Source organism: Agrobacterium sp. CG674 (assembly GCF_053521645.1).
Window position 1 is genome coordinate 1 of sequence record NZ_JBNWDZ010000011.1, and the last position, 57,671, is coordinate 57,671.

Below are 57,671 nucleotides of genomic sequence, written 5' to 3' on the forward strand. Positions count from 1 at the left end.
CCGATGCTGATGCTGACGCTGATGCCGATGCTGACGCGGATGCTGATGCAGATGCCGATGCAGATGCAGATGCCGATGCCGACGCGGATGCCGACGCTGATGCCGATGCCGATGCCGATGCCGATGCGGACGCCGATGCCGACGCGGATGCCGACGCTGATGCCGATGCTGACGCCGATGCGGATGCGGATCTCGAACCCACGGATGATGTGGCTACGGCTGAGGTGAATCTTCTACCCACCGTGACAGAGGATGTTTCGCTGGGGAGCGATACCTACCTGGCCGTCGTGAGTCTCGCCGGACTAGACCTGCAGTTATTTGCGGATACAATCGGATTTGATGTGGAGACCGGCCATACACAGGATCTCAACTTCGATTTCAGCGGGCTCATCGGTGCAGGCGCGCTAGGCAACTACAGTCTTGTGGTGCAGAAGTGGGATCCCTCGACCCAGCAATGGACCAGCATCGACGGAGGAGGTCCTGCCACGATCCTGTCCCTGTCGCTTTTTGGCGGAACCAGTGGCACCGTGCCGGGTCTGGAACCGGGGGAATACCGAGCCTTCATGGGATTCAATGGCCTGCTCGGTGTGGGCGTTGGCGGCACACTGACGCTCGATGGCACGGACTATGACTTTACAGAAAATGGCGGTTACGACCCTGTTGCTGTGAGCGGTAATGTCCTCGACAATGACGTAGTCCCGGCTGGAACGACGGTGCAGAGCATCGATGGCCAGGCCGTCGATCAGGACGGAGTGACCATACAGGGTGATTTCGGCGAGCTTCTCATACGTTCCGACGGATCTTACACCTATACGCCCTTCGCCAATGGAGCGGGGATCGGCAAGGTGGACCGGTTTGACTATGTAGTTACAGATTCCGACGGCAATACTAGTCCAGCAACTCTTTACGTCCAGATCGGCAGCGACAATGTAGCGCTGACCTGGAGTAACACCGACCCCGGCCTTCCGGCGACGTTCGAGTTTGCCACAACGGGAGATAGCGCAGACGCTTCCGTCATCTGGAGCAATGTGACGGACGACGATTTCTTCACCGCCACCGGTTCTACGTTGCTTTCTGGCGGCCTTGGACAGACGAGCACCTACACCAGCAGCAGTTTCGTAGTCACCGACAGCATGGAGGTTTCCGGCAGCATCAACGCATCCGTCCTGCTAGCGGCTCTGTCGAATGGTGTGCTTTATCTCGAGCGTGAAACAACACCAGGCAACTGGCAGCAGGTAGCAAGCGACTCCTTCAACATTATTGTTGGCGGGCTCGGCACCGTGGCGTCGATAGATTTGGCTGAACTCGATCTCCTCGCCGGTACCTACCGTGTCCGGTCGACATTGAGTGGAACGTTGGTAAATGTGTCAGCGACCATAACAACCGATATCGATGTGACATACACCGACCAATATGAGGTCGGGACCGCGACCGGTGACAGCGGTAATCTGCTTACCAATGATGATTTGGGTTCCACCTTTACCCAGTTCCAGGTATTTGACGGAACAAGCTTCGTGGATGTGACGGGCACCAGAACGATCGACGGTGAATATGGTACGCTAACCATCGACGCCGATGGCAGCTACAGCTATGAGTTGCACCCGAATCTCCCCCATTTCGCCACATCGCAAACCGAGACCTTCGAGTATCAGCTCACACATCCGTCGGGAGAGGTCGAGCAATCGTCCCTTGTCGTGACCGTCGACCCCTCCGGCGCAGGCGTGCCGGATCAGGCGATGATGTTCTTTGCCGAGGATATAACCGGTCTCGACAGCATTGATTTGGCGGAAAGTGGTGATCCATTTGTCTCAAGTTCGGAGAGTGATGACGAGCTCTCTCGCCTGATCGAGGAGGAATCTGAAGAATTGACCGTCCCGCTTGATGGTCTCGCTGCTCTGAGTGAACCCGAGGATGGTGACGCTGATCTGAGTTCGACTGAGGAGCACGCAGGTCTTGCGGAGACGCCCGATCCGGTGGAGATGCCTGTCGACCCCTTCGGCCATCTGGTGGCCGAAGACGAATTGAGTTCCACGCATTCGACTGTAATCTGAAACGATCCAAGGACGGCATGGGGACATAAACGCCCCCATGCCGTTACAAAGGAAATCCCATGCCCCTTTCCGACATGACGACGGAGCAATGGCCCGATTCTGACGCTGGCTCCGATTTCGAGAGCTGGAGCGAGGCCCTTCAATATGTGGCGCGTCACTACGGTGTGCCTTTTTCGGCGGGTGGAGCGCGACAGCTCGCCCAAGCCATGCAGGCGATCAATACAGATGATTGTCTCATGCGCCTGGCAAGCAAGCTGGGCTTGCAGATCAAACGTGCAGTACCGTCGCCGCGCCTTCTCACAAGCTGGCGATTGCCGGTGATCGTGAAGCTCTCTGACGGTTCAATTGGTGTCGTAACAGCCTTGGCCGCCAACAGGGACGTATCCATCGTCCTCAGCGGAGACGCCGGCGTCGCCACAGTGCTGGCGCTTGATGATCTGCTGCGGCAGACCGACTTCGTCATTATCGCGCGTCCGCAGCGCGGAACGGTCGATGAGCGGGTCGATGGCTATATTGCTCCTTACCGGGAACATTGGTTCCGCTCGATCGCATTTCGCGACATCGGCTCCTATAGCCATGTCATGCTGGCATCGCTTGTTGCCAATATTCTGGCACTGGGTGGCGTCATGTTCTCGATGCAGGTTTATGACCGGGTGGTGCCGGCCAAGTCGTTCAACACCCTTTATGTCTTGTTCATCGGCGTGCTGCTGGCAGCGTTCTTCGACTTCATCATGCGCCGTCTTCGCACCCGCATTATAGATATCGTCGGCAAACGTACCGACATGCGCATCTCCGATCTCGTGTTCGGTCATGCGATGCGCGTGAAGAACCAGGAACGGCCCACCTCCACCGGCACGTTCATCGCCCAGTTGCGAGACCTGGAGCAGGTCCGCGAACTCTTGACCTCCACCACCGTTTCCGCCGTCGCGGACCTTCCCTTCTTTATTTTGTTCCTGTTCATATTCTGGTTGATTGGGGGACCCATCGTCATCATTCCGATTGCGGCTCTTTTTCTTCTCGTATTGCCCGGACTGCTGGCCCAGCGCGGACTTCGCGCTGCTGCCAGTGAAGCGATGCGCGAATCGTCGCTCCGCAACGCGATGCTTGTGGAGGCCGTTCAGGGCATAGAGGACATCAAGACGCTGCAGGCTGAGGACCATTTTCAGCAGCGCTGGAACCACTACAATGCCGTCTCGGCCGACGGTCAGCTGCGTCTGCGAGCCATAACCAGTAGCCTCGCAGCCTGGAGCCATACCGTGCAGACGGGCACTTTCGCGGCGGTCGTCGTCGTCGGTGCGCCGCTCGTCATGGAAGGAGACATGACAACGGGCTCTCTCGTTGCATGTTCCATTCTCGGCTCCCGCATGATGGCACCCATGGCACAACTCACACAGATTCTCGGCCGGTTTCAGCAGGCCAAGGTGGGGTTGAAAAGCATCGACGCCATTTTGCGTATGCCTTCCGATCACCCTGACAGCGAAACGCGCGTGAGTGTTCCCACCTTGCGTGGAGCATACAGGATCAGGGGCGCGGCCTTTCACTACGGCACTAATGCAGGGCGGCCAGCGCTTGCGATCGGGGACCTGTCAATAACTGCGGGAGAGAAAGTCGCCGTTCTCGGCAAGAATGGTGCCGGAAAATCTACCCTTCTCTCGGCCATGGCGGGCATGGTTGAACCGGCAGCCGGCGAAATGCTGATCGACGACCTCGCACTTTCACAGGTCGATCCCTCCGATCTGCGCCGGAATGTTGGACTCTTGACTCAGGACTCACGCCTCTTTCATGGAACCATCCGTGAAAACGTTACCCTTGGCGCATTGCATGCACCGGAAACCTTGCTGCTCGACGCGCTTACGATGACAGGAGCAGATGACTTCGTGCGCAAGCTGCCGCGCGGGCTCGACCACCCCATCCTTGAGGGCGGAAGAGGCCTTTCAGGTGGTCAGAAACAGGCACTGCTTCTAGCGCGTCTCCTCATTCGAGATCCGGCTGTCGTTCTGCTTGATGAGCCGACCGCGGCGATGGACGAAACGAGCGAGCGGCACTTCATCACGCGATTCCGGTCGTGGAGTGCCGAGCGGACAGTGATCGTTGCAACGCACCGCATGCGCGTTCTGGAGCTGGTTCAACGCGTCATCGTCGTTGAGAATGGGCAGATCATTCTTGATGGCAGCAAGGAGGGGGTTCTCAACACTCTGCGTGGTGTCAACAAGATAGCATCGCCGAACGGTGTGCGGCGAAAAATGCCCGAAAAGAAACCCGCAGCGGCGATGGCTGGTTTCCCCTTCAAAACGACGCAGGAGGTGTAAATGGCGGTTTTCAGTGAACGCGATTTCACAAGGCGCGGGGGGTGGGCATTCGGTGACGATGACGGGCGGTACCTCATCCGTTCCGCACGCGTCGTACAGCTGTTCGTAGCACTTCTGGTAGCAATGCTGATCTGGGCCTATTTTGCAACGCTGGACGAGGTCTCTACAGGGGACGGTCGTGTAATCCCGACCAGCCGCGAACAGGTCATCCAGTCGCTTGAAGGCGGGATTGTCGCAACGCTTCACGTACGTGAAGACCAGGTGGTTGAACCAGGGCAGATTCTCGCACAGCTCGATCCGACCAAGAGCCAGTCCGATGTGGAGGAAAGCGCAGCGAAGTATAGGGCGGCGCTCGCCGCAGCTACTCGGCTTGAAGCTGAAGTCAAAGGAACAGCTTTATCGTTTCCTCCGTCACTTGACGCCTACCCCGTACTGATTTCTTCGGAGACCGAACTTTACACAGCTCGCCGGCGGGCGCTCGAAGAGTCCCTGCGCTGGATCGAGGAATCACTTTCGCTTGTCTCCAGCGAACTGAAACTCAATGAAGAATTGAGGTCTGTCGGTGCGGCCAGTAATGTCGAGGTTATTCGCCTGCGTCGGCAGAGCGTGGAGCTTGAACTCAAGAAGGTCGAGATCAAGTCGGAATATGTCGTAAAGGCACGCGAGGAGCTGACGAAGGCGAACGCCGAAGTGAATTCTCTCTTCCCGATTGTAGCCGGTCGCGCGGACAGTCTTGCCCGCCTCACGCATCGTTCGCCGGTGCGTGGTATTGTGAAAAACATTGAGGTGTCGACAATCGGTGGCGTTGTGCCCCCCAACGGCAAACTTATGGACATCATCCCGCTAGGTGACGAGCTTCTTATTGAGGCGCGGATTTCCCCACGAGACGTCGCCTATATCCATCCCGGCCAGCGCGCGAGCGTCAAGATCAGTGCCTATGACTATGCTGTCTATGGCAGCCTTGACGGCAAAGTGACAACAATTTCACCGGATACGATACAGGACGAGGTCGATCGGGAGATTTATTACTACCGCGTGTTCATCAAGGCGGAGAAGGACGCGCTGGTCAATTCGGCTGGTCGGGAATTCCCGATCGTTCCCGGCATGGTCGCGAATGTCGACATTCACACAGGTGAGAAGACCGTGCTGGAATACCTCATCAAGCCTTTCAACAAGGCCCAGGAGGCGTTGCGTGAACGTTAAGGCGAGAGTGTCTCCGGCAAACAAGCCGCAGGGCATACACGAGCGGCTTTTCGGCATACGAAGCCTCCTAGAAAACCGGATTCATCTTTTGGCATACCCGTTGCCTCAAGTGGCATTGTTCTTTTCTGTTTCCGATGGAGACAGGCGGGCACAGGTCGTCAATGTCTCAGGTCCGTCTCTCGATTCCGCCTGGCAACAGGGTGTGAGTCAGCTCCTTGCCATCATGGGTAGCGAAAACATTCAAGGGCGTTGGGTCCGAGTCGATTGGGTGGAGATTGCTGAAAAGACTACGTGGGCGCGGCTGCGGTCACTGCTGGGCAAGGTAAAGCGCAATTATTTCCGTTTCGGAATTGCGCTTGATCCGGCATTCCGCCATGCCTTTACCGAACATGAGTTGAACGCGAACGCGATGCTCTATGGCGGAAACACGCTGACCAATGCCGTATTGAACGAAAAGAATTTCAACCTCTATGCCCGCGGACGCTATGTAGATCTGCCTTCCTTGAGCTTTCCACCAAACAGCACGATCTTTCTCTTTTCGACGAAAGGCGTCTTTTGCGACGAGGCCGGAAGTCTGCACCTGATCGAGGGAAATGGTCTCGATGCAGGACGCCGGACCTTGGATCGGCTGGACGGAGGCGTTGTTCTGCAGTTGCTTCGCGATTCCTCTGCCTATCTCTCGCGGCAAGTTAAAGCAGATGGTTCATTCGTTTACGGTTATCACGCCTGCTTCGATCGACGTATTGAGACTTACAATGGGCTACGCCACGCAAGCACGACCTATGCCATGATAGAAGCCTGGGAAGTCACACATGACAGGCAACTAAAAAAGGCGATTGAACGGGCGCTCGTTTACCTCGAGACTCATCTGATCAGGTCAGTGGTCCTTCCCGATGGCCTGCCAGCCGCCTTCCTTGTTGAGGCAGACGGAGAGATCAAGCTCGGCGGCAATGCCGTTGCGATCCTGGCATTCACAAAATATATGGCAGTCACAGGCCAGATGGAACGGAGTGGGCTCGCCGAGCGGCTTGCATGCGGCATACGCCACATGCAGAATCCGGAGACGGGCGCTTTCGTGCATGTCCTTCAGTTTCCCGATCTTTCGATTAAGCAGCGACACCGCACTATCTACTATGAGGGCGAAGCTGCTTTCGGCCTCATGCGCCTCTATGATCTCACAAGAGACCCGCAGTGGCTCGAAACCGTGGAAAAAGCATTCGAGCACTTCATTGCCAAGGAGTACTGGAAACATCACGACCACTGGCTGGGGTATTGCGTCAACGAACTTACGCGTCACAAGCCCAAGCAGCGGTATTTCCGTTTCGCCATCCGCAACATCGCCAATTACCTCGACTTCGTGGAAAATCGGATCACCACTTTTCCGACGTTGCTCGAACTGATGATGGCGGCGCGCCAGACATTGTCGCGGATTGCGGCCGAGCCGAACCTGCATGGTCTGTTGAAAGAGATCGATCTTGCGCATTTCGAAAGGGCACTTGAGAAACGTGCGCACCATCTGCTTAACGGCCACTTTTGGCCCGAAATGGCGATGTATTACCGCAACCCCGACCGCATCACAGGTTCCTTCTTCATCCGTCATCATGCTTTCCGCGTCCGGATTGACGATGTCGAGCACTATCTCTCCGGCTTCGTCGCCTATCGCAGCTATCTTAAGCAGAGGGCAGTATTCCGTGAAGTTATCCGCCAACACGCAGTGTTCACCGGTCATCGCCGCCCTGATATATCGAAGGGAGGGGTTGGCCCCGATGCCAGACAGTGGGATGCGGCTCATGTTGCGGCGGCAACCGGGGGATCCTGGGTTCAGCCACCGCCAGAATGCTGGACAGCAAAAGGGCTCTGCACATACGCGCCGGCCATGCAGCCCAACGATATTGTCGTCCTGCGCGGCGGGAAAGACACGACGGGGGTGCCGCTGCATAGGCTCATCGATCGCGAAAAGCCGGCAGGTTACATCACCACAAATCCGGAACTGGCCTACGGTCTGGAGGGGCCGGTGCTCCGGGTGACGGATAACATGCAGGCGACTTTGTCAATGGGCGATTATGCACGCACCCGGATGAGCGGTAATGTGCTTGCGGTAACTGGCAGTGCCGGTAAGACCACAGTTGTCGCCATGCTGGCTCACGCGCTTTCTGCTTGGGGCGATGTCGGCAAAAGCCACCATAATGCGAACCTGCCCGCGGGCGTGGCCTGGAACCTCGCCTCTATCCCGTGGGACGCCCCACACGTGGTGTTGGAACTGGCCATCGGTAAAATGGCGATCAGTGCCCGAATGGCGCGACCGAAGGTCGCAATCTTCACCAATGTTCTGCCAGCCCACCTCAACGAAAGGAGTACGATCACAGATATTGCCCGGACAAAAAGCGCAATCTTTCTGGGCATGGCGCCGGGCGACAAGGCCGTCCTCAACCGCGATATGCTGGAGTGGGACACGGTGCATGCAGCGGCGCGTCGGCAAAAGCTCGACGTTGTCACCTACGGGACCTCGGAAGAATGCATTTGTCGGCTTCTGCGCTACGACGCGGCAAACCAGCAGGCGCATGCGCGGATCAGAGACCGGGAGATCATCTTCCGGATAGGCGCCGCCGGCTATCACATGGCACTGAATGGCCTTGCGGTCCTTGCCGCTGTTTCCGCGCTGGGTCATCCACTTGAGCCAGCGATCGCACAGCTGGAAAGTTTTGCGGCTCTGCCGGGACGCGGAGAGGAGATTCATCTTTCGCTCGATGGACGCAGGTTGACCGTGATTGACGACGCCTATAACGCCAATCCGGGTTCTATGCGCGCTGCTCTGGCCCGATTGAGTGATCACCCATGCGGGCGGCGACGCATTGCTGTCCTGGGCGAGATGGCGGAGCTGGGTCCCGGCGCGGTCGCTTATCACACCGAGCTTGCAACATTCATGCAAAATCGTTCGATCGATGAAGTCCATGTTATCGGTGAGCTTTACATCGACTTCTGGGAAGCAATTCCGCCTGCCTTGCGTGGTTTCCATGCCCGAACGGGGCAGGCACTGAAGGACGTTCTCCGCGAGCGGCTGGCCGACGGGGACGTGGTTCTTCTCAAGGGATCGCATAGCACGGGAATGCACGAACTTGTCGAGTGGCTAAAGAAAATTGCTGAAGACAGCTCCGCTGCGTAGGTCTGTTTCCACACAAGCGAGCAGAACAGCTATTTGAGTTGTTCAAGTTCCATCTCATGGATAGCGCGGCGGATGTTGATCGGTGAACGGCCCTGAGCGATCAGGGCGGCAGCAAGGCGTCCGTGATAGGCGAGAATATGGCGCTGGCGGTCCGTGGCCTGAACATAGATATGGTGCGGCTCGAAGCCTGCGGCGCGCAGGCGCCTGACATAAAAGAGCTGACTGAAAAACGGAACGGCGCGATCCTCCGGGTCGGAGAGAAGATAGATGTCTGGTCGAGGATCGGTTCGAATCCCGTCAATTTCATCGATGGGATCGTAAAACGCGGCCGCATTGTAGAGGAGCTTACCCGGAAGCCGTCGTCTTCGCTCCCAGAAGGCGGATACCTGTTTCACCGAGACAAGGCCGGAGGTGATGACGACCGCGGAGACATCCCTGCGCCTATTCAGGAGAGCTGCCACGATCTGGCCGCCAGCAGAGTGGCCAGTTAGAATGAAGCTCGATATTTTGTGTTTTTCCTTGATCAGGTCAAGCGCGCGATCCATTAGCAATATTTCGCGCAGATGGCGGCGCTTGTTGTGATCGCCCGAAGAACCATAGATGCCGGGGCGCGCCATGAAAATAACAGGGTGGCCGGCTTTGTGGGCCCATTCTGCCATTTCCGTCGTGATCGTAGCAGGTGATTGCCGGGCATAGGAATCAGTTATGAAACGAACGCCCTTGGGATTGCGCAGCATCACGTCACCGCCGAAGTAGACAAGGGCAATCTGGTTCTCACTATCGGCTAACCCTTGCGGATAGTAGCGGATACAATCTCCCTCGCCGTCAATTTCGATCCACAGGCCATTAGGAACAGCGGCGCAGCGCTTCGAGGAAGTGAAAGATCCGTTCAGCGCTTCATAGGGGCTAAAGGCCTGGTCATTGAGAAAAACGCTAAGTTCGCTCGGTCTTGGCAATTCGAAAGGTCCAAGCCGCGGTGCATTTGCCAGAGCGGATTGTGAAGCTCCCGGAATGGCCAGTGCGAGCAACACCCACCGCGCGATCCACCAGGTAAGCCTTGGCTCCTCCTCCGTCATGGTTTCACTCCGATCTTCAAGGCATTGCTATTAGAAAGAACTGTAGTCAATTTCAGGGCTCCGCCAACGGAATCGATTTCATTTTGACAAATACTGCCCGCCACGTCACCTCCTCAGTCGGATGCATCACGCTAGCATTGTCGGCTACCGCTGCACCTATGCTGTAATTCGGGTGGTAGCGCGTCACCCTCTATAGGTTTGCCTGCTCTAAGGGGGCTCAGAGACCATGGCAGACGGCTAGGGGTGGCATGGAGGGGGATGGGCCTTTTCACGGTCCCTCCATGAAATGGGCGCCTACAGGGCTGCCATCATCCAGGACAGCATATCGACAGATGTTCGCTAACTAAAGCAGCCAATTCGATCACATAAGCGAGACTGGGGTTCCACAAAGTCCCCAGGCCCGCATGAAACCAAAGACCGATTGAGCCTGTGGCAGTGAAACATCGCTTCCACCGATTACTTGTCTTAGCTTGTATTGCGGTCACGGTCAAAACCGCGCGCCCCTCACTGCCCAATATGGGGCCACTCGGAAAGCAAGTGGTTACACGCGCTTGTAACCTTAATACAGAATGAGAAATCTGTTGGGCCTGATCCTGCCGGAAGCAATGCCGGTTAGTTACAAGGAGCGGCTTCGTTCAGCAACGGGTGTATTGATTGGCATTCTCTTGACGGGCTTACTGCGGCATCTGGCAATCAGAGATATCGCGACGCTGCCTGCTTTGATCGCACCAATGGGGGCGTCCGCCGTCCTGCTGTTTGCGGTTCCCTCCAGCCCGCTCGCACAGCCATGGTGCATTCTCTGCGGCAATATCGTCTCCGTGGTTGTCGGTGTTGCAATTGCAAAGCTGGTGTGGATCCCTTCGCGGCCGCGGGGCTCGCCATTAGCATCGCCATAGCGGCCATGATGGCTCTACGCTGCCTGCACCCACCAAGCGGTGCAGTGGCTTTGACGGCAGTTCTTGGCGGATCGGCCATTCACGATCTTGGCTATGGCTTCGTGCTCTGGCCGGTGATGGGCAATTCCATAGCGCTTCTCACCGTGGCGTTCATCTTCAACAATTTGACTGGCCGTCGCTATCCGCACGCGATGCGCATTCAGCCAACCAACCACGGCATGAAAGACCCGACGCCAGTCCAGCGCATCGGTTTCTCGTCGGCCGATCTGGATGATGTCCTGAAGGACTTCGATCAGGTGTTGGACATCGATCGCGACGATCTTGAAACGATACTGCGCCGCACTGAACTGCGCTCCTACCGCCGTCGAGCCACACATCTGGCGTGCGCGAGTATCATGTCCCGCGACGTTGTCGGCGTCGCGCCGGATGATCCCTTGAAAACCGCTCATGAATTGATGCGCAACCACCATTTTAAGGCTCTACCTGTGACAAATGATAACGCGGTGGTCGTTGGCATCGTGACTCAGACAGACTTGCTCGACAAAGCAAGCTGGGCAAGCGGCCGCCCGACCATCGGCCTTGTTCAACGAATTCAGCTGATATTCTCAGGACGAAGCGCTCCCAACGGCACGGTTAAAGACATCATGACATATCCAGTTAAAACTGTGTCCCCAGAGACGCCAGTCGAAGATGCGATCATCATTCTGGCAGAACAGGGCTTACACTATCTGCCGGTTGTAAGCGGCGACAAGAAACTTGCCGGGATCATTTCTCAGTCGGATGTGATGGTCGGTATGCTTGCCGACAGGGCAAAGGAGTAGACCGAAACACAAACCCAGTTCGTATAGCAACGGGCTCTATGCCGACGGAATTGGACGTCTACAAATCGGAGTGTTGGACGGACGATGCACTGTACCGCACGGGCATGCACGACGCCTTCCGAAATTGTCTCTCGGGCTGCACGGATGCGCTACCTGAAATGCATCCGGGAGAGCGAACCTACACGTTTTGGGACTTTTTCCGAAATGCCTATGGGCGCGACGCGGACTTGGGGCTCGACCATTTCCTGCTTAGTCCGGACCTTGCTAGGTGAAGAAGGCAGAGGTCGACAGACATGTGCGGCTGGGAGCGCACCAGCGACACACTCCGGTCGGGATCGAGCTACAAGACAGTGTTCGAGGCCCGTGTCGGCATTGGCTGATATCTGACCTTCTATAATAGTCGACGCCCACATTCATCCCTTGACCGGCAGACGCCGGATCAGGCCCAGTTCAACGCGTTGGCACACTTAATTGGGCGGCATAATCGAGGCGGAAATCCACTTGGCGAAACGCCCAAAACTGTTCGGACAAACCAAGCCAGCTCTCACTGCTTAAGGAGAAACATACTATCTCTTCAAAATTGTTATGATGATGCAGCTAAAGGGAAACATTGTTTTAGGCGGGATAATTTGCGAACTAGCAGGTCACGGCGTTTGCAGCATTGCTGCGAACAGGTCCTCTCAACGAGTAAATCATATCTCTGATTGACTCATATTATAAGTTATCATATGGGTTCTTCATCGTAAGTTTGCAAGCGCAATAGCATACCGGTTGGCCAGCCGTAGTCCGCATATTTACTGAAGTTATATGTCGCAATCGCGCAGCCCCGATTTCAAGCCACATCGACAGGTTGTTCCGGCTGCGATTCTGTGGGTGGTGCGCGTTTGAAGATTAAGGAGCCTGGGCGACGTGTCCGAGGCTTCGAGAAACATGCGCCTGCGGTGACGGAGATTGTCCGGGCCAGCAGGCTTGCTTGCAACAGTTTCACTTGGGAGGAGTGCAAATGAAATCAATGTGTTTAATCGCGGGTGCCTTGGCGGTCTTGGGATCGGCAAGTCATGTGGCGGGGCAGAATGCGTCGGAAATACGGATCGTTTTGCCGGAACAGCCTGCCAATCTTGAACCCTGCGGCACTATTATCACCAACGTCGGACAGATTTTGAGCCGCAACGTGGTCGAACCGCTGACGGTGATCGATGCCGCTTCGGGCCAACCGAAACCTGCACTTGCGACCGAATGGACGCAGAAAGACCCGAATACATGGCAGATTAAGATCCGTGAGGGCGTCAAATTTCAGGATGGCGAGGCGCTGAACGCCGAAGCCGTAAAATACTCCATCGAGCGCATGACAGGTGGCAAAGTCACTTGCAGCAACATCGCCAAATTCGGGAGTGCGAAGCTTACAGTATCTGTCGTTGACGACCAAACCGTGGAGATCAAGTCCGACACGCCCCAGCCGATCTTGCCGACACTTTTGAGCGTCGTGATGGTCGTTTCGCCAAAGACACCAGCCGACAAGGCCGTCAACGATCCCGTCGGAACCGGGCCTTACAAGTTGTCGAGCTTCAATCAGCAAACTGTCATTCTAGATGCCTTTGAGGGCTATTGGGGCGACAAGCCGGCCTTTACCAAGGCAACCTATGTCTGGCGCCCGGAATCCTCGATCCGCGCTGCCATGGTGCAAACCGGCGAGGCCGATCTTACGCCGTCCATCGCCATTCAGGACGCGACCAATCAAGAAACCGATTTTGCCTATCTGAACTCGGAAACCACCGCCATTCGCATCGACACAGGCTTTGCTCCACTCGATGACGTGCGTGTTCGCAAGGCCCTCAATCTGGCTATCGACTGGGACGGTCTGGCACAGCTTTTTGGTGAAGATGTCAAGCGTGCCTCGCAGATGGTGGTTACGGGTATCAACGGTCACGACGAGACGCTTGCGCCATGGACCTACGACGCCGAGCAGGCACAGGTGTTGGTCGAAGAAGCGAAGGCCGCAGGCGTTCCGGTGGACACGGAAATCGAGATGATCGGTCGTAACGGCATCTACCCGAACGGCTCCGAAGCCATGGAAGCGATGACGGCCATGTGGCAGGAGGCGGGCCTCAACGTCAAGCTGACCATGCTCGACGTGAACGACTGGCTGCGTTACCTGCAAAAGCCTTTCCCGGAAGATCGCGGTCCAAACATGCTGCAAATGATGCATGACAACAACAAAGGTGATGCCGCCTTCACTATCCCAATCTTCTACACCTCTGGGGGCAGTTATGCGACGGTGAATGACGGCGCGTTCGACAAGGAAATCGCCGATGCACTCGCCTCCACCGGTGCGGATCGTACTGCTAAGTTCAAGGCGATCTTCGGCAAGGCGCGCAACGAGCAAGTTCTGGATATCCCAATGTTCCACATGATTGGCTACACCCGCGTCGGGCCACGCCTAGACTGGAAACCCGATATCAGCACCAACAGCGAAATCCCGCTCGTAAACATTAAACTCAAGAACTGACATTCGATACTCAAGAACTCGCGGGTGCCAAACCTTTTTCCGGCACCCGCTCAGCACTCGAAAACCAGAGGTTCTGCATGATTTTCGGCTATATCGGTCGGCGGGCCTATCACAGTATCATTTCGGTGATTGGCCTGCTGACGCTCGTCTTTTTTCTTACGCGCATGACGGGCGATCCGTCTGCGTTGTACCTGCCTCTCGATTCCAGTCTTGAAGCACGCCAGGATTTTGCGCGGCTGAACGGTCTGGACCAGCCGATCTATGTGCAGTTCGTCCAATACCTCAAGAGCCTTCTTTCACTGGATTTCGGCCAGTCGCTCCGTCAAAACCGCTCAGCCATCGAGGTGGCGCTTGAGGCATTTCCCGCGACGCTGAAGCTCGCGTTGGTGGCAATGGCGCTTGCCTTTACTCTGGCGATCATCGTCGGTGCTTTGGCCGCGGCCCGTCCCGGCAGCCTGTTTGATCGGGTTGCAGGCGTCGTCTCGCTTGCGGGTGCGAGCACGCCGGATTTTTGGGTGGCGATTGTGGGTATTCTGGTCTTTGCTGTCGGCTTGGGTTTGCTGCCCACCTCGGGAACGGGGACAGCGTTGCACTGGATTATGCCGATTACAGTGCTGATGCTGCGACCCTTCGGCCTTTTGGTGCAGGTGGTTCGTGGTACGATGATTTCTGCACTCGCGTCGCCTTATATCAAGACTGCGCATGCTAAGGGCATGAAGCGGCGCAAGATTATCTTTGGCCATGCGCTGCGAAACTCTCTGCTGCCCGTCATAACAGTCGCAGGCGATCTTATGACTGGTCTCATCAACGGGGCGGTTGTCGTGGAAACGATTTTCGGTTGGCCGGGCATCGGCAAGCTGATGATAGATAGCATCATCCAGCGAGATTTCGCCGTTGTGCAGTCCACAATCCTGGTGACCGCAATCGCGATCTTTGTCGTCAACATCGCTATCGACCTGCTCTACGTGGCACTCGATCCGCGCATTCGTTATTGAGGGTAAGACACCATGGCCGTTGTGACATCGCCATCTGCCAAATCTCCTGGCAATATTAGGCAATTGCTGATCTATCTCACTCGAGACAAACTTGCGCTTTGTGCTGCCATCTTTCTGCTGATCCTCTTCGCCTGCGTATCGTTCGGCCCACTGTTGATAGGCGATATGGCGGGCAAGCTGGGACTTCGCCAGCGAAACCTCGCACCATTCTCAATGGATGCTGGGGTCATCTATGTCCTCGGAGCAGACACGCTGGGCCGCCCGATTCTAGCACGCCTGATCGTTGGTGCGCAGACGACACTTGGCATTGCCGCCGCCGCCGTTTGCACGTCGATGCTGCTTGGCGGGGCGCTGGGTCTCGTTGCAGGCTATTCCGAGCGCTGGTACAGCCATGTCATTCTGCGTTTTGCAGATATCATCATGAGTTTTCCATCGTTGCTTCTGGCGCTGATCGTTCTCTACACGCTCGGCCCCAGTATCATGAATCTAGTGATCGTGTTGGCCATCACCCGTTTGCCCATCTTCATCCGCACCGCGCGTGCGGAGGTTCTCGAGTTGCGCGAACGCATGTTCGTCAGTGCGGCGTTGTCGATGGGGGCAAGTACCAGCAGGATATTGTTGCGGCACATTGCCCCGCTAGTGGTTCCGACATTGGTCACGATTGCCGCCATCGACTTTGCAACCGTCATTCTAGCGGAATCGGCGCTCAGCTTCCTTGGCCTTGGCATCCAGCCACCGGACTTCACTTGGGGCGCAATGGTTGCAAACGGCAGAGGATATCTCGCCTCTGCCTGGTGGATCGCTTTCTGGCCTGGTCTTGCGATCCTTCTTACCACTTTGTCGCTCAATCTTCTCGCCAGCTGGGCGCGCACGGTTGCCGATCCGCTGCAGCGCTGGCGCTTGCAGTCTCTCAGAAAGGCGGCGCGATGACCCAGTCGAACACTCCAATCCTGTCGATTAACAATCTGACAGTGGATTTTCTGTCCGAGGGCAATCCCGTCCGGGCCGTCGATGATGTGTCCTTTAACGTCCGCTCCGGCGAAACATTGGTCATTCTCGGCGAAAGCGGTTCAGGTAAAAGCGTCAGCACCGGTACGGTGATGAGCCTGATCGATTGTCCACCAGGCGACATCGTTTCCGGCTCGCTCGTTTTTGACGGCAATGATCTGCTTGGGCTGGATGCGGAGAGCAGACGCGGGCTCAATGGGCGCCGGATTGCGATGATCTTTCAGGACCCGCTTGCCTATCTCAACCCAGTTTACACCGTGGGTCGACAGATCGCAGAGGTTTTCGAAAGCCACTCAGACATTGCAAACGCCTCGGTTCAAGACAAGGTCATCCAACTGCTTGAGCGAGTCGGAATTCCCAATGCGAAAACACGGGCCGACTATTATCCGCATCAGTTTTCCGGTGGCCAGCGCCAGCGCGTCATGATTGCTATGGCGATTGCCTTGAAGCCGGATATCCTCATCGCAGACGAGCCGACGACCGCTCTGGATGTGAGCGTTCAGGCGCAGATCCTTGAGCTTTTGAACGACCTTCAACGCGAAACCGGCATGGCGTTGATCATGATTACCCATGATCTGGAAGTGGCAGCGGCCATGGCAGACCGGATCATCGTCATGAACGGCGGTAAAGTTGTGGAAAGCGGAAAGGCACAGGACGTCTTCACAAACCCCGCACATGCCTATACGCGCCGGCTGATGGCGGCGGTCCCGCACGCCCATTCGAAAGGTACACATGCGCGCGAGCGGATTACCAGCGAGGTGCTGCTCAAGGTGGAAAACCTCAGCAAGCACTATAGGCTCGGTTCCGGCCCGTTTTCCGACAAGCAGGAGTTTCGCGCAGTCGATGATGTCAGCTTCGATGTCCGGCGCGGAGAAACCGTCGGTATTGTTGGCGAATCCGGCTCCGGGAAGTCCAGTATTGCCAGGATGCTGCTACGGCTCAATGAACCGACGGCGGGCCGGGCGCTGTTTGCCGGCGAGGATATCTTCAAACTGGAAGGGAAAGGTCTGAACGGTTTTCGTCGGCGCGTGCAGATGGTGTTTCAAGACCCGTTCGGCTCTATGAACCCGCGCATGAGTGTTCGCCAGATCGTCTCCGAGCCCTGGTCTATCCACAAGGACATTTTGCCCAAGCCGAGATGGAATGATCGCGTTGTGGAATTGCTGGAAATGGTCGGTCTGAAAGCCGAGCACGCCGAGCGGCATCCCCACCAGTTTTCCGGAGGTCAGCGTCAGCGTATTGCCATTGCACGCGCGTTAGCAAGCGAGCCGGAATTGATCGTCTGCGACGAGGCGGTGTCTGCCCTCGATGTTTCGATCCAGATGCAGGTGATTGAGCTTTTGGCAGAACTTCGCCGTTCGCTCGGTCTCTCCTACATCTTCATCACCCACGATCTACCAATCGTTCGAGAGTTCGCAGACCGTATTCTGGTCATGCAGCGGGGAAAGGTGGTCGAGGAAAACGAAACGGAAAAGCTGTTCTCAGATCCGCAACATGAATATACGCGCTCGCTGCTGAACGCCGTTCCGCAGCCCAAGTGGCTTGTGCATCCGCGTTGCAAACATGATGGTTCAACTTCGTAAGCTATATGAAACAGAGCGGCGGCATTTTCCTCCCGGTCGCTCTTCATATCATAAAGATCGACAGTTCGCCTACGAGGGCCGGCCGGTTGGTGTTTCCCGACTTACCGCTCCCGACTACGTAGAAGCCCAGATCGCTGGCGAAACTTGAAGTCTAGCGCTCCAGCACTTCAAAGAGCGCTATCTTGAAAAAGGCTCTTCGCCACGTAACGTCACAAGAGAATAGGCAGTGTCGAAATCTGAGGCCTCTCAAAGCGCAGAGAAAGACCGCGCCTAATGCATGAATATTTTGTATTTTTCTTCAGTTCCTCCGGTCGAATTCGGCGTAGCCTGGAAGAAGTCCTCGAACGATGGTCGCGACTACCACTTGTCAAGCTCAAGGACCCAAGCTTCCCGGCCCCGATCTACGTGACGCCGATTGAGGTCGAAGGCGAGGAAGGCCTCTCCCTCATCTGGTCCCGGTCGAACCGGGACTGATACTGAACGCCCCGCCTGACAAGGCAGGGCGCTCCACGTGAGGGATCACTTGTTCAGTGCATCCTTGAGCGCCTTGGCAGGCGCGAAGGTCAGCTTCTTCGAAGCCGCAACCGTCATTTTCTCTCCGGTCGCGGGATTACGGCCCTCACGCTCAGGCGATACCTTCACCCTAAATTTGCCGAAGCCGGGGATTGACGTTTCCGCGTCGGAGCCTGCGGCATCGGCGATCGCCTGGAACACGGCTTCAACGATGCCCTTGGCCTGAACCTTGGTCAGGCCGTTCTCAGCTGCAATCTTGTCGGCGATTTCATTGGTGGTGGTCATGGAATTCCCCATCTTCTCGGAAAAGATAAAATCCGTGTCAGCTTCTGACCGGATTGTCACCGGAGAAGTTTGGAATAAGGGTGAGATTCGCTGGATGTCCACAGGGGGTCTTGGCAGATAACCTCGTTTGCGCTTCTCGGGAAGCACGTCGAGGAACAGGGTGATGGCCTTGCTCCCATTGTCGAATAGACGTACCTCTGCTGCCCGCGCGTTCTGATCCAGTCAGGCGCGCACCAGCGATACCTCGCTGAACAGTTTCGGCTGAACGGCAAGTGCGTAATGCTCCATTCAAGATCGGTCATGTCAAACCGGCGACGGGTCATCTGAGGTCTCTAAATCAAAGCCTCAACGAGCTAAAATGATGCCACCGTGTGAAGCCTGTTCATGAGTGTACGACCTAGATGGATTAGGCTGCCTCACTGGCAGTGAATTTATCGAGAGAGTACCTGCGCGCAGGTCGTTGGGATCCCTGCGCCCTGCATCCGAAAACGCCTGGCACGGTGGACCATCTGCAACTACATCGATCCATGCGGAGACGCGAGCAACATCACCGCGCCCTGCCTCTAGGTCGCTCTTCGGGTGATCGGCACGGAAAGTTTCCACCGCAGCGTGTTCGAAGTCCAGCGACAGAGAGGTGCGGAAACCCGCCTGCACCTACGAAGAGGTCGCTTACTAGATATCTGTTCCTGCAGATCCCGTGATCCGACGATGGCGGCAGAATATTGAGACGCCTGGTGAAAAACCAGTTTCCTGTGGCAGCTTAAAGCAACATCGCCGCAGCATCATCCAGGAACCAATGAACCTTAGCATGGGTGGCAAGGTGCGATGCCGGGCAGTTGTCCCTTGGTGTGTCCTGGATGCTTTTACGCACTGCTTCCGCTTTGGCTTTACCTGTCGCCAAAAGGACGATCTCGCGCGCGCTGAGAATATCGGCAATGCCCATGGTAATGGCATGCGCCGGCACATTCTTGAGTTCGACTAGGGTCGGCAGATTGGCAGCCAGTGTTTCTTCCGAAAGTTTGACAACCCGAACCCTACTGGTTTGCGCCGATCCCGGTTCGTTAAAACCGATGTGGCCGTTCGAGCCGATACCGAGCAATTGCAAGTCTATCGTGGTTTCGCCCAGCAGACGTGCATAACGCGCCGCTTCGGCAGTCTCGTCCTCCGCGGCTCCGTCAATCAGATTGGTCCTCTTAGGATCGAAGTCCGCCTTGTCGAACAATTCCCGATGCATGTAGGCTGCAAAAGAATCGGCCTGCGAGCCAGCGAGACCACAATATTCGTCAAGGTTGAATGTGGTGGCGTGCGCAAAGGATATTTGACCGCTCTCAACTGCATTAAGCAGCTTTGCATAGACCTGGCGAGGTGTCTGGCCGGTCGCCAGTCCCAGCACTGCGGTCGGCTTGGCGCGGACTACCGATAGGATACGCTCGGCAACCGCAGTACTCGCGTCTTCCGGCGTCGGAAAAATTGTGACGTTCAACGCACGCCCGTGTGCGTTCCGGTGAAGATGATCCATCAGAAGGTAACCTTTTAAAAGCTGTACGGAAGTTCGCGGCCAGACGTGGTCCGGCCGCCAGACAGTCAAATATGTCCGCGATCCATCGCTTCGAGGAGCGCTGCAATGTAGCCGTAGCAGAAGCTGAACGCGACGCCGACCGGATCGCGGCCGGAAATAGTCGGAACATGATCTGGCATGATCATGTATTTGTAGCCGACTTCCTTGTAGATTTTCAGCGAGCGGATCATGTCCATGTCGCCTTCATCAGGGAAGGTTTCCATAAACGACAGCTTGCCACCGCTGATGTTGCGGTAGTGTACGTTGAAGATCTTGCTGCGGCTGCCGAACCAGCGGATGACGTCGTCGATTTCTTCACGGGGATTGTCGAGCATCTCGCCGATCGATCCTTGGCAGAAATTCAAGCCGTGATAGGGATTTTCGCGCATCTGAACGAATTTTTTCAGACCCTCGACGGTACCGAGGACGCGGGTAACCCCCTTGTAGCCCGGTGGTGTATAGGGATCATGCGGATGGCAGGCGAGGCGGACCTTGTTGCTTTCGGCAACCGGTACGACGTGTTCCAGAAAATAATCGATACGTTCCCAGTTTTCGTCTTCCGGCAAAATTCCCGCAAGACCCGGGGCCGCGTCATGATCCGCCTTGTCCCAGCGCCAGGCTTCGTTCAGCGAACCGCCCCGCCCACGCTCCATTTCGGTGCGGGGGATGCCGATAATGTTGAGATTGTACTTTGCCGCCGGAACGCCTGCCTTGGCTATGTTCTCGATCATCGCACAGACGGCATCGATCTGGCGATCCCGGTCGGGGCCACCGAGCAGAATATCCTGATACGATGCCTCCTCGATAGGGCGCGACGACATGGGCAATTGGATCATGTCGAGCGTCAGGCCGAAACTCTCGACCTTCTCGCGGTGGCGCTGGATGTCATCCAGTGTCCAGCTGGCAGGCTTTCCCGATGGATCGGCACAGACATTCTTGATACCGAGCTGTGCCCAGACGCGAAAATCATCGTCTTCGCGGGCGTCCACCTGTGTTCCGAGATACATATTGGCCTCATCCTATGTGTAAGTAAATGATAGCGGCTACGCGAAACGAAGCCGTCTGTCTTACAGAGCGCTTGCCTCGAAAAGCATGCGCGAATAGTCGTCATGTGTTCGACCCTGATAGAGATCGTCCCTCGTCAGTTCGTCGACGAAAACGCCGCTTTTCATGACCAGAACGCGATCGCACATATGGGCGATCACACCGAGATCGTGACTGACGAGAACATAGGTCAGGTTGCGGCTTTCCTTCAGGTCTGCCAGTAGATTGAGGACTTCCGCCTGTACGGAAACGTCGAGCGCCGAGGTCGGCTCGTCGAGCAAGAGGATTTCCGGCTCCAGCATCAAAGCGCGGGCAATGGCCACGCGCTGGCGCTGTCCGCCGGAAAGCTGGTGTGGAAATCGATCGGCAAAAGCAGCCGGCAGCCCGACTTGCTCCAGCGCGGCTGGAACGCGATCCCAGCCCTTGCCGCGACCCATGGCGCGGATCGGTTCCGCCAGAACTCGGTTGATGCGGTGGCGGGGATGGATGGAGCCATAGGGGTCCTGAAACACCATTTGCGTTAGCAGCATCTGCTCTCTGGTACGATCCTTGTGGACGTCGGTGCCCGCAAGGTTGATTCTGCCCGACCAGTGCCGGTCGAGGCCCGCCAGTGAGCGCAGAACAGTCGATTTTCCGCAGCCGGATTCTCCGACGATGCCGAGCGTCTCGCCCTTGACGACAGAAAAGGATACGTCTTTGACAACCTGTTTTGCCGACGTGCCGGTTCCGAAGCAGACTGAAAGATCATGGACATCGATCATGGCTGTGCCTCCACCGCGTCAATCGCGTTTCTGTCAAGGGTTTTGAGTCGCCTCACGGGCGCATGAAGATCTGGCATGGCTGCGATGAGCCCACGTGTGTAGGGATGCTGCGCCTCTTCAAGACGTGTCAGCGTTTCAACGACGCGACCCTTATACATGACCATGATGCGTTCGCAGAACGCTGCGACCATACGGATATCGTGGCTGATCAGCATAAGGCCTGCATTGTTTTCGCGCACCAACTCGTCCAGCAGTTTCAGGACATCACCGCGCACTGAAACGTCGAGTGCTGAAGTTGGCTCATCCGCAATCACGATCCGTGGTTTGGCCAGCAACATCATGGCGATCATCACGCGCTGGCCCATGCCGCCGGAAACTTGGTGCGGATAGAGCTTCATCGTCCGTTCGATATCGGTGATGCGCACACGCTCCAACATGGCAGCAGCCATCTTGTACGCTTCGGACTTGCTGGCGGAGAGATGCAGAACGGCCGCTTCCGCCACCTGTTTGCCGATTGGCAGAACAGGGTTCAGCGAATAACGCGGATCCTGCATGATCAGCGCCATGCGATTGCCACGCAGCGAGCGCATCTGCTTTTCGCGGGCGTTCAGCAGGTTCAGGTCATCGAAGGTCAGCATATCGGCGCTGACGCTGGCGATCGGTGGCAGAAGACGCATGACGGCACGGCCCAGCGTCGACTTGCCCGAACCGCTTTCGCCGACGATGCCGAGCCGCTCGGGTTTGAGGTCGAAGCTGATACTATCGAGCGCGGGTTTCCCGTACCGACCGAAATTCACCGACAGGTTTTTGACCGAAAGGATTGTGTCGTTATCAAGAGCGGGCATGGCGAGGATCCAGAAGGTCGCGAAGCGTATCGCCCACGAGGTTGAAGGCAAGGCTGCTGATCAGGATCGCGACACCGGGCATGACTGCGATCCACCAGTGATCCAGCATAAACTTACGGCCACTCGAGATCATTGCACCCCATTCCGGCGCTGGCGGCTGTGCCCCGAGGCCAAGAAAGCCTAGCGATGCTGCGGTCAATATTATTCCGGCCATATTGAGCGTCAGGCGCACGACGACGGATGGAATGCACATAGGCGCGATATAGAGCATCAGCAGACGCATCGGCGACGCACCGTAGAGGCGAGCTGCTGCAACATAATCGGTATTGCGGACGATCATTGCTTCGGCGCGGGCAAGACGGGCGATAGGTGGCCAACTTGTCAGCGAGATTGCGATGACGGCAGTGCCCAGACCTGCGCCAAGTGCTGCCGCGAAAGCGAGCGCCAGGATAAGAGACGGGAAGGACAGGACGATATCGGTTAACCGCATCAAGATAGCGTCGGTACGACCGCCGACAAAGCCGGAAACGACGCCAACGAACAGCCCGATCGGCCCGACGATCAACGTGACTGACAGGATTGTCGATAAGGTAATACGGGCACCGTATACCAAGCGAGAAAAGATATCCCGGCCAAACTCATCGGTTCCAACGAGATGAGAAAAGTTTGGTGGTTGGAAGGCGGCCTGAAGATTTTGGACGGCAGGATCGTAAGGTGCGATCAGCGGTGCGAATATTGCCACCAAAATCAACACAAAGAGAACGAGGAAACCGCAAAGGCCAACAGGCTCGCGCGATAGCTTTTCCCATATCGGTGCCAGGCCCGACAAGTTGGCCGAGCGCGGGCGACTTGGCTTTTCGGAAGAGAGAAGTTGCACGCTCATTGCGTCACCTCACGTGTGCGGGGATCGAGGACCATATAGGCAAGATCGGATATGAAATTCAAAGCCATGAAGATGGCACCGATAATCAGTGTGGAGGCAAGGATGGCGTTCATGTCGCCGATCATCAAGGCGTTGGTCATGTACTGACCGATGCCGGGCCAGGAGAAAACGATTTCCGTCACGACTGCACCTTCAAGAAGATTACCGTAAGAGATGGCGAGAATAGTGACGAGTTGCACGGCGATGTTTGGCAGCAGATGGCCGATGACGATGCGGGCGCTGGATGCCCCCTTGGCGCGGGCAGCGGTCACGTAATCCTGGTTCAACTGCTCGAGCGTAAAGCTGCGGGTCATCCGGGTGATGTAGGCCATCGCGGAGTAAGCAAGGATGCAGGCCGGCAGGATAATGTGGTGAACGGCGTTCCAGAAAGTTTCCGTATCGCCGGCGAGCAGGCTGTCGACAAGAAGCAGGCCTGTCCGGGGTTCGACAAGGCCGTCGAGATAGGTATCGACCCGCCCCGGACCGCCAACCCAGTCGAGCCCTGCATAAAAGATCACCAGACCCACGACGCCGAACCAGAAAACTGGGATCGAATGTCCGACCAACGAAATGATCCGGGCGAACTGGTCGATCCAGGTGTCGCGGTTAAAGGCCGCGACCATGCCCAGCGGTATGCCGATCACTGTCGAGATGATCACGGCAAGCGTGGCAAGTTCCAAGGTGGCCGGAAAGGCTTGCGCCAGATCCTTCGTGACCGGATTTCCAGTTAAGATCGCAGTGCCGAGGTCACCATGAAGCAGGGACGTCAGGTAAATCCAGAACTGCTGATAGATCGGCAGGTCGAGTCCGAGCTTCTGCCGCATCGCTTCGAATGCGGCAGGGTCCGCCAGCTCGCCCACGATGGCACCGACTGGATCAGTCGGGAGAACCCGGCCGATCACGAAGGTCACGACAAGCAAAGCAAACAGGCTGACTAGCAGCTGTCCAAGCCGACGTGCCACTTCTGTTAAAGTAAATTCCTTCATGACCGGCCGTCTCTCTTACTTCACGTCAGTCTTCGTGACGTTCTCAAGTCGATTCAGCGACCAGAGGTTCGTGCTGTAGCCCTGCACGCCCGCGCTCAGCACGATCGGCGTGAAAGCTTCGAACATCGGCAGAACTGCAGGTTTCTGGGCAACGAACATATCCTGCAACTGCTTGATCATGTCGGCACGCTTGGCTTCGTCGCGTTCGCTGTTGGCCTTGTTGCGAAGATCGTTCAATTCGGGGATATCCCAGGCCGAGCGCCAAACGAAATTACCTGCATTTTTGGCTTCGAGGCTATTGTCCGGATTGGTGACGAAATCGTTCATCGAGCCAAGTGCGTTCGGCATGACCGCAGTCGCGAGCGGGAGCAGAAGATCGAAATCCCGGGCGCGGTGCGATGCGACGATATCGGCGCCATTACCCTGCTTGATCTCGACCTTGACGCCGATCTGAGCAAAATTAGCCTGAAGTGCGGTCGCGATATCGACACGAGGTGCCTGTGCGATGGTTTTCAACGTGAGTGAGAAGCCATTTGGATATCCGGCTTTTGCGAGCAGTTCCTTGGCCTTTTCAGGCTGGAACGACCAGTCGGGATTTGCGATGGAACCCTTCCAGTCTTCCGGCACCGGCACGTTGCGCTGGCGGCCGTAGGGACCGAGAATTGTGTCTGCGATACCCTTGTAGTCGATTCCGTAAGCAAGAGCTTCGCGTACTGCCGGATTGGACAGGGGTTCCTTGCCGGCATTCATGGCCAGCACGTAGAAACCGCCGATCTTGACCTGCTCGATCTTGAACTTGGAGTTGGTCATGAATGACTTTACGTCCGGTGCACTCAGCGCGTTGGCGATATCGACGTCACCGCGTTCCAGCATGAGGCGCGCTGTCTGGCTTTCCGGGACATGGCGCATGACGACGCGGGTCATCGTTGGAGCCTTGCCCCAATAAGACTTACTGGCTTCGAGGATGACCGTTTCATTGGGAACCCAGCGGCGCAGAACGAACGGGCCGGAACCGGCAGTGTTGGTGCGCAGCCACTCATTGCCATAGTCGTTGTTGGCGACGTGTTTTTGCACTTCGACGCTGTCCACGATGCTGGATACACCCATGGCAAGGCGGTAGATCAGGTCTTCTGGAATGACACGATCGGTAAGATCGATGCGAAATGTCTTGCCGTCGATGGCCTTAGCCAGCGTTTCGATATTGTCCGCGGTGTAGCCGGCGCTCTTGAAATACTGCGATGCGGACTGGTTTAGCTTCAGGAGGCGCACCAGCGAGAACACAACGTCTTTGGCCGTAACCGGGTTGCCAGACGCAAACTTTGCATCGCGCAAATGGAAGGTAATGCCCGTGGCGTCTACGTCCCATCGCTCGGAAAGCTGCGGCTTGACGGTGTTGCCGTCGGCGTCGTCCGAATAGACGAGTCGGTCATAGGTTGCCGCCAGGATTTCCTGAGTCTTGCTTTCCGTCCCCTGTTGGGGATCGACTGACAGGACCTGCGCCAATGATGTCCCGATGACCAGTTGGTTCTTCGGGGTTTCGGCAAGCGCCATCTGGGCCGTCGAAAGCACTATGGCGAAGGTGACGCCAGTCATCAGTTTCGAGCTGAAGTGTTTCATGATATTCCCTCCGTTAGATGGTGATGCGATCTGCCAAGAAGCTGATCGGATGTCGTAGTTCCCGTTTGCGATGTTATGTGGATGTTTCTGGCAAGGTTGAGCGCGCCTTTGACCGGAGGATCCAGCAAGAGCGCTATTTTGGTCGAGGTGCCGACAAGACGCTGGACCTCGCGTGTAAAAGCATCGAAAAGCTCAGGCTGGCCGGTGATGACACCACCGGCGCAGACAATGGTGGAGACATCCCCGCCGCGGTGTTGAAGCTGTGCAATCAGTCCAGCGAGGGCAAGTGCGTGGGCATGGATGACCTTTTGCGCCCGCCCTGAGCCTTTTTTGGCCGCGCCGAATACGACACTTGCGGCTTTGGACCACTCGCGCGGCTCGACGGTGGCAAACACGTGGATCAGTCTATGCGGGTGATCGATGTCGAAAAAGTCCAGAAAATCTTTGGTGAGGAGGTCCGTCTCGTTCCTGTCATAAGCATCCAGGACCTGCTTTGCCGCATCCCGAACGACGCCGACTGCGCCGGCTTCGTCGCCGAAAATCCAGCCCCAGCCTCCAACGGTAACCACCTCGTCGCCGACCGTGGCCGTGGCCGAGGAGCCGGTGCCTGCGATGACTCCGGTGCCCGATGTGGCACCATAAGCGAGAATCAGCAGGTTGGAATCGTTGAGCACGCGCACAATCGGGTAACGGCCAGCAAGCGGTGCGCTCAAGATAGCCGACTGTTCAGCGCTGTCATTGCCATGCACTCCGGCAACAACGACAGCAACGCGGCCAAGTGGCGCTGTGGTTGTCTCGACCGTCGAAAGGAGAATGCTTGCACGCGTGGTGTCGTCAAGATTGGCCCAGCCAGCGCTTGGATATACCTCATCGAGCAGCAAACTGTTATCCAGTGCCGAGGCGACTTGGACGTGCATTTTACTTCCGCCCGCGTCGATGCCCACTAGAAGAGAATTGTCTCGTTCGCTCATGTTATAGTCTTCAAACTGTCGGTTTTTGTATCGAGACGCTGGAAGGCGGCTTCGTCGATGTCGACCCCGCCGATTGCCGCCATGTGAAGCGTGAGTTTCTGCGCAACGAGCGTGGAAGTGATGGTGAAAGACATTGTGTCATCCAGCGAAGCTGGCAAGATGAGATGTTTTGCGGTGCCATTTCCGTTCGGTCCGTCACGACCTGTCACAAAGACAAGCCGTCGTGTCTTTTGCGAAAGCTGGTCAGTCAGCGATGCCTCGCGTTGGCCGCCGAAAATGAGATGCGCTCCTGACCCGGCCGCATCCATCGATCCATGCAAGTACTGGCGTGTCTCCAAAGCAGTTGCAAACACGCGTGGCCCTTCGCGGAACATCAGCGCCGTCTTTTCCGCGGCGGACATAAAAGCGGCCGGAGCGACGACATCAATGCTCGCGCTATCCATAAGGATTGCGGCGATCTCGCGAAGATCGGTGTCAAGGCGATCAGTCGCTTCAGCAGCTTCGGCGATCAGGTTCTTCCAGTGGCTAGCACGGTTGTGGCCGTTCCAGTGGTCGTTCAGCATCGCGAGCACCAGTAAAGTCCCGGTAAAGCTGACGAACGAAACAGAGCTGTCAGAAAGATTGCCGAGGTTCAGATCCTGTCCACAGAGCGTGCCGAGCGGAGAGGGTCTGTAGTTCGTTATGGCGATCATATCGGCACCATCGGCATTGCGGGCAAGATCGACGATCTCCACGCTGCGGCCGCTTTGCGAAACGAGGACTGTCAGGCCCTTAAAGCCTGACAGTCCTGCCGGAAGCTCGCTTGGGAGGAAACGAAGAGCGTCCAGACCAGTGTCTCGCATATCATAGACGGCGCTAGCTGCGGCCGCGTAGCTCGCGCCAATCCCGACCACAGCAACGCGCCGCGGTTTGTGAGAGGGAAAGCGATCGAGTTGGTGCAGCAATCGATCAACCATCGTGAAAAGATTTCCGGCCTGCGAGGCATAAGAAGCCCGCGCCGGAATCCAATCGCATTTTGGAAAAATTGCCTCGCTCACCATGTCGTTTCCCATCGTGGACATTTATTAAAGTTATCGACTTTAATAAATGCGTCAAGTGCACTTTTACGAATTCCTCAGCTCGGTTACATAAGGGTGTGATTTGTTGGAGAAATTAATGGCCGTAGCCTCAAACACCACTTTGTCGGACGCAGCGCAGTTGGTCTTTACCCACTTGCTGGATGTCGGGGAGGCAACGCGAAAGAAGCTAGCTGAATGCGCGAATCTGAGCTTTCCCACGGTGACCGCTGCGCTTTCCGAACTGGCGGCGAGCCATATGGTTGGGGAACTGCGTCGAGAGCAGGGACCACGCGGTCGCGCTACGATCGTCTACGGTGTCAGTGACGCGGCCGGATGGATCCTGGGGGTCGATATAGGATCTACACAAGTCAGTTTTGTCGCGCGTTCGCTTAGTGGTCGTATCCTGGCGCAGGCAAGCCGAACGCACGAAGGAGCCGCTGCGGTGCTTGGAGGCTTGGCGGGAAAACTTGTTGCAGAATCTCAAGCTTTGAGAAAACTGAAAAGTGAGCCGCCGCTCGCTGTGGCGCTTGCTCTGAACCAAGTCGTGCCGCGCCGTCTCGCTCGCCATGACGGTTCACGTCCGCTTGCGCTTGAGATTGCGGAAATGTTTCTAAACGAATCGAAACTGTCGCGCTCGATTCCTTTCTTACTCGAAAACAATGTCAACTGCGCTGCTGTGGCAGAACATCAGGACGGCCTGATGCAAGGATATGACGACGCTGCCTATATGCAGATCGGTGTGGGAATAGGCCTCGGTTTTTTTGCTGACGGCGCACTGATCAAAGGCGGCCAGGGAGGAAGTGGGGAGCTTGCGCAGATACCCGTTTCGTGGAGTGATACCGTTCCTTCCGGCATTGATGCAATTGAACGGCGTTATGGTTCGGTTGGACTAATGCAAGAGGTTTTGGAGGTATTTTCGGGAGAGCAGTTGCCTTCGTCGCCCGAAGAATTGTTCTCTCTGGCGGCAGACGGAAACGAGAAGGCGATTAGCCTAATGCGTCGACATGGGGTCGCTCTTGGGCGCATCGCCGCCGCCGCGTGCACAATTCTGGATCCAAGCATTATCGTTATCGGAGGAGGGTTGACGCAGAACCGTGTGTTCGCGCAGATCATTGTCGATGAGTTTCGAGGCCGAAACCCAGATACCAAAATTAATATCTCTCAAAGAGGAGCGGAAGCAACGGTACTGGGTGCATGTCTTCTCGCTCGTGACTTGGCGGTAAGTCACCTCGTCAAGCAGTTTCATAAGCCTTTGTCTTCACGGCCGACACTTCTGCCGACAACTTAGCTATCGCAACTATCTTCAGCGCCATCAGTAAATGGCTTTCCAGAGCGTTAAGAAGATCCGCCTGACTGTGGTAAATGCGAAAGCACCTTGGCCGAGGCAAGCTGCCCGTTGGTCAATTCGATAAGGGCCCTGACTACTGGATCCGCAAAGGAGGAGCCACGGAATTCGGGGCAAAAAGACCCTAAACGATGGGCGCGACTATGTCGGCCGGATCGATCGCATCGGCGGCACAGATCGCGAAATCCATGTTGAACTGGTTCCGAACCGCCTGCACGCTTGCTCCCTGACGGCCAGCACGGCGAATGAAAGTTTGATGCGGACCCAACGGGACCTATCCCGCGGACGAACCGAACTCAACGGACGTGAGCAGGCGCTGACGGAAGCGCCGCGGACGCGCAATTCTCTTTGGGCTCGAGCTGCATGATGCCGTCAGTGGTTAGTCTATATTTTACGTGCGCGGCCAAGCGAGTTGTCAGGATACGGTGCAAGAACAAGCAGTGGCGCGGCGTGACATGACCTTGTCATGGCTTTGATATAAACTGTTATGAAGTTTTAGCTACTCGTACAATCAATGGCCGACGGCCCCGGGGAGTTTGCGCCTGGATGCTCATCACGTTTGCTGTAGTCGCCTCAGGGCTCATCGCCCTTCATATTCTCAGTATCGTCATCGCGGGGCGGCGCCTTTCCCGACAAGACACGCCCACCGCCTTTTCACACAAAAAGCCGCCGGTTTCCTTGGTGATACCACTGCGAGGCATTGAGGCCTTCACCTCACTGACACTCGCTCGCGCTTTTCAAATCAAATGGCCAGACTACGAGATTCTGTTCTGTGTGGCTGACAGCAATGATCCGGTGGTTCCGGTCGCAAAGGAGTTTATTCAGCAGAATCCCCATGTCAGCGCCGTTCTTCTTGTCGGTGACGACAATCTAAGCCCCAATCCAAAACTGAACAACTGCGTCAAGGGTTGGCGTGCAGCTCAACACGATTGGGTTGTGATTGCCGACTCGAATGTGCTGATGCGCTCCAGCTATATCACGAAGATGATGGCTGCGTGGCGTGACGACACCGGCCTTGTGTGTTCGCCACCGCTTGGATCAAATCCCGTTGGTTTCTGGGCGGAAGTGGAATGCGCGTTCCTGAATACCTTTCAGGCCCGGTACCAATATGCGGCAGAGGCCGTTGGGAATGGTTTTGCTCAAGGTAAAACAATGCTTTGGTACAAGCCCTTTCTCGAGTCGATAGGAGGCATCGCATCGCTGGGTGCAGAAATTGCAGAAGACGCTGCTGCCACAAAACTTGTTCGCGCCGCCGGTCGCTCGGTTCATCTTGTGTCCGGTCCATTTGAACAGCCACTTGGACGCCGAACGATGATGGAGGTTTGTTCAAGGCAGGCACGTTGGGCTTGCCTTCGACGTGCTACGTTCCCTGTTTTCTTTGCGCCGGAGATCCTGGCTGGCGCGTTACCTCCCGTCTGCTTTGCCGTTGCGTCTCTGGGACTTGGTGACTTTGGTTTTACCGGCTCTGCAGTCATTATTCTCGTGATTGGCGTTGCGATGTATGTGCCGGAGATGGTGCTTGCGCTGCGAAAGGGATGGCATGTTTCTGTTTACACTTTGCCAGCGCTCTTCGTTCGCGATCTGCTGTTGCCTGCGATCTGGTTCAGGGGCTTGGTAGGACATTCGGTATCCTGGCGTGGAAACGTTATGGCTATAAAAACCAAACGGAGCACGCTGGGTGATCCAGAGTTTCTGTGAAACTTGTCGAACTGAGGGGTCGGCTGTCACAAAAGACCGACGAGGGGATGGTACGACGAGGCTAAACCGACTTTGGAGGGTCAAATGCGTGAGAAAAAGCTCCTCGAGATAGAATCTATTGCTGCTACGATCAGGGAGATAGCAACACCTGGCATGAAGCCAAAAGTCCTTATCGAGGCTGTACGAACCAGGCATCCTATGGCATCCAAAAAGGAAATAGCCCGCGCCGCATTTCTGACTGTCATTTTGTCAGCCGAGGTTGATCCCGCTGATACTCAGGCGCTTCATGACATCGCAATGGAGACCCGAGACGCCGGCGAGGATTGACCAGCGAGCCAAGAAGCGGCGTTCGGCGTTGCGATTGAAAGGTCTACGAATTAGAAGTGCTAATCTTACAGTTTCGGGGAATGTGACTTGGTCACGGTGCTGGACGGGGCACTCGGTTCATGGAGAGGAAACTGATGGCCGTCAAACCCAGTCAAAATCTGCTGACTACCGCTGAAACTTGAAGAAAAGTTCGAAGCTGTAGCGCATTACCGATGTTTATCGCGCTTATTTAGGTTCAAAGCACCACGTCATACGCTCTTCGGATTTCTCTTATTGCCGTAGCGGATTGGATGAGAGATTCTCGCTGCGCAGCGCCCGATATCAGTTCTGGATGGCTGATCAGATCCGCGGCGTCAAGAGAAGCAAAATCTAGCTCCGTTTTCGTCGCCAACTCAGTAAGCGATACCTGATAAATTCGAAACGGGTCTAGATCCAATGTCTCAAGGTCGTTTAGCAGATTGTCTTGCGAAAGTATAAAAGCTGCACAACGCAATCTCTCGTCAGTTCCGACGTAAGCAATCATCTTCCAGTAGGCGCGGGGAATGAGGGCACCTCGGTAGGCAATATCATCACTTGCAAAAACCGGGCCGCCTTGTACCGACAATTTAATTTCCTTAAGGTCGGCCTGCTCAAAGACAAGGTTCTCCAGTCCACCCCACAGGCCTTTCCGTGATGACTGGTTGTAGCGCTCGTGTTGAGGTGCGATATTTGTGAAATAAAAGGAGTCGCGGTTGGCCTGTTCAGCCTCGACAACTGTTCCCCAGCAAAGATCGGCACGTCGTGCGATATGCCCGCGATCAATCCTGTTATCGACGTAGAACTCGTCCCCGAGCTGATATTTTGCATCAATCCTCGGATCAATGGCGAAACCGCGCCTCGGTAAGGCCACCATGCGGGTCCCGTCAATATTCCAGGCCACGTAGCGTGCCATGCGCCGCTTTGCGCTCAGGCAAACCGAAAAATGGGTATAGGGCAGTGTCTGGGCACGTCCGAAGTTGACCGCATCGCGTTTCAACGATGTGGATAATCCAGGTTCAGGAACGGAAAACCCCAGGAATTCTGCATCGTATCCTGTTCGGGGGACGACGGTCGCCATTGCTTCGTGCGCAGATCCGAAATCGACATCCGACTTGAGAACAAAATCCAGTTTTTTCTGGATCGATGCGGGATAACAGGCAAGCGCATGTTCGTCGGAAACACCATCAGTCTCGCCGGCAAAATGCAGACCCGCAAAAATATCCGTGGTCTTGCCATCATCAAAGATTAGCCATGCGGAGCCGGAGTCACCCCCCTTGCTGATCTCTCCATCCGCAGGCATGGCATCCTTGTCCGGCCCTATTTCGAAACCGCCGATCGCCTGCTCTCCCGCAGGCAGACCGTAGTTGATCTTGGCCATGACATCGACACGACGAACAATACCGCGTGTAACTGCCGTAGTGCGCCCCGACTTGATGACCTTATCACCAATTGACACCCGGGCCATGCGCTTGGGAATGACATCAAGTCCATAAACCGAACGATCAAAATCCCGGTGTCTAATCCTTGCAAGCGCGCAGTCCCCAGCTGCACCGAGATGACTGCGCATCAGGTCACCAGTGCCATTGAGCGCTGTATTATTGTCATCGTAAGGGCCGGGTTGGACAATTGCGTCTCCGATACGACCGCCATTGCCATTGAGCACGTGCCAGTTAGACAAGATGCAAGGTGATCCTGTCGAACGATCAAAAACGACGAGACCGATGGTGCCGGCGCTTTCGGCAATATGAGCGACGCTGACGCCCGGCCTGATCGGGTCGATGCGTTGCTTGCGCAAATCCAGTTGCTCAGCAGTAACAAGCGTGTAGGAGGGGCCGTACGATCTTTCAATGACGTCCGTCGGCACGGGGGTACCGTCGACATCGATCATCTCGGGAATGCGGGTCGTGGGAAGAGACTCGAGAGCCGATTCCCCTTTCCGGCCGACTGTAAATTGCAGGCAGACTGCCCCGTCGCCGTTCTTCAGCCCTATGCCGACAGAAGTGATGTTTGGGTCTTTCAGATAGTCAGAAGCCTTGGCGCGAATATGTCTACGCAGATCATCTTCAGTCACAGTGGCAGAGGCTTTTGCGCGACCGGTTGTCTTGCGGACCATGTCATCCTCCCAAAATAAGCATTCCCCTTGAGGGAGGACGAAGCTCCCATGATATCGTCGTAGAGATCAAGTCATGTTAGGAGTGACGTATTTCAAACCGATGACAACCTGAAAATATGGTGTGCGTTGGACGGAGGCGTCATTGGCAGGAGGATCAGTCCGGTGCATCGAGCACAGGTGCGAAGATCGTCGCGTTGAAGACTTCGAGGCGAGGTTCTTCCTTTGGGAAGGCGAGGATCGTCAAGCTGGCGGGACCAACAGGAATGATGCGGGCAGGGGGGAGCTGAAGCGTTGCGTGGAGTGCCGCGCGGATAACGCCACCGTGGCAGACCATGAGGATCGTCTCAGCCTGGGAAGACCGTGCCCTATCGATGGCGGATGCCACGCGGGATTTGAAATCCTCCCAAAGTTCGCCATTGGCAGGCGCGAACGTCCCCGCTCGCCAGTTGGCATAGGCCTCAGGTTGTTCTTCCATGAGTTGGGCGATTTCCGCTCCTGTCCAGTCACCAACATTGTGCTCCCGCAGCCGCGTCTCCCGTGTCGCATCCGGATAACCCAAAAGGCTTGCCGTGTGGCTTGCTCGAATGAGGTCGGAGGTAAAAACCAGATCGGGCTGATAGGTGGCGATCATCGGACCAAGCGCGCGTGCCTGGCTCTCACCCCGGGGCGACAGGTTGATATCAGCCTGTCCCTGCAGGCGGCGAATGGCGTTCCATTCGCTCTCTCCATGGCGAACGAGCAGAATTCGTTTCATGAAATTCGGTTTCCTTGGCTGTCGAAAATTGCGGCGGGGATGCTGGGCAGCCGAAAGCGAAGCGTTTCTGAGGGGCGAACGCGACGGTCGGAGATTGCGGTGATGCGGATGCCGTCAATGATGCCAGTGACGAGATAGCGCCCAGCCATCGGCACGACTTCGGCGAGGGTGACATCGATCGTATCAGACCCGATCTGGTCTGCGATCGCAATCTGTTCGGCGCGAACCATAGCATGGCCTATCAGTCCACGTAGGTGAGGATTCGGCAGCTTTCCCAGCCATTGACCGTCGTTGATGGGTATGAGGTTGGCAGCCGGTGTGCCGACGAAACCTGCGACAAATGCCGAGCCCGGTTCTTCCAACAATGTTTCCGGCGGACCGAACTGTTCCACGCGCCCGTTGTTCATCACCGCCACATGCGTTGCCATGGTCATCGCCTCGACCTGGTCATGGGTAACGTAAACAGCGGTCGCTCCGGTCGCGGCGTGCAGCTTCAGCAGTTCGAAACGCATTTCGACGCGCAAGGTGGCATCGAGATTTGAAAGTGGTTCATCGAACAGCATGACTTTCGGGCGTGGTGCAATCATGCGGGCAAGCGCGACACGCTGCTGCTGGCCGCCCGAAATCTCGCCCGGATAACGCTCGGCAAGCTGGGAAATGCCGAGCATCTCCATGGCATCGGCAATTCGCGTCCGGCGCTTTTGCACGGAAAGACCGGCCACTTTCAGTGGCCAGTCAATATTGCCGGTCACCGTCATATGCGGCCAAAGCGCATAGGATTGGAAAACGAGCCCTGCGTCACGATCCCCAGGTGGTAGAGAGAAGTTTGCTTGCCCATCGGCGACCAGCGTCTCGCCGTACCGGATTTGACCGGATGTGGGTTGGTCGAGCCCGGCCAGCATGCGCAGCATGGTGCTCTTGCCACAGCCGGAAGGGCCGAGAAGCACAAGAAATGCGCCTTCCGGGACAGAGAAGCTGACATCGCGGACAGCATCATGGCCGTGGAATGATTTGGTGACGTGGTTGAGCGAGATCACAGTTTGGGCCTCATGCGAATTTCTGACGCCGGCGGCCGCGCAAAAGCGTGGCGGTGCCGGTGGCCAGCATGGAGATGACGAGAATGACGAGGGTGACCGCATTGGCGAACTGATGAAATCCATCCGATGCGTAACTGTAGGAGAGGACAGCCAGAAGCGGCGATGTCGGCGTATAGAGAAGGATCGTGATGGCAAGGTCGCCGATGACGTTGACAAAGGAAATCAAAAGCCCGGCAACAAGCCCACGCGCCGCAAGCGGCACGGTGATGGCACCAAGCCTGCGCAAGAAACCAGCGCCAGTCATGCGCGCGGCCTCGTCGATATCGCCGGAGATCTGGGCTACGGTTGCCCGGCCTGTCTGTACCGCGAAGGGCAACATCGCGGCAGTGAGCGCAAGCCCCAGCAACAATTTCGTACCATAGAGTGCCGGGAATGGGCCGATCGGTGCGCCGTAGAGCGCGATATAGGCAGCGGCAAAGGCTATGCCCGGCAAGAGCATGGGCAGGAAACTCAGTTGCGAAACGACGCTGCTCAACACCGGGGTCCGCTCTCGCGTCAATGCGACGGCAATCAGAATGCCGATGATGTTGGCAGCCAGCGCGACGGAGGCACCAAGGATAAGCGTTGTGGTCAGTGCCGAAATCAGTTGCGGATTGTGAAAGATGCCCGGCTGGCCTCGCGCGAAAGCCGGGTTGGCCTCGCCGATCCAGTAATGGAGCGTCCAGTCGGAGAACAGCGATAGCGAAGAGGGTGCCAGACTGGCGGAGGCAAGCAGCAGGATCGGCAAGATCGTGGTGACGATGCAGATCAACCAGGCGATCACAGCGAGAGGTAGTCTGGTGTTGCCCAGAGCAAAGCGACGTGCACGCGCACCCTTGCCGCTGATCGTCGCAAAACTGCGGCGGCCGGAGAGGAGGCGGTTTCCGAGACCCAGAAAGATAGCCGAAAGACCGATGAGCAGGATTGCCAGGACATAGCCACGATCAGCCTGCCCGATCTCGATCATGCCGAAGAGGCGGGTGGACAGTGTTTGCATGCGCACGGGAAGACCCAGCAAGGCGGGGGCCGCGAAGTTGGACACCGCACCGGCAAACGCCAGTGATCCACCTGCGATGATGGCGGGTGTGACCACCGGGAGGACGATGCCGAAGAGAATTCGCTTGCGCGACGCCCCGGTCATCTGAGCGGCCTCCACGAGGTCTCCGTTGACGGTGGCAAGGGCTGCGGCAATCACCGTGAACGCCAGTGCATAATAATGTGCAATCAAGACGATGATTGTGGGCGTCATTCCCCATGATAACCAGTCCGGTATGCTGAAGCCCCAGCCTTCCAACAGGCCACCACCGCCGCCTACCCGGCCGTTGCGAAACACGCTTCCCCAGGCAAGGGCTGTCGCGAAGCTCGGGATCATGAAGGGAAGTGTTGACAGAAAGGCGATAACGGACCGTCCTGGCACATCGGTCATCACCACCAGCCAGGCCAGAAAGCCACCGAGTAGCACGCAGCCCGCGGCGACACCGAAGCCGATGATCATGGTGTTTACTGTCGGGTGCCAGAACAGGTTGTGGGACAGGCGGCTTGCGAGCACGTCCGTCCAGGCATTGACACCAGAGCGTGGTTGCAGGGTTTCGATCATGATCGTAAGCAGGGGCGCAACAACCAGAACGACGAGAATAAGGGCCATGGCAACGGTCAGGCCATGGCGGCTGAGGCTCAGGGCGTAGCGGCGCAGAGTAAGGGGCATGCGAAGCTCCGGGGAGACGGGCGGTACGCCACCCGTCTCCTGTTATGGCTATTATTGCAGAGCGAGAATGAAATCGGCGACTTCGGCACGAATTTTTGCAGTCTCAGCGGGTGCGATCTGCCATCCGTTGAAGTCCTTTAACGCAATGGCATCCTCATGCGGTTTTATATCGGAGCGCGTCGGCCAGTCGCCTGCGACGTAGAACGGTTTGAACCCGTCACCGCCGGTTTCGCTATCGTCGCCCATCATGAAATCGATGGCGAGGCGCGCTGCTGCCGGGTTTGCAGGCTTGGGATTGAGCGCAAGAAATGCCGGGAAAACGATGCCGTTCGACGGAGCAACATCGTTTGCGACCTGCAGCGCCCAGCCTTCGTCCTCATTGTCGCGACGGTCGGAATAGCTCGTAAAGCCGATTGGAGGCTTTGTCTGACCTTTGGCGCCGATAGCCTTGTTGACGTCGTCGGTTGAACCCACCAGCACGAGGTCGTTGGCAAAGAGATCGGCGATGAATTGCTGGCCGGCATCCTCGTTGCCGCCGCCAAGCGTGATCGGCTTGCCGAAAGCCGTCTGATAGGCCGTCGCCATGTCATCGGATTTCAGTACGATTTCCGTCATCAGATCGAGATAATCCCCCCGCTGGAGTGGATCGACCATAATTACACGGCCCTTCCATTCCGGTTTCGTGAGGTCCCACAGGTTTTTGACTGGCGAACCGTCTGGATGCGCTTCCTCATTGTACATCAGCACTTTCGTGGAAAGCCGCTGGGCGAGAAGCGGTGTCTTGAACTGCTCTGCGACTACACTGGCAACACGTGGCGGAACATAGGGCGAGATAAGATTGCTGGCGACAAGTTCGGTCAGGACCACCGGCGCGTCGGAGATGTAGATGACATCAGCGCCTGAAAGATTGGCCTGCGCCTCGCTTTTGATACGAGCTATCTGCTCGGTGGAAGACATGTCGAAGGTTACCATGTCGATGCCGGGATAGGCCGCTTCGAACGCTTTTTCGACACGCGTTATGCGGCTGGTAAAGCCGTAGACGGTGACTTTGCCTTCCTGCTTTGCCTGCGGCAGCAGGTCCACTGCTGTCTGCGCATCAAGGTTCTGGGCATGGGCTGCCGTCGCCAGCGCGAGCGCGCAGAGCGGTGCGAAAATTCTGTACATGGGCTTCTCCTCTTGGTGAGTATGATAGCCGATGTAGAGTATTCTTGCTACAAATTTATGACATGCAAGTTATCTTGCATTGCCCGTTTCGAACTTTGCAATGAGTGCGCCCAATCGGTCTAGCTTCGACAGAGCATCCCCACCGCGCCGCGCCGCCAAGGCAAGGTTGATGGCGTTGCAGATCGCCATTGGTACGGTCAGCGTCTGAAAACTCTCGGGCATGCCCGCGCGGGGCGCCGAGAGAAGAACATCCGGCCGGGGTGTCAGTGAAGGACCGATTGTGCCAGAGATCACAACGGTCGATGCTCTCACGTGGGTCGCGACCTCCATCAACCGGGCATAATCGGGCGGCTGCCTGCGGAAAGCGAAGAGCAAAAGCGCATCGTCTCCAGACAGCGTCAGCACCTGTTCGGCAAGATCGCGTGCGCTGCCTGCAAGCGGATGGCTATCGATGCCCAGCCTCCTCAGACGGCGCTCCATCAAAACGGCAAGTGCCTCCGCGTTGCCGTGGCCATAGATGAAGACGCGATTGCGATCGAGTTTTTCGGCGGCTTCGAGAATACGCGCATCGGTGACGTGATCGGTCATCGCGGTCAAAGCTGCCAGCTCGCTGGCGACAAGAAGCGGCAGGAACCCTTGCGTTTTTGCATCGCTCAGCGTTGCAGAAATCCGCTCCGCTGGATCAGCGATTTTCAGAAACTCACGGCGCAACTCGTCGCGAAACTCCGCGTAAGAGGAAAAGCCGAGCTTGCGTGCCAGCCGCGACGTGGTCGCTTCGTGAACGCCAAGCCTTGCGGCAAATTCGCTGGAGGTGCCGACTGCTACATCGCGCGGTGCCTTCAATAGTTCCGAAATCAGTTTTTGCTCGGTCGTTGTGAGATTGCCAGCAACCGCTTGAACGCGGTCGATTAGAGGCAATGGAGCCTTAGTTTTTGACATCGCAATTCTCATTCCGGAGTTGAGGCTTTCGTTGGGGCTAAACTCTCAAGGTCGGAAAAGCAATATTGTTTATACCTCCTCATCGCATGACGTTGAAACGTGTGAGGCGAGCTGCTTGGTGTAACCGGCTTTGATTAAATTTACCTCGGGCCTGATGCCGTAAGCCGGGTGGAGAGTAAGCCATTTACCAGCTCTCTTGGGCGATAGGGAAGCAGCTCAGTCATCCCAAGCGGTCCCTAGACGTTACTGCTTGCCAATACCCGATCTCGACCTGAGCTCTTATGCTTCATAAAGAGCTTTATCTGCGGGCCGGTTTGCATCTTGCAGGTCGGGAGCCGCGGTATCTTCGGGCACGAGAGGCTTCCGAGGTTTCACCGTCACCTTTGGGTATCTGCGGGTTCCCGCCAGACAACAACTCAGAATTGCTCATTCAGGCCCTCCCAGTTTTGGCTCGATATTTTTATCACCGATGATACGCAATGTTTGCTATTGGCGGATACTATTGAAAATCTTCACTCAGCATCGGCAACGGAACTCCTCGGCCGGGATGGTCAGGTATAGTTTCTGACAGTTCAAGACAGATGAAATCACTTTGCATTTGCCATGCAGTGCGAGCCAGGCATGCGTAAAATTATTTCAGCGATCCCGGAGGGAGAGCCGCACTGCTGGATTTTTTTCAAGAAACCGGAGAAAATCTAGAGAAAACGTTTTCTCAATTGACAGTTACGTCGAGAAAAGGTTTTCTCAAGCTGATTGGGAGAAAGATATGCGTAAGGCTGGCGGTCGACAGACGATTCACGATTTGGCCGCCATGGCGGGAGTAAGTATATCCACGGCATCGAAGGCGCTGAACGACACGGGCCGCATGGGGGAGGAGACGCGCCAGCGGGTGAAACGCGTGGCACGTGAAATTGGGTTTCGGCCAAATGCCCTTGCACAGGGCCTGTTGTCGAAGCGCAGTTTTACGATCGGCTTGCTGACCAACGACACATATGGTCGCTTTACTTTGCCGGTCATGGCCGGCGTCTCGGAAGCTCTGGTCGATCGAGGCGTGTCCGTCTTCCTGTGTGCTATCGAAGACGATCCTGCGCTCGGTCAAGTGCATGTGAATGCTATGCTCGACAAGCAAGTGGACGGCATCATCGCCACTGGAAAGCGCGTCGATCGCCGATTGCCGATCGACCTCTCTGATGTGCCGGTACCCGTGGTTTACGCCTTTACTGAAGGCGAGCCTGGCAGCGTATCCTTCCGCTCGGACGACGCACAGGGTGCAACGCTTGCCGTTGAGTACCTAAAGGCGAGTGACCGACAACGGATCCTGCATGTGACCGGTCCTGAGGACTTTTTCTCGGTTCGCGAGAGAAGCAGTGCCTTCCGCGCGGTGATCGGGGAGGGAGCAACCGTTCTCTACGGCGAATGGTCGGAAACCTGGGGGCGAGATGCCGTCGACGGAATCTGGTCTTCGCCGGGCGAAAAACCGGATGCGCTGTTCTGCGGCAACGACCAGATCGCGCGCGGTGCGGTCGATGCACTTCGAGAACGCGGCATTCGCGTGCCGCAGGACGTTGCAATCGTTGGCTTCGACAATTGGGAGATTGTCGCAGGCCAGATGCGTCCACCACTCACGTCTGTGGACATGGAGTTGAAGGAGCTCGGGCGTCAGGCGGGTCTTACCATCCTCGCCTTGGCGGAAGGGCAGGCGGTGGAGCCGGGCGTGAGAACATTGCCGTGCCGACTGGTGGTTCGGCAATCATGCGGGGCAGGGAGTCCTGCGAGGCATAAGCCTTAATGAGATGGAAACAACGGTGCTGAGGAGCGCCACAAGGGAGGAATGACCATGATGAAACAGCTTCTTGCTGCGACGAGCCTGCTCGCGCTGTCTCTGAGCCCGGGCCTCGCCTCGGCCGAAACCATCAATATGTGGGTGCGCACCGGCGTCGGCGACGCCTTCAAGAATGTCGTTGCCGCCTACAATGCCGGCCATGAGGACCAGGTCGAGCTGACCGAAGTTCCCTTCTCGGAACTCGTGCAGAAATACGCGACTTCGATCGCGGGCGGTCAGGCACCTGACGCGCTTTCGATGGATCTGATCTACACCCCGGCCTTTGCCGCGGCGGGTCAGTTGGAAGACCTCACCGACTGGGCGAAAAGCCTGCCTTACTTCGATGCCCTGTCGCCGTCGCATGTGCGTCTCGGCACATATGAAAACAAGATTTACGGACTGCCCCTGTCCGTCGAAACATCGCTCTTCGCCTGGAACAAGGGCCTATACCGCAAGGCCGGCCTCGATCCGGAAAAGGCGCCCGCCAGTTGGGACGAGATCACTGCGAACGCCGAGAAGATCCGCACTCTAGGCGACGATACCTACGGCTTCTACTTCTCGGGCGGTGGCTGCGGCGGCTGCATGATCTTCACATTCACCCCGCTCGCTTGGGGTGCCGGCGCGGATATCCTCTCGGCCGACGGCAAGACGGCGACGCTCGATACGCCGGAGATGCGCAAGGCGGTCGATGTCTACCGCACCATGGTCAAGAGGGATTTGGTACCTGCGGGGGCAGCCAGCGACAACGGCACCAACTTCCTCTCGTTTACCAGTGGCAAAATCGGCCAGCAGAGCCTCGGCGCATTTGCCATCGGCACGCTTGTGACCGAACATCCGACGATCGACTTCGGAGTCACCCTCATCCCCGGTGTCAACGGCTCACCCTCGTCCTTTGCCGGCGGTGACAATGTGGTGGTGACCAAAGGCACGACCAAGCTCGAGCCGGTCAAGGCCTTTATCCAGTACATCTATTCGGAACAAGGCCAGAAGATCATGGCGAAGTACGGCAGCCTGCCGACCCGTGGCGATATCGCCGATGAGGTGCTGAAGGGGCTCGATCCCCGTATGGAAGTGGGCATGAAGGCGATCTCAGTCGCAAAGACGCCCTACACCCTGCAGTTTAACGATCTTATCAATAGTGCAAACGGACCCTGGGCGACCTTCCTCAACGCCGCGATCTTCGGCGACGACGTCGATGGCGCATTCTCGTCGGCGCAGTCCGAAATGCAGTCTATCATCGACAGCGGCCAGTGATCCTTCCCATTGGACGCTCGCGGGCGGTGGGGATGCTCTTCTCCGCCCGTTCTCCTGGTGACCTAGTCCGGCCTCGTCGGACGGACCGTGAACTGTGAGATCTTTATATGACCCGTCTTTCCACTTCTCCACACCGCCCTCGGCGACCCAGGTCAAGATTGTCGAATTGGCATGGCTTTCTCTATATTGCGCCCGCCATGGCATTCGTAATCCTGTTCTTCGTCATTCCTGTGATGATGACCGCCTGGATGAGTCTGCATGCCTGGCCGCTGATGGGCGCTCAGCGCTGGATCGGCTTCAACAACTATATCCGCATGTTCAATGACACGCGGTTCCTGTCAGCGCTGCGGTTCACGGCCCTTTATACGGTCGTCGCCACCATCGCGATCTTCGCCGTTGCCTTTCCACTGGCGCTCTTCGTCGAAAAGCAACGGCATTTCGTAGATGCCTATCGCACCATCATCTTCCTGCCCGTCGTCGTCGGGTTGGCCACCGCGTCGCTCCTGTGGGTGTGGCTTGCCAATGTGGACAGTGGCTTCATCGCGCCACTCCTCAAGGCGCTCGGCTTCGTCGAGCGTAGCCCTAATCTGCTTGCCAGCTTCGACAGCGCGTTCTTAACCATCATCGTCATGGTCGTCTGGAAGATCGCGGGCTTTACTATGATCATTCTGCTCACCGGCCTGCAGGCCATTCCAGCAGATATCGTCGAGGCGGCCCGCATTGACGGGGCGAAGCGCTGGCAACGTTTCCGCTACCTGACGCTTCCTTTGATGCGCCGCACGATCGCGTTGGCACTTATCATCTCCGTCACCGGTTCGATCCTCGCCTTCGACCAGTTCTACATTATGACGGCGGGCGGCCCCCAGAACCGGATGATCTCGGTCGTCTACTACATCTTCAACCAGTCCTTCGTGTCCTTCAATCTTGGCTACGGCGCATCGCTCTCGATCGTGCTGCTCGCCATCCTCGTCGCCATCAGCATCGTGCAGCTCTGGCTGCTGAAGGTCGGAGACGACAAGGCATGACCATGACGCAAACAGCGCGCTCCCCGACCATGACAGCTTCCAGCCATGCAACCGAGACTCGAGCGAACCCGGCGAACGAAGCCGCAAAGCTCGCCCGTGCTCGCGGCAAGCGCAACGGTGCGGTCGCCTACCATACGGCCGGCGTCGGCATCGTCCTCTTTTTCCTTGCACCCTTCGCCGTCGCGTTCCTCGCCTCGTTCCGCAACGGTGCGGAGGGGATGACCCCGCCGCTGCCGCCGTGGCCCACGACAGGTTTCAGCCTCGACTCGTATCGCTCGCTCGATACCTTCGGTGCTGGTGTCTGGCAGCACACGTTGAACTCGCTAATCGTCTCGCTCGCCACCGTCGTCCTCACCGTCGCCATCAGCCTGCTCGCGGGCTACGGTTTCTCGCGCTATCGCTTCCCGCTGAAGAACACGTTGTTCGTGCTGATCATCGCGACGCTGATGATCCCGTTTCAGTCGATACTCACACCGCTGTTCCTCATCCTGGCGAAGCTCGGGCTCAACAATTCGCTCTTCGGGCTGGTGCTGGTCTATGTCACTCTGCAACTACCCTTCTCCGTGTTTATGATGCGCAACGCCTTCGACGCCGTGCCAAAGGAGATCGAGGAGGCTGCGCGAATCGATGGGGCGCGAGACCTGAAGTTGCTGGTGCGCGTGCTCCTCCCGCTTGTCCTTCCGGGTGCCGCCACCGTTGCGATCTTCGCCTTCCTCAATGCCTGGAACGAGTTTCTCGCGGCACTCGTGCTTCTTTCCAGCAACGACAACTACACCATGCCCGTCCTCATGATGGCGGTGCGGGCCGGCCGACTGGGCGCGATCAACTGGGGCGCGGTCCAGGCCGGGGTGGTCGTCATGACCATCCCCTGCCTCTTCATATTTCTTCTTCTCCAACGCTACTACGTGCGCGGCCTCATGGCCGGCGCCGTCAAATGAAAGTGAGATCCATGGACAGCACCGTTCCAACCAAAACCCGCACAAACCGCCAGTTCCGCCCTTTGCCCGTGCCAAGCGTCTCGCTCCAAGGCCTGTTCGGCGAGCGGCAGGACGCGATCTGCGCCACCACAGCTGAAACCCTGCTAGACCGTTGCGTCGAGGCCGGCATGCTCGCCGCCATCGACGTCAGCGTCCCAAGCCCTGGCGTCGTGCTTCCGATCCAACCCTGGGACGGCTCGACCCAGATGTTCTGGGACAGTGATTTTGGCAAGTCGATCGAGACGGTGGCCTATTCGCTCTATCGCACGCCGAATCCTGCGCTAGAGGCGCGCGTGGATGCGATCGTGGACCTCTATGAAAAGTTGCAAGACGAAGACGGGTACGTAAACGCCTGGTTCCAGCGCGTTCAGCCCGGCCGCCGCTGGACGAACCTGCGCGACTTTCACGAACTCTACTGCGCAGGCCACTTAATCGAAGGTGCAGTCGCTTACTTTCAGGCGACGGGCAAGCGGAAGCTGCTCGACATTATGGCACGGTTCGCCGACTATATGATCACGGTTTTCGGTCATGGCGAGGGGCAGATACCAGGCTATGATGGGCATGAGGAAATCGAGCTGGCCCTCGTCCGGCTGGCGCGCGCCACCGGCGAGCAGAAATATCTCGACCTCTCCAAATACTTCGTCGACGAGCGAGGAAGGGAGCCGCATTTTTTCCTTGATGAGGCGAGGAGGGACGGTCGCGCGAACAAGAAGTTTGTCTTCCACACGTTCGAATACAATCAGGCACACCAGCCGGTGCGGGAGCAGACCAAGGTCGTTGGCCATGCCGTGCGCGCCATGTATCTGTATTCCGGCATGGCCGACATCGCCACCGAGTATAACGACGACAGCCTGACAGAGGCGCTCGAGACGCTTTGGAGCGATCTCGTTACCAAGCAGATGTACGTCACCGGTGGTATCGGCCCGTCGGCGGCAAACGAGGGCTTCACCGACTATTATGACATGCCGAACGAGAGTGCCTATAACGAGACCTGCGCCTCGGTCGGGCTCGTCTTTTGGGCTGCTCGAATGCTCGGGCGCGGCCCGAACCGCCGCTATGCAGACATCATGGAGCAGGCGCTCTACAACGGCGCTATGGTGGGCTTGTCGCTCGACGGAACTCGGTTCTTCTACGACAACCCGCTTGAAAGCGCTGGCGAGCACCATCGCTGGTCCTGGCATCCGTGTCCATGCTGCCCGCCTAATATCGCCCGGCTGCTCGCCTCGGTGGGTTCCTATATGTACGCCTCCTCCGAGGACGAGATCGCCGTGCATCTCTATGGTGAAAGCGAAGCGCGCTTCGAACTGGCAGGAACGCAGGTGACGTTGCGCCAAGAGACGCGCTATCCATGGGACGGCGCGATCCGCATCACGGCGACGCTGACGGCTCCGACGCGCTTCGCCGTTTCACTAAGGATCCCGGAATGGGCGACCGGTGCCATCCTGTCCCTCAACGGTGCGCCCGTCGATTTGGCGGCAGTCGTCGTGGATGGTTATGCACGGATCGAACGGGACTGGAGCGAGGGCGATGAAATCAATCTCGACCTGCCCCTGAAGGCCAGGCTTCTCCATGCCAATCCGTTGATCCGTCAGGATGCCGGCCGTGTGGCTCTTGTACGCGGACCGCTCGTCTATTGCATCGAGGAGACCGATAATTGCGCAGGGCTCAACCGACTGACGCTGACCGGTAGCAGCATGGCCTCTGCCAAGGAAACGTTGGTGCCCGAGCTGAACGGTGCCGTTGCGATCGACGTCGACGCCGCAAAGGACGAGGCCGACTGGGGAGCCTCGCTCTATCGCGAGGCCGCTCCAGCAAGGTCGCCCGCCACGGCGCGATTTGTCCCCTACCATCTCTGGGATAATAGGCAGCCTGGCGAGATGCTGGTGTGGGTACGGAACGGTTCGGGGGGAGACACTGAATGATCCCCTCCTTGATTGCAGCCAGCAACGCACCCTCCATCGAACGCGATTCGGCGCTTAACGACGATCAACCCCTGCCATCAGACGGCGGCGTCGTTCTGTCGGGGATCCGCAAGTCCTTTGGCAGCCTCGACATCATCCACGGAATCGACCTGTCGATCCCGGAGGGTGCGTTCGTTGTATTCGTCGGGCCGTCCGGATGTGGCAAATCCACTCTGCTGCGAATGATCGCAGGGCTTGAGGAGGTCACGGACGGGCTAATCGCTATAAAGGGACGCGACGTGACCGACCTCGATCCGTCAGACCGGGGTATCGCTATGGTTTTCCAGTCCTATGCGCTCTACCCGCATATGAGCGTCCGCGACAACCTCGCCTTCGGCTTAAAGATGGCCAAAACGCCGAAGGAAGATATTGATCGTCGCGTTGCTGCGGCCTCTGCCATCCTGAAGACCGACCATCTACTCGACCGTCGGCCGGGGCAGCTTTCTGGAGGTCAGCGTCAACGCGTTGCCATTGGGCGTGCAATCGTCCGAAAGCCAGAGGTCTTCTTGTTCGACGAGCCGCTTTCCAATCTCGATGCGGAATTGCGGGTCTCAATGAGAATCGAGATCTCGCGTCTCCATCGCGAGCTCGGCAATACGATGATTTACGTAACCCACGACCAGACGGAAGCGATGACGCTGGCGGATGTGATCGTTGTCCTTCGTGACGGTCGCATTGAGCAGGTTGGAAGCCCTCGCGAGATCTATGAAAATCCGGCCAACAGCTTCGTAGCGGGCTTCATCGGCTCGCCGCGCATGAACCTTTTGAAGGCTGGACATGCAGGTCGCCAAACGGTCGTGCTGGCGGACACTCCTTTTGCTACGCCGTTCCCTATTTCTGAAGTTGGTGACAGTGGTGGCGAGATTTTGGTGGGAATTCGACCTGAACATATCGCAGTTCAGACCGAGTTGTCAGACGGCGGCCAAATTCCAGCTACCGTGGATTTTCTCGAGTTTCTCGGTGGCACTCAATATCTGTACTGCCAGCTGGCGGACGGCCAGGCGGTGACGGTCGAGTATCGTTCTTCCACCATCATAAAACCGACCCATCGCGTCTACCTCTCCTGGTCCCCACAAAACACGCACATATTTGACGCGTCAGGGCTCCGCATGCGGGAGGTTGTCTCGCGCAATTGAATGACGAACGCCCTCTCAGCATAAGCCGGTAAACTTCCACAAGACTATCGAACTCTGTGCAGCCCTGATCGTTGCGGCAGATGGTTGGGTGCGCGCCGCGAACATAACCGCATGCCGTAGCGCGGTCGGTTGAATCGGTTCACATACGCGGAGAACACCTATCACCGCACCATCGGCTTGCCCCAGGCATGGGCGCGACGGTGATGACGCTTGCTCGTCAAAAGCACACGCACGGGTTCGGCTTCAACAGGGGCGCGATCAACGAATGGAGGAATTAGACTGTTCGCTTTAGGCGTGGACTACGAAACGAATTCGGCGCAGGCGTCATTGGGATCGAAGAGGAAGCCCAGTCATCCTAGTCGATCCGCTCGACCACAACATCGCGCGTCAGAACCCCGCCGATTTCTGGTTCGGCTTGCATCCGTCAGATGCCGCCATCAAGCAGGCACGCCAGCGACCGGGTTTTGACCCGGCTGCGATTGTGGGTATCAGTATTGATGCCACCGACTCGAGCCCCTTGCGGTTAGTGCCGATAACCAACCGCTAGCGCTCGACTCTCGCTGGCATGACGATCACGCAGCACACTGCTGGCACCGGAAAGATCACTACAGCTTATATCGACCGAAACGGTCACCGATGTCGAGCGATCTGCCCAGTGCGTAAGTGCAGACGGGCGTTGATTGACAACTTCAGCATTGGGTAGCGCACCCCGCCATATTGAAGCGACGGTGTGCAGGACAACCACTAGCTTCGTCATTCAGCGAGTCAGTTTCTCGTGACAGACAAAAACCATCGAGATGATTTGATTGCCCTCATCATCTGATGCAATTATTGCAGAACATAAAAGTTGATTCCAGTGAGGTCTGAATGAAACGTCCGACAATATCAGATGTTGCCAAAGCCGCTGGTGTCAGCGTCGCGACAGTTGATCGCGTCTTGAATGGTCGCTTGCCTGTTCGCGAAGAGACATCAAAGAAAGTGTTCGCTGCCGCGGAGCGTCTGAGCTTTCACGCGACCAACATAATTAGGCAAAGGATGCTCGCTGATCTACCGGTGTATTCCTTCGGTATCATATTGCGCAAAGAAAGGCAGGAGTTCTATCAATCTTTTGCCTCTGAACTTCAACTCGCCGCCGCAGCGGTCAAGGATCGCCACATCCAACTCACCATACAGTATCTTAAAACGGGTGAGCCGACGGAATTGTCGGAGATGATGTTGGGCATGTCGGGAAAAATATCTGCTATCGCAGCAACCGGTCCTGATCATCACGATGTGACCGCCGCCGTTTCAGCTTTGAAGTCGAAAGGCATCCCTACTTTCTCTCTCCTGACGGACCTAGCTCAAGGCGTTCGGGAAGCCTATTTAGGTACGAACAACATGAAAGTCGGCCGCAGTGCCGCGTGGATGATATCGAAACTTTCCCAAAACCCCGGCAAGGTTCTACTGTTTCTGGGAGGGCACCGTTTTCACGGACATTCTCTGAGGGAAATGGGGTTTCGGGCTTACATGCGTGAGTTTGCGCCTGAGTTTCAGGTGTTGGACGCACTCATCAATCTGGAGACGCGCCAACTTACCTACGAGATGATGATGGATACGCTTTCACGTCATCCGGATCTTGTCGGTGTTTATTGCATTGGCGGGGGTATGGAGGGTGTTATTGAGGCACTCAATCAAAGTCCGCGTTCCGAACAGATAGCTTGCCTGGTCAACGAGCTGACCCCGCAATCAAGGCAAGCCTTGCTTGAGCGCAGGATTTCCGGTGTTTTCCAAACCCCGCTGCGCGAGTTATGCACCGATTTGATCTCCACCATGATCCACACAATCGAACACGGCATGGCGGAGAGCCCAGGACAGAGATTTTTTCCCGCTCATTTGTGGGTTCCTGAAAGCCTATGATGGTTTGATAGATAATATCAGACTTCATTGGTCTATTTCTATCATTGCTGCAAGGTAAAGCCGTAACGGAACGGTTGACCATACCCTGTCTCTCAGACAATTGTGCCTTGCGACGGTGGAGACAGGAGGCCGTCGCCCAGAACTCAATAAAGTAATGCATCGCTCTCGTTCCCGATTTCATCTGGTCCCCCGGTGGAGAGGAGGATGAGTGCCGCCTTTCTGAAGAGTCACGGTGACCGTTGGTATTTTTGAGGAGGAACTTAAATTGAAAAAACATCTCATGGTCGTGGCATTTGCAACACTGATGGCGACATCTGTGTTTCGGCATGGAATATTGACCCCTCTGGCGGGGTGAGGGGATGCGGACGAAAACTTGGACCACCAGGAGGTAGTTCATGTATTCCTACGCAGACAGACTTCGAGCCGTTGAGCTTTACATCAGGCTTGGCAAGCGGGTTAAGGCAACCATTCGCCAGTTGGGTTATCCGACCAAAAATGCTTTGAAGGGCTGGTACCGTGAGTACGAGCAGCGTTTTGATCTGTTCGTTCGCTATCCGGTTCGAATGCCGAAATATTCCGAGGATCAGAAGCAGGCGGCGCTTGAGCATTACCAGACCCACGATGGCTGTATCTCTGCGACAATACGAGCACTGGGTTATCCCGGCCGAGGAACCTTGACCGTATGGGTTCGAGAAGCGTTCCCAGAGGCGAGAGCTTCCATGGTCGGTCGATCGTGGCGTCCGGCCTATTCGGAGACTTTGAAGCAGGTTGGTATCATGGAGCTTTGCAGTGGAGAGGAAAGTGCCCAACGAGTAGCCGACCGGCTGGGCGTCTGCAGGCCGACGTTGTACAACTGGAGAAATCAGTTACTCGGTCATGAGGCTCCTTCATCCATGAAACGCCGCAAAACCTCTGCGCCGGCGCCCGAACGCGAGGAACTTGAGCGACAGCTCGAAGTCCTCCAACGCGATGTCCGTCAGTTGCAACTCGAGCATGATCTGTTGAAGAAGGCCAACGAACTGCTAAAAAAAGGCCTGGGCGTCGATCTCCAGACCCTGAGTAATCGGGAAAAGACACAGCTGATTGACGCCCTTAAAGAGACCTATCGCTTGCCAGAAATGCTCGCCCAACTGCAAATTGCGCGAAGCTCCTACTTTTATCATCGCACGCGCATGTGTCTCGCAGACAAGTATGCCGCCGTCCGGGACAGCCTTGCGGAAATCTTTGAAGCGAACCGTCGTTGTTACGGCTATCGGCGACTACAGGCGTCGCTGGCCAGGCAGAGCGTGATCATCTCGGAAAAGGTTGTCCAGCGCTTGATGAAGCAGGAGCACTTGGTCGTTGCTAGACCGCGTCGCCGGCGTTTCGGATCATACTTGGGAGAAATCAGTCCGGCCCCTGACAACTTGATCAATCGCGACTTCCATGCAGACGCGCCGAACGTGAAATGGCAAACAGACATCACCGAGTTCCAGATCCCAGCCGGGAAGGTCTACCTTTCGCCTATCATCGATTGCTTCGACGGCATGGTCATCAGTTGGTCGATTGGAACGCAACCAGATGCGGAGCTGGTCAATACTATGCTTGATGCAGCCATTGAGACCGTGACCGAAGCAGAGGAACGGCCAATTGTCCATTCCGATCGCGGAGCTCATTATCGCTGGCCTGGCTGGCTAACGCGGATCAGCGAAGCGAAACTGGTTCGCTCGATGTCCCGAAAGGGCTGCTCACAAGATAACGCTGCTTGCGAAGGCTTCTTCGGTCGATTGAAAACAGAACTCTTTTATCCACGAGATTGGAAGGCCATCACAATCGAACAGTTCGTTGCCGAAGTAGACGCTTATATCCGCTGGTACAATGAGAAGCGTATCAAGATATCGCTGGGATCACGCAGCCCGGTCGAATATCGAAGAAGTCTTGGCCTTAACGTATAAATCAGTCCAAGTTTTTATCCGCATCCCCACGGGGTCAATATTCAACGCCGATTGACACCCTGGGTCTGAAGGTGGCCGAAGCGAAGGAAGCATTGCTGCCAATTCTTCCAGGGTGCAGACGCCGCTTTCCTCATGGTGAAGACTGATTGGAACAACATCGAGGGACACTACCGTGCTGTTGCCCAGCCCTTCGTTAATGCTCTCGAAACGTCCGCCGTCAAACTGGCCGTAAGCCTAACGGCCACGCTTTCATTTTTCTCGGGCGTTCAAGGCAACCTTTGGAGAACCGCCGTACCGCTACCTGAACATCAGGCGGGTAGAACGAGCAAAACTGATGCTTGCTGAAACACGTCTCACCGTTGGGGACATCGCCCTTGATTGCGGTTTCAACGGAGTAAGCCAGTTTGGACGGTCGTTCAGAGATGTGGTTGGACAAACGCCACTGGAGTTCAGGCGACGCTCCTGATTGTTTCCCAGTCAATCTGTGAGATTAGCGACACACTGCGCAATCGCGCAATGCGACCGCAAGGTATTTGAACGCAGTGACAATCGACGTTCACGGTACCGGAACGACCAAGCAAACTCAAGCTTGCCCTTTCCGAAACAGAAACCTGCCGGAAGATGGGACTTCTACCCCATTTTCATTCAATGCGTCGTTCCCTTACTCCGATTATGCTGCTCCGACTTCATTCTCCTATTTCCCCGTAAGCTCAAGTAAGCATGGAAGAAGAGCGATACGAAAAACCCAACGCCAGCCAAGGCCATGTATGCCGCAAGCCTGTTTGACGCGTTGTGCCACCCGGCCAGTATTGCCGCTGCGCTAAGCGCCATCAGAAACATCACCACGAAGAAAAAGCACATTGCCGCTTTCCATGGCCCCGATGTTTTTGCGATGTAGGTTTTTAACCAGGACTGGTGCTTGCTCAACGCGTTTTGCCTCCGAGGCGCTCGATGTACTGCACGCTCGGTAGGCCCAAGAGATCGTATGCTTCTCCCATTTCGTGCGCGTCCATCAGGTTGCCGTTCACTTCTGAGTTTAGGTCAGTGAAGATATTGAAAACCGTCTCGTATGCATCATCGTCGTTCTTGCGCATGTCGCGGTCTTCGCTCGGATTTTGCAATTTGCATCTCTTAACCAGCTTTCTTTCGGCCAGCCATATTTCAGAGAACATCTCCGCCTGACACTCAGTAGCCGCTCGAATAGCCTTCAGTTGGAACAACATATTTCCGAAATCGGCAACCAAGACGAACCCTACGATGGCGGGGATCGTCGCCGCTAAAATATGGTTGTCCTGCTGTTTTCAACAGGACTACGTCAACATGACAGAGCGAACGACGTTTTCCAAAGGGCCAAGTTTACACATTCGTATTTCAAATATTAGGCTTCAATTAAGTTTACTGCCGCGCGTCATAGACGGGTTTTCCTGATAGTTAGGCGACCAGGATGAAGCTGATACTGCTAAGTAGTTTCCAGCAGAACACCGCAAACCAAAGTCGGTTCAATTCAATCAAGGGATTGAGAAGCCGCCCCTAATCTTGATAACGTAGAATGCCGAAATCAGGTCCTGTCATTTGTCGTTGGTTTCAGATTGGGGAGGGAGCCCATAATCGCACGACCTAGCGCGACTGCGAGCGCGCTTTCCGCAATAGGCTTGCGTACGACGGGAACATCTCTCAACTCTTCCGTAATATGAATTCCATCCCGATAACCCGTGGCGAAGATGAAGGGAATGCCGACTTTAGTAAGTCGTAGTGCGACCAACTCAGACGACGACGAACCCAGATTAAGATCTAGAACCGCGCAATCTGGCGCAGCAACGTCAATAGAGTTGAGAGCGGCCTCTACAGTTGATGCGATCGAAACCTTGCTCGCGCCGAGTGTGGAGAGAAGCTCCTCGGTATCCATGGCAATTAACGCCTGATCTTCGACAAGCAGGACGCTCTGACCCTGAAGAATCTGTTCATCGATGACGCCGGCTCCGTTCTTCGGAGCATCAGGTTGCGCCACAAACGCATATAGGTGTTTCGCCGGGATAATGATCTGCGCTCTCAAACCGTCTTTGGCAAATTCGATTTCGACTTCACCGCCAAGGTCGTAAGACACCGTCTTCTCAATGAGCTTCGATCCAAAACCGCGACGGGTGGGGGCAACCACTTCGGGCCCTCCGTTTTCAGCCCAAGTGATCCGGCAGTCGCCACTATCCTCGATATTCCAATTGATATCCAAGCGGCCAGACGGCACCGAGAGGCTGCCATATTTTGCGGCATTGGTCATCATTTCGTGTAGAAGGAGGGCGACGACACCAAATGCGCGCTCCGTCAGTCCGACGGGTTGACCCGAAATTGCTACCCTATCCGGGACAGGCCCGAAGCGATGCATATCAGCTTCCGCTTCGATGAGATCACGCAGGCCTCCGCCATCGCCTCCTGCGAAGGACTGATCATGCGCGTAAGACAGTGCGTGGAGCCGACCTTCGAACGCTTGCGTGTAGTCTTCTACAGATGCAGCGCTGGCGCCCGTTTGGAGAGCTATCGATTTAACCAAGGCGAGAATGTTCTTTACGCGGTGGTTCAGTTCGGAGTTGAGAAGCTTCCGCTTCTCGTCTGCCTTGCCGCGTTCTTGCTCGGTCGCGTCATTGTGCGAAAGCATCATGTCACGGACATATCCCCTGACGGCGTCGGCGACGACAAAGTCGGCGTCGGTCCACGGGATCGACTTATGGCGCACATCTTCCCGCCAGGTCTCGAAGCTGCCGCGTGGCGACAGTCGATGACCCTTCTCCGTCAAGGTCTCAACCTTTTTCGGCTCACCTGCCCATTCGATCTCGTGCGCCTCTTCGCTTCTGAAGAAGACCAGAAAATCGGGCGAGGATATCGAAATCGGAATTGCGAGAACTCCAGCGACACTTTTTCCGTACTCTTCGACGTCTCCGGTGACGTCCCGAAGGTCTTGCGTCGCCCAGATCGATCGTCCCGCTTTTTGGGTGACCATTCTCATAAGTGTTGGAACCGCTTCGTCTGAAGGGGCAGTGCCGGTACTCGCCCACTCCCCGCCGATCCAAAGTCCGGCACCATCGCTGGCGACTAGGGACATGAAATCGTAAAGCCGTTCTTTGAGAGCATCTCCGACCGGAGCGTTGGGATCGACACCAGAGATGATGGCGTCCAGGCGACTGCGGGCGCTGAGCGCCGCGGCTTTCTGCTCTCGGTGCTCGATGCCAGCAACATGAAGCGAGAAATACTGCGCAAACAGTTCAGTCGCGACACGAAGCGGTATCGACAGCCATTTCGGAGTGTTGTGATGACAGGCGATTAGGCCCCAGAGTTTGCCATCGACGACGATGGAGATCGACATCGATGCCGAGACGCCCATGTTGCGAAGATACTCGCAGTGGATTAATGACACGCTGCGCAGTTGTGCGAACGACATATCGACAGGCGCGTCGGTATCGGAAATCCGAGGCTGGAGCGTGACAGGAACGAACGAGACGTTGCCGATCACGCGAACCCAGTTCCTCATGTAGAGCTGGCGTGCCTGAACGGGAATATCCGAAACTGGAAAGTGCTGGCCGAGAAAACTGCCGAGCGCAGGGTCTTTCGCCTCGGCCACGACACGGCCAGCTCCATTGTGCAGGAACCGATAGATCATCACGCGGTCGTATCCGAGCATGGCCCGGACGAGTTTTGCAGTGCCTTTAAAAAGCGCGTCAAAATTCTTGTGCTTGTCAACCCGGCGAACCAGAGACTGGGTAAGATGTAAGGCGACTTCCGTGTCTTCCGGAGTTCCGGGCTGTTCGAATTCAAAGAAGGTCCGTCCATCGTAGCGATGCACGGTGATGTCGGCGGTCTTGCCCTCGCCAAGCTCGGCCTTGAGAACGACACCCGCGATCTGACCGGCACCAGCACGAGCAGCGGCATTTGCAAGGTTGTGAGCGACGCTTGCGCCAACCAGTTCAGAGAGTTCTGCTCCGACGTACTCTCGGTTCGTATCTCCGAGAAAATCTCCAATGTTCTCGGAGACAAAGGACACGAGGCCGGTCTTGTCGTCCATTACGACCATGGCACCATTAGGTTGGATGGCTCCAGGAATGTGGATCGGTTCGCGATCGCAATTTGTAAGATCAACTTGGGATCGGTCGTAGCTCAACGATTATTCCTGACTTTCACGGGTTGGGCAGCCGAGGCCGTTTTGTCACAAGATTTCTGAACCCGCAATATGTAGAGAGCTTCGCATATTTTACGAGGAGAGAGGTTCTTTGGATCAATAAAGAACGTTGGAAAACCTGGATGGAGGATGTTTTAGTGTCTGTACAAGAATGGCGATAATTGCGCGGGGTTGAATGAAGGGCGGCAATCAGCTTCTTTGTATTTTGCGACAAATACGGAGAGATCAAACGGCCTGGACCCTTCACCCGGCGTTACCATGACAGAAGCCGGATGCGCTACGCAAGTGACGTGACGGATCGGGAGTGGAGCATGATCGCGCCCTTCATGCCGTCGCAGCCACTGCGAGGTCGCAGACGCACGAGGTCACTTCGCGCTGTAATGGACGCCATCTTCTACCTGCTGCAGTCGGGTTGCCAATGGGCGTTGCTACCGCACGATTTTCTGCCGAAGAGCACGGTCCATCAGTATTTCAAGCGGTTCTGCAGGCACGGGACGTGGCAACGTACTCATAACGCGCTCTATTGCCGGAGGCGGCGATTGAAGGGCGCGAAGAGCAGCCCTCGTTCGCCATTAGCCAATGGGTGAAGACTGGCCCCGATCCGTAAAAGCAATAGCGGCGTATTTCACCCAATTTTTTGGCCGCATACACTTTCCGTGTCAGTTTTCTAGAACTCTTCCCAGCTTTCCTGAACCGCTGCAGCAGCTGAGGCATTCGGCATCCGGCGAGGGGCCGCAACGTAGGACGAACGCTGGACTGGTGTGTTCGCAACAAGTGATGGTGCACTTTTAGTCGTTGCCTGCCGTTTGGTCTCGACAGGGTTTGTCGATTGCGAGCGTTTCACAACTTCGAAACGGAACTGATCAAGTAATTCGAACAGCGCCGCGGCCTCCTTGGCCAGTTCATGGCTGGCCGCTGTCTGTTCTTCAACCATGGCGGCGTTCTGCTGTGTGCCCTGGTCAACCGAATTAATGGCCCTGTTGATTTCGCTCAGCGCAGTCGACTGCTCACGGGAAGCTTCTACGATGGCTGTGATATCGCCATTAATGTTCTCGACGTGGGAGGCGATCTCCTGCAAAGCTGTCCCGGCTTTCGTCACCAGCGTCACGCCGTTGCTGACATATGAACCAGATGCGGTGATGAGGACCTTGATCTCTTTTGCCGCGGTTGCTGAACGCTGCGCAAGTTCGCGCACCTCTTGGGCAACCACAGCAAATCCTTTTCCAGCCTCACCCGCGCGTGCCGCTTCGACACCTGCGTTGAGTGCCAGCAAATTCGTTTGAAATGCAATTTCGTCGATCACGCCGATGATGTTTGAAATTGCCTTGGAAGATGCGTCGATTTGATCCATAGCGCTGATGGCTTCACGCACGACATTGCCTGAGTGGTTGGCATGATCCTTGGTGCGAGCGACGAGACGGCCAGCCTCTTCAGCGCGCTGGCTGGAGTCTTTCACGGTCGTCGTAATTTGTTCCAAGGCGGCAGCCGTCTCTTCGACAGAGGCCGCTTGTTGTTCTGTACGCTTTGCTAGATCGTCTGCAGATATGCGAATTTCGTTGGAGCCAGAGGTGATGGCCTGTGCATTTTCGGCAACTGCGGCCATGGCGAGCTTTAGCTTCTGAGATGCAGAATTGAAGTCCGTTCTAAGTCTCTCCAGCGATGGAATAAAAGGGCGATCGATTTGCTGAGATAAGTCGCCATCGGCAAAGCGCGTTAACCCTAGCGCAAGCTGCTCGACATTTTCCACCCGCCCGGTGACATCAGTCGCAAACTTGACGATTTTGATGATCTTTCCGCTTGGATCGAAAACCGGATTGTAGGACGCCTGGATATGAACATGACGCCCACCCTTGCCGATGCGCAGGAATTCATCCGCGACGTATTCGCCCATGCGTAGCCGGGTCCAGAACTCCATATATCTTTGGGAGCTTGCCTCGGTAGGCTCTACAAACATGCGGTGATGCTGACCGACGATCTCGTTCAGCGAGTACCCCATCGCCTTCAAAAAGTTTTCGTTTGCGGTTAGAATTTTGCCCTCGGGCGTAAATTCGATTGTCGCCTGTGCGCGAGAAACGGCTGCGAGCTTTGCGCTGCTATCAAGTCCACCCATCTTGGTCTGCGTAATGTCGTTTGCAAATTTGATGATCTTGAGGACTTTGCCACTGCTGCTCTTGACCGGGTTATAATTGCC

42 protein-coding genes and 3 pseudogenes (1 of these 45 running past the window's edge) are annotated in these 57,671 nt (G+C 56.4%); 24 read left to right on the forward strand and 21 right to left on the reverse strand.

Going from position 1 to position 57,671, the window contains the following annotated elements; genetic code table 11:
- The 4 genes from ACQZ51_RS21525 to ACQZ51_RS21540 all read left to right on the forward strand — a co-directional run.
- A partial coding sequence (locus ACQZ51_RS21525; protein WP_448780419.1) for a BapA/Bap/LapF family large adhesin occupies nucleotides 1-2,051 on the forward strand: 2,051 nt, incomplete at its 5' end.
- Nucleotides 2,052-2,110: 59 nt separating this feature from the next.
- Complete coding sequence (locus ACQZ51_RS21530; RefSeq protein WP_448780421.1) at nucleotides 2,111-4,360, forward strand: type I secretion system permease/ATPase; 2,250 nt, start codon at nucleotides 2,111-2,113, stop codon at nucleotides 4,358-4,360.
- The gene (locus ACQZ51_RS21535; RefSeq protein ID WP_448780422.1) at nucleotides 4,361-5,563 is read left to right on the forward strand and encodes an HlyD family efflux transporter periplasmic adaptor subunit; all 1,203 of its coding nucleotides are present in this window, start codon (nucleotides 4,361-4,363) and stop codon (nucleotides 5,561-5,563) included. It abuts the gene before it with no gap.
- 88 nt (nucleotides 5,564-5,651) lie between these two features.
- The gene (locus tag ACQZ51_RS21540; protein WP_448780424.1) at nucleotides 5,652-8,726 is read left to right on the forward strand and encodes a UDP-N-acetylmuramoyl-tripeptide--D-alanyl-D-alanine ligase; all 3,075 of its coding nucleotides are present in this window, start codon (nucleotides 5,652-5,654) and stop codon (nucleotides 8,724-8,726) included.
- A gap of 29 nt (nucleotides 8,727-8,755) precedes the next feature.
- On the opposite strand, the gene ACQZ51_RS21545 is transcribed toward ACQZ51_RS21540, so the two are convergent.
- Nucleotides 8,756-9,802 carry an alpha/beta hydrolase family protein gene (locus ACQZ51_RS21545; RefSeq protein WP_448780426.1) on the reverse strand — a complete coding sequence of 349 codons (1,047 nt, stop codon included), beginning with the start codon at nucleotides 9,800-9,802 and terminating at the stop codon, nucleotides 8,756-8,758.
- Nucleotides 9,803-10,371: 569 nt separating this feature from the next.
- Here ACQZ51_RS21545 and ACQZ51_RS21550 point away from each other — a divergent pair.
- From ACQZ51_RS21550 to ACQZ51_RS21580, 7 genes and pseudogenes are all read left to right on the forward strand, one after another.
- Nucleotides 10,372-11,519: pseudogene (locus tag ACQZ51_RS21550) on the forward strand (HPP family protein).
- A gap of 338 nt (nucleotides 11,520-11,857) precedes the next feature.
- Nucleotides 11,858-11,992: pseudogene (locus ACQZ51_RS21555) on the forward strand (integrase core domain-containing protein); the annotation flags it as partial.
- 530 nt (nucleotides 11,993-12,522) lie between these two features.
- A complete protein-coding gene (locus ACQZ51_RS21560; RefSeq protein WP_448780427.1) occupies nucleotides 12,523-14,025 on the forward strand; it encodes an ABC transporter substrate-binding protein in 1,503 nt (500 codons plus the stop codon).
- A 77-nt stretch (nucleotides 14,026-14,102) separates the two neighbouring features.
- Nucleotides 14,103-15,020, forward strand: coding sequence for an ABC transporter permease (locus ACQZ51_RS21565; protein ID WP_448780429.1), 918 nt, complete (start codon nucleotides 14,103-14,105; stop codon nucleotides 15,018-15,020).
- Nucleotides 15,021-15,032: 12 nt separating this feature from the next.
- Nucleotides 15,033-15,950, forward strand: a complete 918-nt coding sequence (locus ACQZ51_RS21570) for an ABC transporter permease (RefSeq protein WP_448780431.1) — start codon at nucleotides 15,033-15,035, stop codon at nucleotides 15,948-15,950.
- Entirely contained in the window at nucleotides 15,947-17,611 is a 1,665-nt protein-coding gene (locus ACQZ51_RS21575; protein WP_448780433.1) for an ABC transporter ATP-binding protein, read from the forward strand. The genes ACQZ51_RS21570 and ACQZ51_RS21575 overlap by 4 nt, the downstream gene beginning before the upstream one ends.
- 310 nt (nucleotides 17,612-17,921) lie before the next feature.
- Nucleotides 17,922-18,085 (forward strand): annotated as a pseudogene (locus ACQZ51_RS21580) (DUF736 family protein); the annotation flags it as partial.
- 45 nt (nucleotides 18,086-18,130) lie between these two features.
- Here the strand turns inward: ACQZ51_RS21580 and ACQZ51_RS21585 are convergent.
- From ACQZ51_RS21585 to ACQZ51_RS21635, 11 genes are all read right to left on the reverse strand, one after another.
- Nucleotides 18,131-18,409, reverse strand: coding sequence for an HU family DNA-binding protein (locus ACQZ51_RS21585; protein WP_448780435.1), 279 nt, complete (start codon nucleotides 18,407-18,409; stop codon nucleotides 18,131-18,133).
- Between the two features lie 345 nt (nucleotides 18,410-18,754).
- A complete protein-coding gene (locus ACQZ51_RS21590) occupies nucleotides 18,755-19,063 on the reverse strand; it encodes a DNA cytosine methyltransferase (RefSeq protein ID WP_448780437.1) in 309 nt (102 codons plus the stop codon).
- A 106-nt stretch (nucleotides 19,064-19,169) separates the two neighbouring features.
- Nucleotides 19,170-19,928, reverse strand: a complete 759-nt coding sequence (locus tag ACQZ51_RS21595) for a glucosamine-6-phosphate deaminase (protein ID WP_448780438.1) — start codon at nucleotides 19,926-19,928, stop codon at nucleotides 19,170-19,172.
- A gap of 65 nt (nucleotides 19,929-19,993) precedes the next feature.
- Nucleotides 19,994-20,974, reverse strand: a complete 981-nt coding sequence (locus ACQZ51_RS21600) for a mannonate dehydratase (protein ID WP_448780440.1) — start codon at nucleotides 20,972-20,974, stop codon at nucleotides 19,994-19,996.
- Between the two features lie 60 nt (nucleotides 20,975-21,034).
- Complete coding sequence (locus tag ACQZ51_RS21605) at nucleotides 21,035-21,772, reverse strand: ABC transporter ATP-binding protein (RefSeq protein WP_448780442.1); 738 nt, start codon at nucleotides 21,770-21,772, stop codon at nucleotides 21,035-21,037.
- On the reverse strand, nucleotides 21,769-22,617 hold the full coding sequence (locus tag ACQZ51_RS21610) for an ABC transporter ATP-binding protein (protein WP_448780444.1): 849 nt from the start codon (nucleotides 22,615-22,617) through the stop codon (nucleotides 21,769-21,771). Before ACQZ51_RS21610 ends, ACQZ51_RS21605 begins: the two co-directional genes overlap by 4 nt.
- Complete coding sequence (locus ACQZ51_RS21615) at nucleotides 22,604-23,500, reverse strand: ABC transporter permease (protein ID WP_448780445.1); 897 nt, start codon at nucleotides 23,498-23,500, stop codon at nucleotides 22,604-22,606. The genes ACQZ51_RS21610 and ACQZ51_RS21615 overlap by 14 nt, the downstream gene beginning before the upstream one ends.
- Nucleotides 23,497-24,525, reverse strand: coding sequence for an ABC transporter permease (locus ACQZ51_RS21620; protein ID WP_448780447.1), 1,029 nt, complete (start codon nucleotides 24,523-24,525; stop codon nucleotides 23,497-23,499). The genes ACQZ51_RS21615 and ACQZ51_RS21620 overlap by 4 nt, the downstream gene beginning before the upstream one ends.
- A gap of 15 nt (nucleotides 24,526-24,540) precedes the next feature.
- Nucleotides 24,541-26,142 (reverse strand): ABC transporter substrate-binding protein, encoded by a 1,602-nt coding sequence (locus tag ACQZ51_RS21625; RefSeq protein WP_448780449.1) that lies wholly within the window; start codon nucleotides 26,140-26,142, stop codon nucleotides 24,541-24,543.
- Nucleotides 26,139-27,113, reverse strand: a complete 975-nt coding sequence (locus ACQZ51_RS21630; RefSeq protein ID WP_448780451.1) for a BadF/BadG/BcrA/BcrD ATPase family protein — start codon at nucleotides 27,111-27,113, stop codon at nucleotides 26,139-26,141. Before ACQZ51_RS21630 ends, ACQZ51_RS21625 begins: the two co-directional genes overlap by 4 nt.
- Nucleotides 27,110-28,069 carry a hypothetical protein gene (locus ACQZ51_RS21635; protein ID WP_448780453.1) on the reverse strand — a complete coding sequence of 320 codons (960 nt, stop codon included), beginning with the start codon at nucleotides 28,067-28,069 and terminating at the stop codon, nucleotides 27,110-27,112. The genes ACQZ51_RS21630 and ACQZ51_RS21635 overlap by 4 nt, the downstream gene beginning before the upstream one ends.
- A 199-nt stretch (nucleotides 28,070-28,268) precedes the next feature.
- Here ACQZ51_RS21635 and ACQZ51_RS21640 point away from each other — a divergent pair, with 199 nt between their 5' ends.
- The 3 genes from ACQZ51_RS21640 (at nucleotide 28,269) to ACQZ51_RS21650 (ending at nucleotide 31,541) form a co-directional block, all read left to right on the forward strand.
- Nucleotides 28,269-29,459 (forward strand): ROK family protein, encoded by a 1,191-nt coding sequence (locus ACQZ51_RS21640; RefSeq protein ID WP_448780455.1) that lies wholly within the window; start codon nucleotides 28,269-28,271, stop codon nucleotides 29,457-29,459.
- A 603-nt stretch (nucleotides 29,460-30,062) separates the two neighbouring features.
- Complete coding sequence (locus ACQZ51_RS21645) at nucleotides 30,063-31,214, forward strand: glycosyltransferase (protein WP_448780456.1); 1,152 nt, start codon at nucleotides 30,063-30,065, stop codon at nucleotides 31,212-31,214.
- An 84-nt stretch (nucleotides 31,215-31,298) separates the two neighbouring features.
- Entirely contained in the window at nucleotides 31,299-31,541 is a 243-nt protein-coding gene (locus ACQZ51_RS21650) for a hypothetical protein (RefSeq protein ID WP_448780457.1), read from the forward strand.
- A gap of 235 nt (nucleotides 31,542-31,776) precedes the next feature.
- Here the strand turns inward: ACQZ51_RS21650 and ACQZ51_RS21655 are convergent, their stop codons facing one another.
- From ACQZ51_RS21655 to ACQZ51_RS21680, 6 genes are all read right to left on the reverse strand, one after another.
- Nucleotides 31,777-33,672, reverse strand: a complete 1,896-nt coding sequence (locus tag ACQZ51_RS21655) for a DNA/RNA non-specific endonuclease (protein WP_448780459.1) — start codon at nucleotides 33,670-33,672, stop codon at nucleotides 31,777-31,779.
- A gap of 154 nt (nucleotides 33,673-33,826) precedes the next feature.
- Nucleotides 33,827-34,426, reverse strand: a complete 600-nt coding sequence (locus ACQZ51_RS21660) for a histidine phosphatase family protein (RefSeq protein ID WP_448780461.1) — start codon at nucleotides 34,424-34,426, stop codon at nucleotides 33,827-33,829.
- Nucleotides 34,423-35,463 (reverse strand): ABC transporter ATP-binding protein, encoded by a 1,041-nt coding sequence (locus tag ACQZ51_RS21665; RefSeq protein WP_448780462.1) that lies wholly within the window; start codon nucleotides 35,461-35,463, stop codon nucleotides 34,423-34,425. The genes ACQZ51_RS21660 and ACQZ51_RS21665 overlap by 4 nt, the downstream gene beginning before the upstream one ends.
- A gap of 10 nt (nucleotides 35,464-35,473) precedes the next feature.
- Nucleotides 35,474-37,207: an ABC transporter permease gene (locus ACQZ51_RS21670; RefSeq protein WP_448780464.1), complete on the reverse strand. Its 1,734-nt coding sequence runs from the start codon at nucleotides 37,205-37,207 to the stop codon at nucleotides 35,474-35,476.
- A gap of 51 nt (nucleotides 37,208-37,258) precedes the next feature.
- Nucleotides 37,259-38,371: an ABC transporter substrate-binding protein gene (locus tag ACQZ51_RS21675; protein WP_448780466.1), complete on the reverse strand. Its 1,113-nt coding sequence runs from the start codon at nucleotides 38,369-38,371 to the stop codon at nucleotides 37,259-37,261.
- A gap of 69 nt (nucleotides 38,372-38,440) precedes the next feature.
- Nucleotides 38,441-39,310, reverse strand: a complete 870-nt coding sequence (locus ACQZ51_RS21680) for a MurR/RpiR family transcriptional regulator (RefSeq protein WP_448780468.1) — start codon at nucleotides 39,308-39,310, stop codon at nucleotides 38,441-38,443.
- Between the two features lie 766 nt (nucleotides 39,311-40,076).
- Here ACQZ51_RS21680 and ACQZ51_RS21685 point away from each other — a divergent pair.
- From ACQZ51_RS21685 to ACQZ51_RS21725, 9 genes are all read left to right on the forward strand, one after another.
- Nucleotides 40,077-41,099, forward strand: a complete 1,023-nt coding sequence (locus ACQZ51_RS21685; RefSeq protein WP_448780470.1) for a LacI family DNA-binding transcriptional regulator — start codon at nucleotides 40,077-40,079, stop codon at nucleotides 41,097-41,099.
- 48 nt (nucleotides 41,100-41,147) lie between these two features.
- Nucleotides 41,148-42,386: an ABC transporter substrate-binding protein gene (locus ACQZ51_RS21690; protein ID WP_448780472.1), complete on the forward strand. Its 1,239-nt coding sequence runs from the start codon at nucleotides 41,148-41,150 to the stop codon at nucleotides 42,384-42,386.
- 107 nt (nucleotides 42,387-42,493) lie between these two features.
- Complete coding sequence (locus ACQZ51_RS21695) at nucleotides 42,494-43,411, forward strand: carbohydrate ABC transporter permease (protein WP_448780473.1); 918 nt, start codon at nucleotides 42,494-42,496, stop codon at nucleotides 43,409-43,411.
- A gap of 29 nt (nucleotides 43,412-43,440) precedes the next feature.
- Nucleotides 43,441-44,349, forward strand: coding sequence for a carbohydrate ABC transporter permease (locus ACQZ51_RS21700; RefSeq protein WP_448780521.1), 909 nt, complete (start codon nucleotides 43,441-43,443; stop codon nucleotides 44,347-44,349).
- An 11-nt stretch (nucleotides 44,350-44,360) separates the two neighbouring features.
- Nucleotides 44,361-46,310 (forward strand): glycoside hydrolase family 127 protein, encoded by a 1,950-nt coding sequence (locus tag ACQZ51_RS21705; RefSeq protein WP_448780475.1) that lies wholly within the window; start codon nucleotides 44,361-44,363, stop codon nucleotides 46,308-46,310.
- Nucleotides 46,307-47,485, forward strand: coding sequence for an ABC transporter ATP-binding protein (locus tag ACQZ51_RS21710; RefSeq protein ID WP_448780477.1), 1,179 nt, complete (start codon nucleotides 46,307-46,309; stop codon nucleotides 47,483-47,485). The genes ACQZ51_RS21705 and ACQZ51_RS21710 overlap by 4 nt, the downstream gene beginning before the upstream one ends.
- An 867-nt stretch (nucleotides 47,486-48,352) precedes the next feature.
- The gene (locus ACQZ51_RS21715) at nucleotides 48,353-49,381 is read left to right on the forward strand and encodes a substrate-binding domain-containing protein (RefSeq protein ID WP_448780478.1); all 1,029 of its coding nucleotides are present in this window, start codon (nucleotides 48,353-48,355) and stop codon (nucleotides 49,379-49,381) included.
- A gap of 395 nt (nucleotides 49,382-49,776) precedes the next feature.
- Nucleotides 49,777-51,315 (forward strand): IS3 family transposase, encoded by a 1,539-nt coding sequence (locus tag ACQZ51_RS21720; RefSeq protein WP_448780480.1) that lies wholly within the window; start codon nucleotides 49,777-49,779, stop codon nucleotides 51,313-51,315.
- A gap of 301 nt (nucleotides 51,316-51,616) precedes the next feature.
- Entirely contained in the window at nucleotides 51,617-51,781 is a 165-nt protein-coding gene (locus ACQZ51_RS21725; RefSeq protein WP_448780523.1) for a helix-turn-helix domain-containing protein, read from the forward strand.
- Between the two features lie 457 nt (nucleotides 51,782-52,238).
- Here the strand turns inward: ACQZ51_RS21725 and ACQZ51_RS21730 are convergent, their stop codons facing one another.
- Nucleotides 52,239-52,559: a hypothetical protein gene (locus ACQZ51_RS21730; protein ID WP_448780482.1), complete on the reverse strand. Its 321-nt coding sequence runs from the start codon at nucleotides 52,557-52,559 to the stop codon at nucleotides 52,239-52,241.
- 314 nt (nucleotides 52,560-52,873) lie between these two features.
- Nucleotides 52,874-55,462 carry an HWE histidine kinase domain-containing protein gene (locus ACQZ51_RS21735; RefSeq protein ID WP_448780484.1) on the reverse strand — a complete coding sequence of 863 codons (2,589 nt, stop codon included), beginning with the start codon at nucleotides 55,460-55,462 and terminating at the stop codon, nucleotides 52,874-52,876.
- 290 nt (nucleotides 55,463-55,752) lie between these two features.
- On the opposite strand from ACQZ51_RS21735, the gene ACQZ51_RS21740 reads away from it, so the two are divergent.
- The gene (locus ACQZ51_RS21740) at nucleotides 55,753-56,067 is read left to right on the forward strand and encodes a transposase (RefSeq protein ID WP_448780486.1); all 315 of its coding nucleotides are present in this window, start codon (nucleotides 55,753-55,755) and stop codon (nucleotides 56,065-56,067) included.
- 80 nt (nucleotides 56,068-56,147) lie between these two features.
- Here the strand turns inward: ACQZ51_RS21740 and ACQZ51_RS21745 are convergent, their stop codons facing one another.
- Nucleotides 56,148-57,671 carry the 3' portion of a methyl-accepting chemotaxis protein gene (locus tag ACQZ51_RS21745; RefSeq protein ID WP_448780488.1) on the reverse strand. The gene runs 294 nt beyond the window's last position, so the window shows 1,524 of its 1,818 coding nt (coding positions 295-1,818); its start codon lies off the right edge, out of view; the stop codon is at nucleotides 56,148-56,150.

Coding starts and splice junctions, on each gene's coding strand:
- ACQZ51_RS21530 (WP_448780421.1), top strand. CDS start 2,111: ATGCCCCTTTCCGACATGACGACGGAGCAATGGCCCGATTCTGACGCT.
- ACQZ51_RS21650 (WP_448780457.1), top strand. CDS start 31,299: ATGCGTGAGAAAAAGCTCCTCGAGATAGAATCTATTGCTGCTACGATC.
- ACQZ51_RS21610 (WP_448780444.1), bottom strand. CDS start 22,617: ATGCCCGCTCTTGATAACGACACAATCCTTTCGGTCAAAAACCTGTCG.
- ACQZ51_RS21570 (WP_448780431.1), top strand. CDS start 15,033: ATGGCCGTTGTGACATCGCCATCTGCCAAATCTCCTGGCAATATTAGG.
- ACQZ51_RS21625 (WP_448780449.1), bottom strand. CDS start 26,142: ATGAAACACTTCAGCTCGAAACTGATGACTGGCGTCACCTTCGCCATA.
- ACQZ51_RS21560 (WP_448780427.1), top strand. CDS start 12,523: ATGAAATCAATGTGTTTAATCGCGGGTGCCTTGGCGGTCTTGGGATCG.
- ACQZ51_RS21675 (WP_448780466.1), bottom strand. CDS start 38,371: ATGTACAGAATTTTCGCACCGCTCTGCGCGCTCGCGCTGGCGACGGCA.
- ACQZ51_RS21655 (WP_448780459.1), bottom strand. CDS start 33,672: ATGGTCCGCAAGACAACCGGTCGCGCAAAAGCCTCTGCCACTGTGACT.
- ACQZ51_RS21660 (WP_448780461.1), bottom strand. CDS start 34,426: ATGAAACGAATTCTGCTCGTTCGCCATGGAGAGAGCGAATGGAACGCC.
- ACQZ51_RS21695 (WP_448780473.1), top strand. CDS start 42,494: ATGACCCGTCTTTCCACTTCTCCACACCGCCCTCGGCGACCCAGGTCA.
- ACQZ51_RS21645 (WP_448780456.1), top strand. CDS start 30,063: ATGCTCATCACGTTTGCTGTAGTCGCCTCAGGGCTCATCGCCCTTCAT.
- ACQZ51_RS21595 (WP_448780438.1), bottom strand. CDS start 19,928: ATGGATCATCTTCACCGGAACGCACACGGGCGTGCGTTGAACGTCACA.
- ACQZ51_RS21680 (WP_448780468.1), bottom strand. CDS start 39,310: ATGTCAAAAACTAAGGCTCCATTGCCTCTAATCGACCGCGTTCAAGCG.
- ACQZ51_RS21615 (WP_448780445.1), bottom strand. CDS start 23,500: ATGAGCGTGCAACTTCTCTCTTCCGAAAAGCCAAGTCGCCCGCGCTCG.
- ACQZ51_RS21740 (WP_448780486.1), top strand. CDS start 55,753: ATGCGCTACGCAAGTGACGTGACGGATCGGGAGTGGAGCATGATCGCG.
- ACQZ51_RS21670 (WP_448780464.1), bottom strand. CDS start 37,207: ATGCCCCTTACTCTGCGCCGCTACGCCCTGAGCCTCAGCCGCCATGGC.
- ACQZ51_RS21710 (WP_448780477.1), top strand. CDS start 46,307: ATGATCCCCTCCTTGATTGCAGCCAGCAACGCACCCTCCATCGAACGC.
- ACQZ51_RS21545 (WP_448780426.1), bottom strand. CDS start 9,802: ATGACGGAGGAGGAGCCAAGGCTTACCTGGTGGATCGCGCGGTGGGTG.
- ACQZ51_RS21715 (WP_448780478.1), top strand. CDS start 48,353: ATGAAACGTCCGACAATATCAGATGTTGCCAAAGCCGCTGGTGTCAGC.
- ACQZ51_RS21585 (WP_448780435.1), bottom strand. CDS start 18,409: ATGACCACCACCAATGAAATCGCCGACAAGATTGCAGCTGAGAACGGC.
- ACQZ51_RS21600 (WP_448780440.1), bottom strand. CDS start 20,974: ATGTATCTCGGAACACAGGTGGACGCCCGCGAAGACGATGATTTTCGC.
- ACQZ51_RS21635 (WP_448780453.1), bottom strand. CDS start 28,069: ATGGTTGATCGATTGCTGCACCAACTCGATCGCTTTCCCTCTCACAAA.
- ACQZ51_RS21700 (WP_448780521.1), top strand. CDS start 43,441: ATGACAGCTTCCAGCCATGCAACCGAGACTCGAGCGAACCCGGCGAAC.
- ACQZ51_RS21690 (WP_448780472.1), top strand. CDS start 41,148: ATGATGAAACAGCTTCTTGCTGCGACGAGCCTGCTCGCGCTGTCTCTG.
- ACQZ51_RS21630 (WP_448780451.1), bottom strand. CDS start 27,113: ATGAGCGAACGAGACAATTCTCTTCTAGTGGGCATCGACGCGGGCGGA.
- ACQZ51_RS21565 (WP_448780429.1), top strand. CDS start 14,103: ATGATTTTCGGCTATATCGGTCGGCGGGCCTATCACAGTATCATTTCG.
- ACQZ51_RS21640 (WP_448780455.1), top strand. CDS start 28,269: ATGGCCGTAGCCTCAAACACCACTTTGTCGGACGCAGCGCAGTTGGTC.
- ACQZ51_RS21575 (WP_448780433.1), top strand. CDS start 15,947: ATGACCCAGTCGAACACTCCAATCCTGTCGATTAACAATCTGACAGTG.
- ACQZ51_RS21620 (WP_448780447.1), bottom strand. CDS start 24,525: ATGAAGGAATTTACTTTAACAGAAGTGGCACGTCGGCTTGGACAGCTG.
- ACQZ51_RS21535 (WP_448780422.1), top strand. CDS start 4,361: ATGGCGGTTTTCAGTGAACGCGATTTCACAAGGCGCGGGGGGTGGGCA.
- ACQZ51_RS21685 (WP_448780470.1), top strand. CDS start 40,077: ATGCGTAAGGCTGGCGGTCGACAGACGATTCACGATTTGGCCGCCATG.
- ACQZ51_RS21720 (WP_448780480.1), top strand. CDS start 49,777: ATGTATTCCTACGCAGACAGACTTCGAGCCGTTGAGCTTTACATCAGG.
- ACQZ51_RS21605 (WP_448780442.1), bottom strand. CDS start 21,772: ATGATCGATGTCCATGATCTTTCAGTCTGCTTCGGAACCGGCACGTCG.
- ACQZ51_RS21705 (WP_448780475.1), top strand. CDS start 44,361: ATGGACAGCACCGTTCCAACCAAAACCCGCACAAACCGCCAGTTCCGC.